Annotated in this window: 44 protein-coding genes (2 of these 44 cut by a window edge); 23 read left to right on the top strand and 21 right to left on the bottom strand. The window is 59.7% G+C overall.

Translation table 11 applies throughout. From position 1 onward, the window contains the following. The 5 genes from NZ746_05750 to NZ746_05730 all read right to left on the bottom strand — a co-directional run. On the bottom strand, window positions 1–721 hold part of the coding region annotated (locus NZ746_05750) for an NAD(P)/FAD-dependent oxidoreductase (GenBank protein MCS6816867.1) (this coding region is incomplete at its 3' end). The annotated region extends 220 nt beyond the left edge of the window; 721 of 941 annotated nt are visible. Continuing rightward, window positions 718–963, bottom strand: coding sequence for a (2Fe-2S)-binding protein (locus NZ746_05745; protein MCS6816866.1), 246 nt, complete (start codon window positions 961–963; stop codon window positions 718–720). The genes NZ746_05750 and NZ746_05745, both read right to left, overlap by 4 nt. Beyond that, window positions 942–2,081 (bottom strand): FAD-binding oxidoreductase, encoded by a 1,140-nt coding sequence (locus NZ746_05740; GenBank protein ID MCS6816865.1) that lies wholly within the window; start codon window positions 2,079–2,081, stop codon window positions 942–944. The genes NZ746_05745 and NZ746_05740 overlap by 22 nt, the downstream gene beginning before the upstream one ends. Continuing rightward, window positions 2,078–3,007, bottom strand: a complete 930-nt coding sequence (locus NZ746_05735) for a proline racemase family protein (protein MCS6816864.1) — start codon at window positions 3,005–3,007, stop codon at window positions 2,078–2,080. The genes NZ746_05740 and NZ746_05735 overlap by 4 nt, the downstream gene beginning before the upstream one ends. A gap of 51 nt (window positions 3,008–3,058) precedes the next feature. Further along, a complete protein-coding gene (locus tag NZ746_05730) occupies window positions 3,059–3,991 on the bottom strand; it encodes an AraC family transcriptional regulator (GenBank protein ID MCS6816863.1) in 933 nt (310 codons plus the stop codon). A 164-nt stretch (window positions 3,992–4,155) separates the two neighbouring features. Between NZ746_05730 and NZ746_05725 the strand changes: the two genes are divergently transcribed. The 13 genes from NZ746_05725 (at window position 4,156) to argH (ending at window position 24,501) form a co-directional block, all read left to right on the top strand. Beyond that, window positions 4,156–4,854 (top strand): GntR family transcriptional regulator, encoded by a 699-nt coding sequence (locus NZ746_05725; protein MCS6816862.1) that lies wholly within the window; start codon window positions 4,156–4,158, stop codon window positions 4,852–4,854. Window positions 4,855–4,877: 23 nt separating this feature from the next. Continuing rightward, on the top strand, window positions 4,878–6,287 hold the full coding sequence (locus tag NZ746_05720) for an L-fucose/L-arabinose isomerase family protein (protein ID MCS6816861.1): 1,410 nt from the start codon (window positions 4,878–4,880) through the stop codon (window positions 6,285–6,287). 28 nt (window positions 6,288–6,315) lie between these two features. Continuing rightward, window positions 6,316–8,079 (top strand): sodium:solute symporter, encoded by a 1,764-nt coding sequence (locus NZ746_05715; protein ID MCS6816860.1) that lies wholly within the window; start codon window positions 6,316–6,318, stop codon window positions 8,077–8,079. Between the two features lie 8 nt (window positions 8,080–8,087). Then, window positions 8,088–9,776: a ribulokinase gene (locus NZ746_05710; GenBank protein ID MCS6816859.1), complete on the top strand. Its 1,689-nt coding sequence runs from the start codon at window positions 8,088–8,090 to the stop codon at window positions 9,774–9,776. Between the two features lie 8 nt (window positions 9,777–9,784). Beyond that, window positions 9,785–10,480, top strand: a complete 696-nt coding sequence (locus tag NZ746_05705) for an L-ribulose-5-phosphate 4-epimerase (protein MCS6816858.1) — start codon at window positions 9,785–9,787, stop codon at window positions 10,478–10,480. A gap of 160 nt (window positions 10,481–10,640) precedes the next feature. After that, window positions 10,641–13,841 carry a TonB-dependent receptor gene (locus tag NZ746_05700; protein MCS6816857.1) on the top strand — a complete coding sequence of 1,067 codons (3,201 nt, stop codon included), beginning with the start codon at window positions 10,641–10,643 and terminating at the stop codon, window positions 13,839–13,841. Window positions 13,842–14,072: 231 nt separating this feature from the next. Further along, complete coding sequence (locus NZ746_05695; GenBank protein MCS6816856.1) at window positions 14,073–15,587, top strand: alpha-L-arabinofuranosidase; 1,515 nt, start codon at window positions 14,073–14,075, stop codon at window positions 15,585–15,587. 46 nt (window positions 15,588–15,633) lie between these two features. Further along, window positions 15,634–18,045 carry a glycoside hydrolase family 127 protein gene (locus NZ746_05690; GenBank protein MCS6816855.1) on the top strand — a complete coding sequence of 804 codons (2,412 nt, stop codon included), beginning with the start codon at window positions 15,634–15,636 and terminating at the stop codon, window positions 18,043–18,045. A 77-nt stretch (window positions 18,046–18,122) separates the two neighbouring features. Next, the gene (locus NZ746_05685) at window positions 18,123–19,226 is read left to right on the top strand and encodes a galactose mutarotase (protein MCS6816854.1); all 1,104 of its coding nucleotides are present in this window, start codon (window positions 18,123–18,125) and stop codon (window positions 19,224–19,226) included. Between the two features lie 125 nt (window positions 19,227–19,351). Further along, window positions 19,352–21,040: an electron transfer flavoprotein-ubiquinone oxidoreductase gene (locus tag NZ746_05680; protein MCS6816853.1), complete on the top strand. Its 1,689-nt coding sequence runs from the start codon at window positions 19,352–19,354 to the stop codon at window positions 21,038–21,040. A 117-nt stretch (window positions 21,041–21,157) separates the two neighbouring features. Continuing rightward, complete coding sequence (gene thiD / locus NZ746_05675; protein ID MCS6816852.1) at window positions 21,158–21,958, top strand: bifunctional hydroxymethylpyrimidine kinase/phosphomethylpyrimidine kinase; 801 nt, start codon at window positions 21,158–21,160, stop codon at window positions 21,956–21,958. 148 nt (window positions 21,959–22,106) lie between these two features. Beyond that, window positions 22,107–22,958, top strand: a complete 852-nt coding sequence (locus NZ746_05670; protein ID MCS6816851.1) for a hypothetical protein — start codon at window positions 22,107–22,109, stop codon at window positions 22,956–22,958. Between the two features lie 130 nt (window positions 22,959–23,088). After that, window positions 23,089–24,501, top strand: a complete 1,413-nt coding sequence (argH, locus tag NZ746_05665; protein ID MCS6816850.1) for an argininosuccinate lyase — start codon at window positions 23,089–23,091, stop codon at window positions 24,499–24,501. Here argH and argB read toward each other — a convergent pair. The 6 genes from argB to NZ746_05635 all read right to left on the bottom strand — a co-directional run bounded on the left by argB (window position 24,488) and on the right by NZ746_05635 (window position 30,359). Then, window positions 24,488–25,381 (bottom strand): acetylglutamate kinase, encoded by an 894-nt coding sequence (gene argB, locus NZ746_05660; GenBank protein MCS6816849.1) that lies wholly within the window; start codon window positions 25,379–25,381, stop codon window positions 24,488–24,490. The genes argH and argB overlap by 14 nt on opposite strands. A 23-nt stretch (window positions 25,382–25,404) precedes the next feature. Next, window positions 25,405–26,445, bottom strand: a complete 1,041-nt coding sequence (locus tag NZ746_05655) for an N-acetylornithine carbamoyltransferase (protein MCS6816848.1) — start codon at window positions 26,443–26,445, stop codon at window positions 25,405–25,407. Between the two features lie 12 nt (window positions 26,446–26,457). Beyond that, window positions 26,458–27,507 (bottom strand): N-acetyl-gamma-glutamyl-phosphate reductase, encoded by a 1,050-nt coding sequence (gene argC / locus NZ746_05650; GenBank protein MCS6816847.1) that lies wholly within the window; start codon window positions 27,505–27,507, stop codon window positions 26,458–26,460. A 12-nt stretch (window positions 27,508–27,519) separates the two neighbouring features. Continuing rightward, window positions 27,520–28,566 carry a hypothetical protein gene (locus NZ746_05645; protein MCS6816846.1) on the bottom strand — a complete coding sequence of 349 codons (1,047 nt, stop codon included), beginning with the start codon at window positions 28,564–28,566 and terminating at the stop codon, window positions 27,520–27,522. 76 nt (window positions 28,567–28,642) lie between these two features. Further along, on the bottom strand, window positions 28,643–29,869 hold the full coding sequence (locus NZ746_05640; GenBank protein ID MCS6816845.1) for an argininosuccinate synthase: 1,227 nt from the start codon (window positions 29,867–29,869) through the stop codon (window positions 28,643–28,645). A 43-nt stretch (window positions 29,870–29,912) separates the two neighbouring features. Then, a complete protein-coding gene (locus NZ746_05635; GenBank protein ID MCS6816844.1) occupies window positions 29,913–30,359 on the bottom strand; it encodes an arginine repressor in 447 nt (148 codons plus the stop codon). A 161-nt stretch (window positions 30,360–30,520) separates the two neighbouring features. On the opposite strand from NZ746_05635, the gene NZ746_05630 reads away from it, so the two are divergent. Then, on the top strand, window positions 30,521–32,284 hold the full coding sequence (locus NZ746_05630; protein ID MCS6816843.1) for a B12-binding domain-containing radical SAM protein: 1,764 nt from the start codon (window positions 30,521–30,523) through the stop codon (window positions 32,282–32,284). Here the strand turns inward: NZ746_05630 and NZ746_05625 are convergent, their stop codons facing one another. Further along, window positions 32,285–33,151, bottom strand: a complete 867-nt coding sequence (locus NZ746_05625) for an ATP-binding cassette domain-containing protein (GenBank protein MCS6816842.1) — start codon at window positions 33,149–33,151, stop codon at window positions 32,285–32,287. Continuing rightward, the gene (locus NZ746_05620; GenBank protein MCS6816841.1) at window positions 33,148–34,011 is read right to left on the bottom strand and encodes an ATP-binding cassette domain-containing protein; all 864 of its coding nucleotides are present in this window, start codon (window positions 34,009–34,011) and stop codon (window positions 33,148–33,150) included. Before NZ746_05620 ends, NZ746_05625 begins: the two co-directional genes overlap by 4 nt. Before the next feature lie 155 nt (window positions 34,012–34,166). On the opposite strand from NZ746_05620, the gene NZ746_05615 reads away from it, so the two are divergent. Beyond that, complete coding sequence (locus NZ746_05615) at window positions 34,167–34,808, top strand: hypothetical protein (protein MCS6816840.1); 642 nt, start codon at window positions 34,167–34,169, stop codon at window positions 34,806–34,808. Between the two features lie 55 nt (window positions 34,809–34,863). Here the strand turns inward: NZ746_05615 and NZ746_05610 are convergent, their stop codons facing one another. Further along, the gene (locus tag NZ746_05610; GenBank protein ID MCS6816839.1) at window positions 34,864–35,508 is read right to left on the bottom strand and encodes a hypothetical protein; all 645 of its coding nucleotides are present in this window, start codon (window positions 35,506–35,508) and stop codon (window positions 34,864–34,866) included. A 249-nt stretch (window positions 35,509–35,757) separates the two neighbouring features. On the opposite strand from NZ746_05610, the gene NZ746_05605 reads away from it, so the two are divergent. Then, window positions 35,758–38,301: a M14 family metallopeptidase gene (locus NZ746_05605; protein MCS6816838.1), complete on the top strand. Its 2,544-nt coding sequence runs from the start codon at window positions 35,758–35,760 to the stop codon at window positions 38,299–38,301. A gap of 70 nt (window positions 38,302–38,371) precedes the next feature. Here NZ746_05605 and NZ746_05600 read toward each other — a convergent pair whose 3' ends face one another. The 4 genes from NZ746_05600 to rpiB form a co-directional block, all read right to left on the bottom strand. Further along, window positions 38,372–39,274 (bottom strand): NAD(P)-dependent oxidoreductase, encoded by a 903-nt coding sequence (locus NZ746_05600; protein MCS6816837.1) that lies wholly within the window; start codon window positions 39,272–39,274, stop codon window positions 38,372–38,374. 9 nt (window positions 39,275–39,283) lie between these two features. After that, window positions 39,284–41,038 (bottom strand): hypothetical protein, encoded by a 1,755-nt coding sequence (locus tag NZ746_05595; GenBank protein ID MCS6816836.1) that lies wholly within the window; start codon window positions 41,036–41,038, stop codon window positions 39,284–39,286. Between the two features lie 97 nt (window positions 41,039–41,135). Beyond that, window positions 41,136–42,008: a sulfurtransferase gene (locus tag NZ746_05590; protein ID MCS6816835.1), complete on the bottom strand. Its 873-nt coding sequence runs from the start codon at window positions 42,006–42,008 to the stop codon at window positions 41,136–41,138. Beyond that, window positions 42,005–42,487: a ribose 5-phosphate isomerase B gene (gene rpiB, locus NZ746_05585; protein ID MCS6816834.1), complete on the bottom strand. Its 483-nt coding sequence runs from the start codon at window positions 42,485–42,487 to the stop codon at window positions 42,005–42,007. The genes NZ746_05590 and rpiB overlap by 4 nt, the downstream gene beginning before the upstream one ends. Before the next feature lie 174 nt (window positions 42,488–42,661). Between rpiB and ilvB the strand changes: the two genes are divergently transcribed. The 4 genes from ilvB (at window position 42,662) to NZ746_05565 (ending at window position 46,752) form a co-directional block, all read left to right on the top strand. Further along, window positions 42,662–44,407 (top strand): biosynthetic-type acetolactate synthase large subunit, encoded by a 1,746-nt coding sequence (gene ilvB / locus NZ746_05580; protein ID MCS6816833.1) that lies wholly within the window; start codon window positions 42,662–42,664, stop codon window positions 44,405–44,407. A 1-nt stretch (window position 44,408) separates the two neighbouring features. Beyond that, window positions 44,409–44,882: an acetolactate synthase small subunit gene (gene ilvN / locus NZ746_05575; GenBank protein MCS6816832.1), complete on the top strand. Its 474-nt coding sequence runs from the start codon at window positions 44,409–44,411 to the stop codon at window positions 44,880–44,882. A 38-nt stretch (window positions 44,883–44,920) separates the two neighbouring features. Next, window positions 44,921–45,928 (top strand): ketol-acid reductoisomerase, encoded by a 1,008-nt coding sequence (gene ilvC, locus NZ746_05570; protein MCS6816831.1) that lies wholly within the window; start codon window positions 44,921–44,923, stop codon window positions 45,926–45,928. Window positions 45,929–46,125: 197 nt separating this feature from the next. Beyond that, entirely contained in the window at window positions 46,126–46,752 is a 627-nt protein-coding gene (locus tag NZ746_05565; GenBank protein MCS6816830.1) for an O-methyltransferase, read from the top strand. A gap of 9 nt (window positions 46,753–46,761) precedes the next feature. Here NZ746_05565 and NZ746_05560 read toward each other — a convergent pair whose 3' ends face one another. The 3 genes from NZ746_05560 to NZ746_05550 form a co-directional block, all read right to left on the bottom strand. Further along, window positions 46,762–47,727: an ROK family protein gene (locus NZ746_05560; GenBank protein MCS6816829.1), complete on the bottom strand. Its 966-nt coding sequence runs from the start codon at window positions 47,725–47,727 to the stop codon at window positions 46,762–46,764. Window positions 47,728–47,867: 140 nt separating this feature from the next. Continuing rightward, window positions 47,868–50,000 carry a hypothetical protein gene (locus tag NZ746_05555; GenBank protein MCS6816828.1) on the bottom strand — a complete coding sequence of 711 codons (2,133 nt, stop codon included), beginning with the start codon at window positions 49,998–50,000 and terminating at the stop codon, window positions 47,868–47,870. An 87-nt stretch (window positions 50,001–50,087) separates the two neighbouring features. Continuing rightward, window positions 50,088–50,663 (bottom strand): cob(I)yrinic acid a,c-diamide adenosyltransferase, encoded by a 576-nt coding sequence (locus NZ746_05550; protein MCS6816827.1) that lies wholly within the window; start codon window positions 50,661–50,663, stop codon window positions 50,088–50,090. 931 nt (window positions 50,664–51,594) lie between these two features. Between NZ746_05550 and NZ746_05545 the strand changes: the two genes are divergently transcribed. The 3 genes in view from NZ746_05545 to NZ746_05535 are tightly spaced (at most 54 nt apart) and all read left to right on the top strand, a layout consistent with a single transcriptional unit that may run on beyond the window. After that, window positions 51,595–52,797: a TolC family protein gene (locus tag NZ746_05545; GenBank protein ID MCS6816826.1), complete on the top strand. Its 1,203-nt coding sequence runs from the start codon at window positions 51,595–51,597 to the stop codon at window positions 52,795–52,797. A gap of 54 nt (window positions 52,798–52,851) precedes the next feature. Beyond that, window positions 52,852–54,396, top strand: coding sequence for an efflux RND transporter periplasmic adaptor subunit (locus NZ746_05540; GenBank protein ID MCS6816825.1), 1,545 nt, complete (start codon window positions 52,852–52,854; stop codon window positions 54,394–54,396). Between the two features lie 16 nt (window positions 54,397–54,412). Then, a protein-coding gene (locus tag NZ746_05535; GenBank protein ID MCS6816824.1) for a CusA/CzcA family heavy metal efflux RND transporter crosses the window boundary here: on the top strand, window positions 54,413–57,671 show its 5' portion. The gene runs 5 nt beyond the window's last position; the window shows 3,259 of its 3,264 coding nt (coding positions 1–3,259); it begins with the start codon at window positions 54,413–54,415; its stop codon lies off the right edge, out of view.

Below are 57,671 nucleotides of genomic sequence, written 5' to 3'. Positions count from 1 at the left end.
GAATCTCCCATGTGCGCGATCCCTGCCGAAGGACAACGCCTTGCACCCTTCCCTCACCGCGTGCGGAGACGGGCCAGCACTCTAAGTGATAAGGGACGCGCCACAGTTGTCCTCGCAACGACACAGCTTGCCAGGCCTTGGAAGGGAATCGAAGAAGCGTCCACCCGAATGAGAGCACCTGCGAAGGCGAAGCTTGTTCCGCGATGGCGAGCACGTGCGCTCCTCGCGCTTGAAGGTGAGCAGCAACGGCCAGGAGTAAAGGCCCGGTTCCAGCCACGACGACGCGCTTGCCGCGAATCGGAAGCCCCATTTTCACGAGCGCTTGGAGTCCACCAGCGCCAAAGACGTTCGGCAGCGTCCATCCAGGGAAGGGCAGAAATCGCTCGCGCGCGCCCGTCGCGAGGATCATCGTCTCGTAGCGGACCTCATAGGTCGCTTCTTGGCTTTCCCCCAAGAGCGTCTTTGGCGCTACTTCCGCGACAATGCGAACACCCGTGAGAAGCGAGACGCGAGCGCGGCGGACTCGGTCGAACCACGAGGCGGCTTCCGATGAGCGAGGGGTCATCCATTCTCCTCGCCAAATCTGCCCGCCGAGCGCAGGACTCTCGTCCACAAGGAGCACGCGACGCCCGCTACGCGCCGCACTGTAGGCAGCGGCCAAGCCGGCCGGGCCACCACCGATGACAAGCACATCCGTAGCGAAGGAACGCACATTCGTCATTCGGTTCGCACATCCATCCCGTTTTGACACAAAATTTGGCAGCTACGACAATGCGGCTGACCATTGATTGTGACCCGGCATTCGAAGCACACCCCGATGCCGCAAAGCGGTCCCCGTAGCTCTCCGGTCACCGATCTTCGAATCCCCGCGATTCCGCTCGTGAGCAACGCCACTAGGACCGTCGTGCCAAAGGGAACCTCAATCGGCATCTCGTTGATCTTCAGAGAGACGACTTCAGGCATGCCGGATGCTCCATTCGGGAGGGAAGATACGGTTCGATGGCGATCGCTGACGGACGATTCAGCAATTGCGCGACAAGCAATTTGGCGGTTCCGAGAGATGTGGTGATCCCCAACCCCTCATGACCCGTCGCCAGATACACCCGTTCTCGCCCAGGAAGTGGACCGATCAGGGGGAGGTTGTCCGGCGTCGCCGCTCGAAATCCGATCCATGTTCGGATGACCGATAGCTCCGCCAACCGTGGAATGTATTCGCACGCGCGGGTGAGCATGCGCGCTAGCACGCCATGCTCTACGTAAGGGTCTTCCACATCATACTGGCGCGATGAGCCGATGAGCAGTTGTCCCGTCGGTCGCGGTTGGAGGTTGAAGGCCACAGCTTCGACTTCGTGCGCATGCGTGCTCTTGATGTACCCCACTTCAACGAGTTGGTGATTCGCGAAGCCTGGATAGCGTTCCGTGATGGCGAGATGTCCCTTTCGCTTTTTGATCGCCAGTCCAGGAGTCAACTCCGATGCCCATGTACCCGTCGCATTGACGATCACGCCGGCCGCGATGAATGATCCGTCTCGGAGTCGCACCCCATCCTCGTCAAACCGCACGGCAGGATGCCCGAGGAAGATGGTCGCTCCCCGATCCTGAGCCCGTTCCAGAAGAAATCGGGCGGCGCAGGGAGGATAAAGCACGCTGTCGCCTGGGACGAGTAACCCCCCTCGAAGACCTCTCCGAAGATTGGGTTCGGCTTCAGCTAAAGCTCGTTCATCCAGCAGCTCGACGGGGACGCCACGTTCTCGATAGAAGCGTTCTTTGCACCGAAGATAGCTCAGCTCTTCCTCGTCCGCCGCGATCCAAATGGTCCCGGATCTCTGGAATTCGCAATCCGGAGGAAGCTCTTCAGCGAGTTGATCCCAGAGCACCTGCGAGTAGCGCGTCAAGGCGAACTGCGCGTCGCTGTCATCCATGACGACGATGTGCCCCATTCCGGCGGCCGTCGCCCCGCCTCCAACACAGGCCGCTTCGATGACGGCGACTTTCAGACCCGCACTGGCACATTCGGCAGCGCAAGCTGCTCCCACAATTCCTGCTCCCACAATGACTACATCATACGCGCGCGGACTCATCGGCGAATGCCCCAGCAAAATGGGTCACGTTCGTCCAAGATCAGCTCGGCTTCCGCCGTGATGAATGCCGAGCCTGTGATGCTCGGGTAGATCACGCCATTGACGACGGAGATTGTGCCCTCGAATATGCTCCCGATGATGCTCTCTTGCCGATAGACCTGCCCTTCTTTGAGCTTCCCCTCGGCGTACAAACAAGCCATCTTTGCGCTCGTCCCCGTCCCGCACGGCGAGCGATCGTAGCTCTTCCCGGGACAGAGGACGAAATTCTTGCTATCGATTCCATCCCGTTGCGAGGGACCGAATAGTTCAATGTGATCGATCTCTTCACCGTTCGCCCCTCGAATGCCCTCTCGAGCGAGGGTTTGACGAATGCGCCAGGTGAAATCCGTCAGCGGTTCCACGTTCTCCAACGTCAGCTCGAACCCATGGTCATCCACGAGGAAGAACCAGTTCCCCCCCCAGGCGACGTCACCAATCACCGTTCCATATCCGGGGACATCTATGGCCACGCGCGCCGCCAGGCGATAGCTCGGCACGTTCCGCACAGTCACCGTGCCGTCCTCGTTCAACCGCGCCTCAACCACGCCTGCCGGTGTCTCAATCCGATGCGTTCCCGGGCCGATGCGGTTCAAATAGGCAAGGGTGACAACCAGCCCCATTGTCCCGTGGCCACACATCCCAAGGTATCCGACGTTGTTGAAGAAGATCACTCCGGCCGTACACGTAGGGTCCGAAGGCTCGCACAAGAGTGCTCCGACCCAGGCGTCTGATCCACGCGGCTCATTCACGATCGCTGAGCGAAAGTGGTCATATTCCTGCCGGAATCGTTCCAATCGCTTCGTGAGCGGGCCTGTTCCCAGATTGGGCCCACCATGAATCACCACACGCGTCGGCTCACCGGCCGTGTGCGAGTCAATGACATGAATGCGTCGCACCATCGTTCCTGACATCGGTGCCCTTTCGTAAAGATCCTTCCTCTATAGGAGGGAGAGCATGGAGGCATCAGGATCCGCGCACGGCGTCATTGCCTTCTCAGATCGCCGTACGCCCAATAGCGATTCTCGATATTGAGCTGGAGTAACGCCCACGTACCGTTTGAACGTTCGCGTGAAATGGCTCTGATCCGAAAATCCGGCGGCGAGAGCGATCTGACACAGGGGAGCATCCGAAGTCGCCAGCTCGCGACGGGCGAACTCCAGACGAAGTTGCCGAATGTAAGCCCCCACCGTGCACTTGAAATACTTGTGAAACATCTGTGCTAGATAGACCGGATGGACGCCTACGTTGTGGGCGATCTCCGTGAGGGTCAGGGGCTCTGCAAAGCGAGCGTGCAGCATTTCTCGTACCTGAAGAAGCCAAGGCGGAGGCTTTTGTGAAAGTGGTGCCGGAGAGCGACGTGAGGCCTCCCCCAAGATAGTCAGCACAAGTCCCTCGATAATCAATGGCGAGATATCATCGGTCCCTTGGAGAAATTCGCGATACAGTTTCGTGCCCAGATAGACGAGGTCTCCACCACGAAATTCCAATGCCTCTTCGATGATGGGGGCTTGGTCTCGTACACGCTCTAGCCATTTCGGCTCCAATTCCACAATGAAGAGACGTCCTCCCGTTTGGTGGAATTGCTCCATGTGCACCTCTTCAGCCGGATGGAAGATCAAAAGCGGAGGTTCGCACACGCGCGCTCGTGTTCCGAAGGTCTCTGTATATCCCCCTTGGAGCACAAGGCAAAGTAAGGCATGCCCGTGCGTGTGCTTAGGTGTCCTGAAGAGGGGAGAGTATTCTCGTTCCGAAAGGACGAGTCCCGGAGCCGCTCGGCTCCGCAAGGGTTCCCCGTAGAGGTATCCTAGGGGAAGTCGCTCTACGTACCAGCCTCCCCGGCCATTTTTCGCGCGCTGTTGCGCCTGCGCCATCGGCATTACCTCCCGGCCTCGAGTTGGCATATCATATATAATATAGGATATGCTTGACCGTCAAGCAGCCCTATGGCATAATTCGTGCCTCTAGCGCCGGTCCGGGTGTGTGAGCGAAAAGCCCTGGAGGGAGGAAGACCTCCATGGGGGGGCAGGAGGGGAACATGCGTGAGCGAATCGTGGCGGCACAGAAGCCAATGGGAATTGTGCGAAGATCGTTAGCCATGGAAGTAGCGGATAAGATTCGGGAGAAGATCCTCCGCGGCGAATTAAAAGAGGGCGAGCAATTGCGCCAGAAGGCGCTAGCGGAGGAGTTCCACGTCAGTCAAATCCCGGTTCGGGAGGCGCTTCGACAATTGGAGGCGGAAGGGTTGGTGACGATCATCACCCATCATGGGGCCGTTGTCTCCTCGCTCTCCCCAGAAGAGATTGAGGAGCTTTTCGAGATCCGGGCGGTCTTAGAATGCGCAATTCTTCGGCAAGCGATCCCACGGTTGACAGTCGAGGATCTGGCGCGAGCCGAACGCATTTTAGAAGCCTACGAACGGGCGCTGGATGCCGCCGATTCAGAAAGCTGGGGGGAGCTGCATTGGCAGTTTCACTCGACGCTCTATGCGGCGGCCAATCGCCCGCGCTTCATGTCTCTGATCCAGATGACGAATGTGAATGCGGATCGATACATTCGTCTTCACATCCGGTTCTCTCTGGAGATGCATCGGCAAGTTAAGCGAGAGCACCGGCTTCTCTTGGAATATTGCCGGGCGCGGGATGTGGAAGCAGCCGTGCAGTTGCTCGAACGGCATATTCTCAATGCCGGGAGCGAGCTGAAGGACTACATTCGGCGGTATCGAGAGGAGGAGTGACAGCGTTCGAGAAAGGAGGGACTATGTCGAGGCCAACGACATTCGGGGTGATTGTCGGAAATCGTGGATTCTTCCCTGCGCATCTCTGCGAGTCGGGGCGAAAGGACATCTTGCGCGTCTTGGAGGAAGAGGGATTTCAAGCGATCCTTCTCCCTCTGGACGCAACGAAATTCGGCGCGGTGGAGAGCTACGAGGATGCTCAGAAATGCGCCGAGCTGTTTCGCGCTCACCGCGAGGAGATTGATGGGATTTTGGTGACGTTGCCGAACTTCGGTGACGAGCGCGCAGTGGCGGACACGATTCGGTGGTCTGCGTTGAACGTCCCCGTTCTCGTGCATGCCTTCGCCGACGAGCCCGGGAAGATGACGATTCAATATCGTCGTGATAGCTTTTGTGGGAAGATCTCGGTGTGCGATAACTTGCGCCAGTATGGGATTCCCTTCTCGCTGACGCGGCGGCATGTGGTGCATCCTTCGGATCCCTCATTCCGGGAGGATTTGCGTCGCTTCGCCGCGACTTGTCGAGTCGTCCGTCGTCTGCGAGGAGCGCGCATCGGGGCCTTGGGGATGCGACCGGCTCCCTTCAACACAGTGCGCTATAGCGAGAAGCTCTTGGAGCGTTCGGGGATCACCGTTGAGAGCGTCGATCTCTCTGAAGTCATTGGGCGTGCCAACAGGTTGAACGATACGGATCCCGCGGTTCGGAACAAGCTCGATGAGATTATGGCGTATACGGATACCACGGGAGTCCCTCAGCCCTCACTTCTCAAGATGGCGAAACTCGGCGTCGTCATTGATCAGCTCATTGAGGAGCGCCATCTCTCGGCCACGGCTATCCAATGCTGGACGGCGCTGGAGGAGTACTACGGCATCGTCCCATGCACGGTGATGAGCATGATGTCGAATGCCTTTTTGCCGAGCGCGTGCGAATCGGACGTAACCGGACTCGTGAGCATGTACATCTTACAAGCGGCGTCGGAGAAGCCCGCGGCCTTGCTCGATTGGAATAATAACTATGCGGACGATCCGAACAAAGGTGTGCTATTTCATTGTTCCAATCTCCCGAAAGCGTTCTTCACCGACACGAGGATGGGGTATCAGGACATCATTGCCGGGACGGTCGGGAAGGAGAACACATATGGGACGATCCTTGGTCGGATTGCTCCTGGACCGTTCACCTATTGTCGGGTTTCCACGGATGATCTGGAGGGATGCATGCGGGCTTTAGTGGGAGAGGGACGATTCACGGAAGATGCCTTGGAGACCTTCGGTGGATATGGAGTGGTCGAGATCCCGAATTTCCAAAAGCTGTTGCAGGTCATCTGCCGGCGCGGCTTCGAACATCATGTGGCGGCGACGCGAGATACGGTCGCCGAAGCCGTAGCGGATGCCTTGAGCACGTACATGGGATGGGACGTCTATCATCATCAGTAGCGAAGATGTTGTTGGAGGAGGGACGCGTGTGGCCTTCTTGGATTGGCTGATCATTGCCCTCTACTTTGCCGGATTGCTGGGACTCGCATGGTGGGTGATTCGGAAGGGGAAGGAGACAGCCGATGACTATTTCCTAGCGGGTCGGAACCTCGGGTGGTTCATCGTCGGGGCTTCGATCTTCGCTTCGAACATCGGGTCGGAACATCTGGTTGGCTTGGCAGGTTCGGGGGCGACTAGCGGTGTGGCCATGGCGCATTATGAGCTGCACGCGTGGTGCTTGTTGGTCCTTGGGTGGGTTTTCATCCCCTTTTACATGCGCTCGCGTGTCTTCACCATGCCGGAGTTCCTGGAGAAGCGATACTCGCCAGCAGCCCGGTGGATCCTCTCGCTCATCTCGCTCGTCGCGTATGTGCTGACGAAGATCGCCGTGGGGATTTTCGCCGGTGGGGTCGTCTTCAGCACACTTTTGCCCGAGTTGCGTCTCACTATTGGAGGAGCGACGTTCGATAGCTTTTGGATTGGCTCAGTGCTCGTCGTGCTCTTGACCGGTCTTTACACCGTCTTAGGGGGCCTACGTGCGGTCGCCTACACGGAGGCGGTGCAGACGCTCATTCTCATTGCGGGATCGGTCTTGCTGACCCTCTTTGGGTTCGCGAAGTTGGGTGGGTGGAGCGAACTGCGCGCGGCGCTGGATCCCGACATGTTCAATTTGTGGAAGCCGCTCATCCCCCCTGGTCTGGAAGGGACGTGGGAACCGGTGAAGGAACCGGATCGGATCGCATGGTACTTCAACTGGAACTATCCGTGGTTGGGGATGGTGCTCTGCTCACCGGTCATCGGCTTGTGGTATTGGTGTACGGATCAGTACATTGTGCAGCGCGCTTTGGGAGCGCCCAACGAGCGAGAGGCGCGTCGTGGAGCGATCTTCGCGGCGTATCTCAAGCTGCTACCCGTCTTCATCTTCATCATTCCGGGAATGGTCAGCGTCGCGCTCGCGAAGACCGGTCGAGTGCCTGAGTTGACCGTGATGGTGGATGATCAAGGCCAAGTGATCTCTCATGCTGCCCAAGCGGCTTTCCCGCTCATGGTAAAGCATGTGTTGCCAGTCGGCGTTCGCGGGATCGTCGTCGCGGGCTTGCTCGCGGCCTTGATGAGTTCCCTGGCCGGAGTCTTCAATGCGTGCTCGACGTTGTTCACAATTGATTTCTACCAGAAGTTCCGCCCTTACGCATCGCAGCAACGGCTCGTCTGGGTTGGTCGTGTGGCGACGACGATCATGGTCCTCATCGGATTGCTGTGGATCCCCGTGATCCGAGGGGGGAGGGGATTGTACGATTACCTGCAAGGGGTGCAGGGATATTTGGCCCCTCCGATCTTCGCCGTCTTCTTCCTGGGCGTATTCTTGAAGCGACTCAATGGGAAAGCATGTCTGGCTGCGTTGATTGTGGGATTTGCGCTGGGCGTCTTCCGATTGATCGTGGATACGCCGGTGGCGCTCAAGTTGCCTGGCTTCGAAAATGGCTATCCCGAAGGCTCGTTCTTCTGGATCGTCAACAACATCTACTTCCAGTACTACAGTGCGTTCATCTTCCTGGTGTCCATTGCCGTTTTGATCGGCGTCAGCTATCTGACGGAACCTCCTTCTGAGGAACAGATTCGCGACCTGACATATGCGACGGTGACGCCCGAGCAGAAGCGGGCCTCTCGCCTGAGTTGGAATAAGTGGGATGTCATCCACTCAGGGATTGTTCTGAGCATCATCGCGCTCGCGTATCTCTACTTCCGAGGATGAGGGCGACCATGCGGACGAAGCGTTATGCCATCGGATTGGATTTCGGGACGAATTCGGTGCGCGCGTTAATCGCGGATGTTTCCAATGGGCGGGAAGTCGGAACGGCCGTGTGGAACTATGAGCATGGCGAGCAGGGCGTACTGTTGTCGCGCGATCCGAATCTGGCGCGGCAGCATCCGGCCGACTACGTTAAGGGAGCAGAGATGAGCATCAAGCGCGCCTTAGCGCAGGCGCGTCGAACGGTGCCCGGATTCCGACCGGAACAAGTCATTGGCATCGGCGTCGCGACGACCGGCAGTACGCCCATTCCCGTCGATGAGAATGGTCGTCCGTTAGCCTTTCGCAAGGAATTCGCGCGGAATCTCGCGGCGATGGCGTGGCTTTGGAAAGACCACACGGCGGTGGCCGAGGCTGAGGAGATCACGGAGCTGGCGCGGCGAATGCGTCCTCACTATCTCGCCAAATATGGCGGGGTCTACTCTAGCGAATGGTTCTTCAGCAAAATCCTGCACTGTCGGCGCACGAGCCCGGAAGTCTTCGGAGCGGCATATTTGTGGGTCGAGCTGGCCGATTGGATTCCCGCCATGTTGACGGGGACCGAGCATCCGGATCGGCTGATGGTCGGCATCTGCGCAGCCGGACATAAGGCGATGTACAATGAGATGTGGGGGGGGTACCCTGATGCGGAGTTCCTCGCGGCGTTGGATCCTAAGCTGGCCGAGTTGCGAGCGCGCTTGCGGCCGAAGGCCTATCCCGTTGATCGAGCTGTCGGAGGATTGACCGAGGAATGGGCTCGGCGGACGGGACTTCCCGCGGGCATCCCAGTGGCCGTTGGAGCTTTCGATGCCCATTTGGGCGCTGTGGGCGCCGGCGTCGCTCCCGGCATATTGGTGAAGATCATCGGGACAAGCACGTGCGACATCACAGTCGTCCCGAAGGATCACGATTTGCCGGACATCCCGGGGCTCTGCGGTATCGTGGAGGGAAGTGTGATCCCAGGCTACTACGGCTTAGAGGCGGGGCAATCAGCCGTCGGCGACATCTTTCATTGGTTCGTCGACTACATCCGACCGCTCGGACGTGCGGGAACTCACGAAGCGCTGGCTCAAGCAGCTGCTCGCTTGAAGCCCGGGGAGTCGGGTTTGCTGGCGCTCGATTGGAACAATGGCAATCGAACGATCCTCGTGGACCAACGGCTGACGGGACTACTACTCGGGCAGACGCTCTACACGACTCCGGCGGAGGTCTATCGCGCCCTGGTCGAGGCGACGGCCTTTGGCGCGCTCACGATCATCCAGCGGTTTGAGGAATATGGCGTGAAGATCGAGCAGGTGATCGCCTGTGGGGGGATCGCTGAGAAGAATCCCTTCGTCATGCAAATCTATGCTGACGTCTTCGGACGTCCCATTCGAATTAGCCGCTCCGCTCAGACCTGCGCCCTGGGGGCAGCCATCGCAGGGACGGTCGCTGCCGGAAAGCGAGCGGGAGGGTATGATACAATTCCGGAAGCTCAACGCGCGATGACGGGATTGAAACCGAAAGGCTTTCATCCGAATCCCCAGGCACACGCGATCTATCAGGAGCTGTATCCACTCTATCGCGCTCTCCATGATGCGTTCGGCACGAGAGAATGGCAGGGCAATCTCTATCACGTGATGAAACGGCTCATTGAGATTCGGAATCGCGTCCGACAATAGGAGGGGAGATGCTCGAAGAGCTGAAAGAACGGGTGTGTGCGGCGAATCTGCGGCTGGTCCGAGAGGGATTAGTGATCCTGACCTGGGGAAACGCGAGCGGCATCTCGCGTCGCGATGGAGTCATGGTCATCAAGCCCTCTGGGGTTCCGTATGAGCAACTGCGCCCCGAACACATGGTCGTCGTCTCTGTGGAGACAGGGGAGGTCGTCGAAGGAACCTTGCGCCCGAGTTCTGATACGCCCACGCACTTGGAGTTATATCGTGCCTTCCCCCAGATTGGAGGGATCGTGCACACTCACAGCCTCTACGCGACGATCTGGGCGCAGGCGGGACGCGAAATTCCGCCTCTAGGGACGACCCATGCGGATTACTTTCACGGTCCGATCCCGTGCACGCGGCCGCTCACGCCCGAAGAGATCGCGACGGACTACGAGGCGTACACGGGACGCGTCATTGTCGAACGCTTCGCCGGTCTGGATCCTCGGCATATGCCGGCGGTCCTAGTAGCGGGGCATGCTCCGTTCGTTTGGGGAGAAACCGTAGAAGCGGCGGTGGAAGTGGCCATCGTCTTAGAATACGTCGCCCATATGGCGTTAGAGACGCTTCGGTTGAATCCGTCTTCGGAGCCGATCTCTGAACCCCTCCTGGACAAGCACTTCTTCAGGAAGCATGGTCCGGGGGCATACTACGGGCAAATGAAGTGAAGTCGGTTCCTGCTTCTTCGCGAGACCCCCTAATCTCGTTCAAAGGCCTTAAGCGCATTCAAGACAAGAGCGCATAGTTTCCCCATACTTTTTGTGGAAAAGTCCTCAATTCAGGCGCTCCGCCCGTGGGGCGGGACGCCAGTGAAAGGAGGTTGTGTCTATGAATAGATTATGGCGTTGCGTACTCACCATAGGGGTCATCGGGTTTCTCTCCGTGGGTCCTGCATTGAAAAACGCGTGGGCCCAGCAACAGTTGGGCACCATTCAGGGAACGATCGTTGATCCCGCGGGCGCTCTGGTAGTGGGCGCGACGGTCACGGCGACGAACAAGGATACAAGAGAGACGCGCACGGTCGTCTCCAATGAGAGTGGGTTCTATCGAATCGTGAACCTGCCACCAGGGCGATACGATGTGAGCGTCGAAGCTCAAGGTTTCCGGAAGGCCCTCCGGACCGACGTCGTGCTCTTCGTCGGAGCGACCTTGGGGTTGAATTTCGAGCTGGAGCCCGGCGTGTTGGAGGAGGTTATCGAGGTAACGGCGAGCATCGCGCAGCTCCAGACGGAGAAAGCCGATGTCTCGGCTGTCGTCGAGCGAAAGAAGATCGTCGAGCTTCCGCTTCAGCTGCGGAACGTCTTTCAATTGGCGGCCCTGCAGCCGGGGATCACCGGTCTGGCTACAGGAGCGGATTTCCTGACGCCAGAATATGGCATCGGTGTTAACGCCAATGGTCAGCGTGGATCGGGGAACAACGCCTCGCTCGATGGAGCAAGCATCAATGGGAATCCATGGGGTGGGACGGTGCTCATAATCCCCAACGTTGAGTCGGTACAAGAGTTTCAAGTGATCACCAATAACCCCTCGGCCGAGTATGGGCGGAACTCCGGCGCCATCATCAGCATCGTGACCAAGTCGGGCACCAATGAATTTCATGGTTCGCTCTTCTTCTTCCATCGCAACGACAATCTGCGCGCGCTCAACATCTTTGCCCGTGGCGCGCTCCGACGCGATGCGACTAAAGAAGAGCGACAGCGCGTGGCTCCAGAGTTTCGCCGCAACGACTTCGGTTACAGCTTAGGTGGACCGATCCGCCGCGATAAGACGTTCTTCTTCACCTCGTATGAAGGACTCCGAGCGGCGACGGGACAGGCGTTCGTCACAACGGTCGAGACGAAGGAATTCGTGGATTTCGTGCTGCGCACGCGTCCTAATTCCATCGCCGCTTATCTCTTGAAGAACTTCCCGCCGCTCGCCTATCCGACGACGGGCCTGCGCGATTTAGGGAGCCCAGTTCCCGGAGCCACGCAGATCGGACCTCCAGATGGGATCCCCGATGTGGGGAGCGTGACAGTCGCTCCCTCGGGCGTGCGTAATGGGGATCAATTCAACATTCGAATCGACCATCTCCTGTTTGGAGGCAATGGCCGGTTACGCGGCACCTACTATCGCACGAAGCTTGATCCAGTGGATGTCGCTGTACGGCCCAAGTTCCGGCAACCCTTCCCGCATCGGAATCAATTCCTGAACTTGGCGTACACGCATATCATCTCGCCGCGCACAGTGAATGAGTTCAGCTTCGGGTACTTGCGGATGTACGGTCGCGCTCCGGATCTGAATCCCGAGTCGCCGACGATCACCATCAGCGGATTGGGTGCGGGGTTTGGTACGGCGTTTTGGATGCCCATCCGCTTCGCGCAGAATGTCTTCGAGTACAAGGACACGCTCACCATGAATCGGGGGAATCACGGCTTGAAGGCGGGATTCGAGATCCGGCGCGTTCAGGACAATCACGACTTCCATCATTGGAGGCGGCCGAACTACACGTTCAATAGCATCTTGAACTTCGCCAACGATGAGCCCTTGACCGAAGTGCGCGCAGTGGATCCGATGACAGGCTTGGAGACGGGGATCGGGGCCGGGTATCGTAACTTTGAATTCGCGGCCTTCATCCAGGACGATTGGAAGGTGCGGCGGAACTTCACCTTGAACCTCGGCCTGCGTTACGAGAACTTCGGGACGCCCAGCAAGGTCGGATGGAAATTCCAGAACATCATTTACGCCCCAGGGAGGAACGTCTTCGAGCGAATTGCCAACGCGCGCATGGCCTATGTGGATCAGTTGTACAAGTCGGACAATAATAACTTCGCGCCACGCTTCGGCTTCGCGTGGGACATCACCGGAAAGGGGAAGCTTGTTCTTCGTGGTGGGACGGGGATCTCCTATAATCGACTCAACAACACCGTCTACACCGATGAGAAGATGAATCCACCGCGGTTTGCAGCGGCTTCGACCGATGTGCGCACGCCGGGAGCGCCACCGATCGTCTATACGTTGGGGCCGAAGTATCCGCCCAATCCGGCGCTCGCGCGCGGTTTGGATGAGCGTGGGGGGATTCGGGGCACACGGGTGAACCTGCGCGTGGTGGATCCCAACATCACGACGCCCTATGCGCAGAACTGGTTCTTGGGGATTCAACGTGAGCTGCCCGGAGGATTGGTCGCGGAGGTCAACTATATCGGCTCCGTGGGGCGACACCTGCATACGGGCGATGGGCCGGGCGGAGAGAACTACAACCGCTTCGCCGGGGATCTGCTCGATGGCCGATTGGATCGGTTGAATCCGAGTTTCGGCATCATCAGCCTCGGCGAGACGGGGGCTAGCTCCAGCTTCCATGGGGGCACCATTCAGGTGAGCCGGCGCTATAGCCAAGGGTTCGCCTTCCAAGCAGCGTTCACCTTCGGAAAGGTGCTCGAGACTCCAGGAGCGGCTATGGAAGTGACGCGGCGCGATCTGGACCGCTCGGTCACAGGCTTCCATCGCGGGAAGAAGCTCTCGATCAATGCCATTTGGGAGATCCCATTCTGGCGGGAACGACCGGTCGTGCGGCATATCCTTGGGGGATGGCAGCTCAATGCGATCGTGCAGATCCAGTCAGGGGCGCCATTTAGCGTCTTCCATGGAGCTGCTTATCCGCGTGGGGACTTCAATGCGGACGGACAGACGGGCGACCGACCGCACACACCGAGCTGGGGGAATACCAAGCGCAATCTGAGCCGCAGCGACTTCCTGCGAGGGATCTTCACCGTGGCTGACTTCCCGCTGCCGGCTCCGGGAACGTTGGGGAACCTCGGTCGGAACACGTTCCGCGGTCCGTGGTATGCGAGCACGGATCTGTCGCTATTTAAGAATTTCCGGGTGACGGAGACGGCGAGCGTCCAGTTCCGCGCTGAATTCTTCAACGCCTTCAACCGCGTGAATCTGGGGACGCCAGTGGCGGATCTGAACAGCACGCTCTTTGGGCGCTCGACCGGTGTAGTCGGAGATCCGCGTGATATCCAGCTCGCTTTGAAGATCCTGTTCTGACGCGCGGAAGGGGGCGGGGGACGCTTCGGAAGATGTCCCCCGTCCCTCCTCTCTTTTCAAGAAATGCAGATACCACGTGCTATGGAGAAGAAGCAGAGGGGGCGATATACGCGTCGCGCGTTCTTGGAATCAACGGTTGCGGCCGGGACCGCGCTAGCACTGACACGAGCGTGGTCTCATGTTGCGTTCCTCTGGGTCGCGCCCCAGACCGCAGATTCTCGCATCGAAATTTTGTTAAACGAACCCATCGGGCGGATCGCTCCGGAAATCTATGGGCATTTCATTGAACATCTCGGAGGGGTGATCTACGATGGGGTCTGGGTGGGAGAGAACTCGAAGATCCCCAATATTGGGGGCATCCGCAGAGCGCTCGTGGAGGCGATGCGGGAGATCAAGCCCGGGGTCGTGCGCTGGCCCGGCGGATGCTTTGCCGATGCCTATGATTGGCGCGATGGGATCGGACCTAGGGAGAAGCGCCCACGTCGAACGAACTTCTGGGTAGATAACCGTGAATGGCGTGAGGTGGGGATCGTCCCGCAGAAGTATGAGCCGAATCACTTTGGTACTCATGAGTTCATTCGTTTCTGTCGTTTGATCGGTGCTCAACCGTACATCGCTGCGAATCTCCGCACGCTGCCGGCGAGCGTTTTCCATCAATGGATTGAATACTGTAACTCCCCGCCAGGTAGCACCACATGGGCAGAGATCCGCGAGGCTAACGGCGATCGGGAGCCCTTCAACGTTCGCTATTGGGGGGTAGGCAACGAGTCTTGGGGATGCGGGGGAAATTTCACGCCGGAAGAGTACGCGATGGAATTCCGTCGCTTCACGACGTGGGCGGTACCCGACTACGGCGTCGGGCTGCGATTCATCGCGGCGGGACCGAGCGGACGAGACCTCGAATGGACACGACGGTTCTTCTTGAAGATCGCTGAGCGGCGTGCATTCGATCGGCTCTGGGGATGGGCGCTGCATCACTATTCGAGTTTCTCAGGCGGGGAGGCTGTCGACTACGATGCTACTGGATGGTATGAGCTTCTGCAAAGTGCAGATCGCATGGAGTCACTCATCACGGCCCATTGGCAGGTGATGGGGGAGAGCGACCGGGAGCGCCGCGTCCGACTCGTCGTGGACGAATGGGGCGCATGGTACCGGATGACGACGAACATCCATCCCACGCATCTCTTCGGCCAGCAATCTACGATCCGCGATGCGGTGCTCGCCGGATTGACGTTGGATACCTTCAATCGCCATGCCGATAAGGTAGGGATGGCCAATGTCGCGCAGCTCATCAATTGTCTTCACTCGCTCTTTCTCGCGCATGAGGACAAATTCGTCCGAACGCCGACCTATTATGTCTTCGCCATGTACGCCGATCATCAGGAGGGGCAAGCCGTACGGACGATCTTCTCAGCGCCGCGCGTGACTTGGACTGATCGAACGAACCGATCGCAACTGTTCTGGGGACTCAACGGGTCGGCTTCGGTGAAGGGCAACGTTGTGACACTCACAGTGACCAATCCGCATCTGTCAGAGGCGCGTGCGACCGAAATCCTCGTCCGTGGGGCCACGATCGCTTCGGCGCGCGCGACGATCCTCACGGCGCGCCGTGTCCAAGAGTGTAATACATTTGAGAATCCTCTCGCCGTCGTCCCGCGGGAGGAAGAGGTTCCGATTCGCGCGCCGATTTTGGTCTATTCGTTCCCTCCAGCATCGGTCACGAAACTGCGCCTGGTGCTCTCGTGAGCGGTATGGGGGCGACGCTTGGCCGGCGATCCACATTGAGGGGAGCATGAGAGCGCTTCGCGTTGGGATCGTGTTTCTGTTCATGGGAGCGTCCATCTGGCCACAATCCTCATGGATGCCACCGAACGATTATCCTATCACCGCCGTCCCATTCACCGACGTTCGGCTCGAGCCGGGATTTTGGCAGGCGCGTTTGGAAACGAATCGCGCGGCCACCGTGCCGCACATCTTGCGGCAATGTGAAGTGACGGGGCGAGTGGATAACTTCCTCAAGGCTGCCGGCAAGATGGAAGGCTACTTTGAGGGATGGTGGTTCAATGATTCGGACGTCTATAAGTCCATCGAGGCTGCTTCCTATAGCTTGATGCTCCATCCCGATCCCGAATTGGAGCGCTACTTGGATGATCTCATTGCGAAAATCGCAGCCGCTCAAGAGCCGGATGGATACCTGTTCACGCCGCGTCGGACGATGGCGCCGAATTATCGGTTCGCGGCGTCCGTGGGGCCGGAACGATGGTCGAGATTGGAGTCCAGTCATGAGTTGTACTGCCTGGGACATCTCTTCGAGGCAGCTGTTGCGCATTATCAAGCGACGGGGAAGCGCTCGCTCTTGGAGATTGCTCTGAAGGGCGCCGATCTCATAGATCGTGTGTTCGGACCGGGGAAGAGACGAGCTGTCCCGGGACATCAAGAAGTCGAAATTGGATTGGTCAAGCTCTATCGGGTGACCGGGGATGAGCGATATCTTCGCCTGGCGAAATTCTTTCTGGACGAGCGCGGACGTCCCCATGGTCGTCGGCTCTATGGGACGTACAGCCAGGACCATAAGCCGGTTATCGAGCAAGAGGAGGCCGTCGGACATGCCGTTCGGGCGCTCTATATGTACATGGCGATGGCAGACGTCGTCGCCCTGCTGCGCGACCCAGCGTATGCTCGGGCTTTGGATCGGTTGTGGGCGGATGTTGTCGGCAGGAAGATGTACGTGACGGGTGGGATTGGGGCAGCCGGTGGGCACGAGGGGTTCGGAGCACCTTACGAATTGCCGAATCTCGTGGCGTATTGTGAGACGTGCGCGGCCGTCGCCTTCGCCCTGTGGAATCACCGAATGTTCTTGCTTTCCGGAGAGGGCAAATACATAGACGTGCTCGAGCGCGTTCTCTACAACGGATTGCTCTCGGGCGTCTCCCTCGATGGTCGAACGTTCTTCTATCCTAATCCTCTGGAGTCGGACGGTCGCCACGCGCGGAGTCCTTGGTTCGCCGTCGCTTGTTGTCCGCCGAATATCGCGCGCTTTTTGTTCCAGATGCCTGGACTAGCTTATGCGCACCAGGGGGATCGACTCTACGTTAATCTCTTCCTGGCCAGCCGTGCGACCATACGCATGGCTGCTCAAAGAGTCGTCGTCAAACAGGAGACGATGTATCCCTGGCAAGGTGAGGTAACGCTTACGTTCGAGCCGGAACGTCCCGGTCGTACCTTCACTGTGCTCTTGCGTATTCCCGGGTGGGCACGCAACGAAGCTGTGCCGAGCGACTTGTATCGTTTCGCTGAGACCGTCCGGGAGCGACCTCGCATTTGGATAAACGGACGCCCGTTCGCCTATACCGTGGACAAAGGATATGTCGCTATACGTCAGCGATGGCAAAAGGGGGACGTGGTAAGGCTCGTCCTCCCCATGCCGGTCCGACGCGTGGTGAGCCATCCGCAGGTCGTGGATAATGTGGGAAAGGTGGCTTTACAGCGAGGGCCGATCGTCTATTGTCTGGAGTGGCCCGATGTTCCTGGGGGAAACGTTGTGAATTTGGTCTTGCCGGATGAAGAACGCCTTCACGCAGAATTCCATCAGGATCTGTTTGGAGGGATTCAGGTCATCCGCGGGACAGCCATTGGACTTCGGTGCGTGGATGCCGCAGGGAAGATTCAACGAGAGCGTGTCTCCTTCATGGCGATCCCCTACTATGCGTGGGCGCACCGAGGGCGTGGCGAGATGGCCGTCTGGCTGGCTCGTGTGGAATCGGCGGCACGTCCTCTGCCCTGTCCGACGATCGCCTTCCGGGCGAAGGCTACCTCTTCCGGAGGGGATGCTCGGGCACTGAACGATCAGCGCGAGCCGCGCCATTCTGCTGATCGCTCGAATCGGTATCTCCATTGGTGGCCCCGGAAGGGGACAACCGAATGGGTGCAGTACGACTTCGAAACCCCGACGCGGGTTTCCGCCGTCGAAGTCTATTGGTACGATGACACGGGCATCGGCGAATGTCGCGTCCCGAAATCCTGGCAGCTGTTCTATCGAGAGAACGGTGAGTGGAAACCCGTGAGGAATCCAAGCGAGTATGGAGTCCAGAAAGACCGCTACAATCGCACGACGTTCGAGCCGGTGGTCACGGATGGCTTGAGGATCGTCGTCCAAGCACAAGAAAACTTCTGCGCCGGGATCCACGAGTGGCGAGTCTATTGAGATTTTGGAGATGCATTGGCAGGCGAATTTCATTGAGGGGGAAGGCGATGCGTGCCCACGTGTTGTTGCTCTTCCTTATGCTCGTGGGAGGACCATTGAATTCAGCGGATCGGGAGGCCACCGTGGTGAAAAAGGAGATTTTCGGTCGGACGCCGGACGGGGAGGTCGTGGAGCTGTATACGCTCACCAATGCCAAGGGGATGGAAGTGAAGATCACAAACTATGGGGGGATCGTCGTCTCCCTTCGCGTCCCAGACCGACAGGGGCGATTCGACGATGTTGTGCTCGGATTCGATCGTTTGGAGGATTACCTGAAGGGGCATCCTTACTTTGGGGCCATCATCGGTCGGTATGCGAACCGAATCGCCGCGGGCCGGTTCGTCTTAAACGGCGTCTCGTATCAGCTCACGCTTAATGAAGGGCAGAACCATCTCCATGGTGGGCGAAAGGGATTCGATAAGGTCGTTTGGAAAGCACGTCCGGTCAGATCCGCGCGAGGCATCGGCGTGAGGCTCACCTACTTGAGCCGAGATGGAGAAGAGGGGTATCCGGGGAACCTCGCTGTGACGGTCACCTATCTCCTGACGGAAGAGAATGAGTTGCGGATCGAGTACACGGCCACGACGGATCGCGATACGATCGTCAACCTCACACACCATTCGTACTTCAATCTCGCTGGTCAGGGACGTCGCGACATCCTTGATCATCAGCTTCAGATCAATGCTCAATACTTCACGCCAATTGATGCGAACTTGATCCCGACCGGCGAGATTCGCTTCGTGCGGGGGACGCCCTTTGACTTCACTCAGTTGACGCCGATCGGCGCACGGATCGAACAGCCTGACGAACAGCTACGTTTTGGCCGGGGATACGACCATAATTGGGTATTGGATGGCCCGCCTGGGGAGCTGCGTCTGGCCGCCCGCGTTGTGGAACCGAGTTCAGGACGCGTCCTAGAAGTGTGGACGACGGAGCCCGGATTGCAGTTCTACTCCGGAAATTTCCTCGATGGGACGATCGTGGGGAAGGAAGGGCGGGTCTATCGGCATCGGTATGGCTTCTGCTTGGAGCCGCAACACTTTCCTGACTCTCCCAATAAGCCGCACTTCCCTTCCGTCGTCCTCCGAAAGGGCGCCCGCTATCAAACGACGACCGTCTACAAGTTCTCCGTCGCGCCGTAGCTTGCATTGATCTTCTCCCATTCGATGAGGAAGCGGTTGACGGACCGCCCGTTCGTCCCCTTTGTCTTTTCGCAGCGTTCGCCCGCTGTGCTAAAATCTCCCATCTTCGCGAGGAGGGCGAGGCAATGGGAGAGCGTATCGAGTTCGACGTGTTATTTGTGGGGGCCGGACCAGCGAGCTTGAGCGGGGCGTTGCATCTGGCTCGTCTCATTCGGCAGCATAACGAGCGCGTCGAGGCGGGGGAGCTTCGCGAGCGACGGCTTGAAGTCAGTATCGCCGTGATCGAGAAAGGGCGAGAGGTCGGAGCGCATATCCTCTCAGGCGCCGTCCTCGACCCTCGTGCGCTTCGGGAGCTTGTCCCCGATTTCCTCGATCGAGGGGCACCCCTCTCAACGCCGGTCGTTGAGGACCATGTTTGGTTCCTCACGCGGCATCAAAAGATCGCAGCCCCCATTATTCCCCCACCGTTGCGCAATCACGGGAATTATATCATCTCACTCGGTCAATTCGTCCGGTGGTTAGCGACACTCGTCGAGCAGGCGGGGGTGGACATCTTCCCGGGATTCCCTGGCGCTGAACTGCTCATTGAAGACGGAGCGGTTGTGGGCGTGCGAACAGGCGATCGCGGAGTGGATCGGAGCGGCAAGCCCAAGGAGAATTATGAGCCTGGGGTCGAAATTCGCGCGAAGGTGACCGTTCTTGGAGAGGGCGTCCGGGGGTCTTTGGCAAAAGTCCTTATCGAACGGTTCCACTTGCAGGCGGGTAAGCACCCGCAGGTCTACTCTGTGGGGATCAAGGAGCTTTGGGAAGTGGAGTCAGGACGCATCGCGCCCGGGACGGTCATTCACACACTCGGGTATCCGTTGGATTCTCGAACCTTCGGAGGCGGATTCCTGTATGCTGGAGCAGAGCAGCTTGTGAGTGTGGGGCTCGTCGTGGGGTTGAGCTACGAAGATCCGTGTCTGGATCCGCACCGGCTCTTCCAGCAGTTCAAGATGCATCCCGCGATCGCGCGCATCCTGCGCGGAGGGAAGCTCGTTCGGTATGGAGCGAAAGCGTTGCCCGAAGGAGGGTACTATTCGATCCCCAGACCGTATGTGAGTGGAGCGCTGCTCGTCGGCGATAGCGCCGGATTTTTGAATGCTCAGCGGTTGAAGGGAATTCATCTGGCCATGAAGTCAGGCATGTTGGCAGCTGAGGCCATCTACGAGGCCTTGCGACAGGACGATTTCTCGGAGCGACAGCTCGCTCGATATGAGGCGCTAATCCGGGCCAGTTGGCTGCATGACGAGTTATACCGTGCTCGGAATTTTCACCAGGCGATGGAACGAGGCTTATGGTCGGGTCTCTTCCACGTCGGACTACAGATGCTGACCGGAGGGCGGGGATGGCGCGATCCTCTCCCGGCCATTGCCGGACATGAACGGATGCGGAAGCTGACGGAATACCACCGAGAGCGGGGGGCCGGATGTCCGCCGCCGGACTGGAAGCCCGATGGTGTCCTGACTTTCGATAAGTTGACCGACGTGTACTATTCCGGGACCTCCCATGAGGAAGATCAACCGTGCCATTTGCGGATCGCCGACTTCGACATCTGCCATACGCGATGCGTGGTCGAATACGGCAACCCGTGTGAACGCTTCTGTCCGGCCAACGTCTACGAGATGATCCCGACTCCGGAGGGGCGAAAGCGCCTGCAGATCAACGCCTCAAACTGCGTCCATTGCAAGACATGCGACATTATGGACCCATACCAGATCATCACCTGGGTGCCTCCGGAGGGAGGGGGCGGGCCGAATTACCTGATCCTGTGACGGAGACCTGATTGGCCTCACCTTCGGCCCAGAGGCCAATTTCACGCACGCTGCATCCCTCGACTTCCCTCTTCGAGGGATTTCGGGTAAACTTGTACTTACAGCAGGCTTGGGGTCATGGTAGCACGTGCTTTGACGATTGCAGGCTCGGATTCCGGTGGGGGTGCGGGGATTCAGGCGGACCTGAAGACCTTTACGGCGCTCAGAGTCTATGGGCTCTCGGTGTTGACAGCGATCACGGCACAGGACACCTGCCGGGTGGCCGGCGTGATCGAGCTGCCAGCGGATTTCGTCCGGTTGCAGTTGGACATTGTCCTGCGCGACATCGGAACGGATGCGGCGAAAACGGGTATGCTTTCAAGCCCGGAGATCATTGAAGCCGTGGCCGAAGGGATACGGGAACATCGAATCGAGCGGTTGGTCGTGGACCCGGTGATGCGGGCCAAATCAGGAGATCGGCTCTTGCGCGCGGAGGCGGAGGAAGCGTTGGTTCGGCGACTGCTCCCGTTGGCCTATGTGGTGACGCCGAATATCCCGGAAGCGGAAGTCCTCGCGGGCGAGCCGATTCGATCGCGCGAGGACATGCGGCGAGCGGCGCGGCGTATCTTCGACTTGGGGCCACGGGCAGTACTCATCAAGGGGGGGCATCTAGAGGCCGGATCAGAAGCCGTGGACATCCTGTACGATGGGCGGGACCTCTATGAGTTCGCCGCAGAGCGCGTGCCAACGCGGAATACGCACGGAACGGGTTGCACTTATTCGGCGGCCATCACGGCATATCTGGCCCAAGGCCATGGCTTGCTCGACGCGGTTCGGAAAGCGAAGCACTATGTGACGATGGCCATCCGGCATGGATTCTCGCTCGGTCGAGGTCACGGTCCGCTGAATCACTTCTGGAGCGAAGGCGAGGCAGTGTAACGGCACAGGTCATCCGCCGAGACTCCGGCGAACGAACGCCCGCATAGCGCGAATACTCGTAGCACAAGGCAATCGTCAAGAATATGCGAACCCTCGGGATGAGGGTTTGCATCTAAGTAAAGTGAAGTTCACAATGAGGGGAAAGACAATGGTCGCGAAGATCGCCAAACAAGAAATTACCTTGAACTTACCGCGTCGGCCGACGACGGTCGAGCGGTACTTGAAAATCGTGAAATTCGCGCTTGGCCGCAATCGCGACGTTGAGGCAGTGGCGAAGCATTTCGGATGTTCTCCGGCGACGGTGCTCAATGCTATTCGCGCGTTCGGGGTGACCTACGATCAAGTGCGACGGCGGCGTACGCTCCCGCAGTTGAAAATCGCCGAGGAATACATTAAGTCGGAGCGGCGCTTGAGCGAACGGGATCAGAAGATCGTTGAGATGTATAACAGTCCGGAAGCGCCGACGCTGGAGCAGATCGGGCGCGCCTTTGGGTTAACGCGTCAGCGCGTTCATCAGATCTTGAAGAAAGCGAAGGCGTTCGGGGTGAAGCTCGTCGAGCGCAAGACACCTCCGGAAGGCCATTGGATCGAGCGTTGCCAGCTCTGCAAGCGAATCCTTCAGCTTCAAGAAGAAGAGCCGATGCTGACCCGTCGTCAGATCGCTGCTCGCTTGAATGCTCCCATCTGGGTGGTCCACTGGCACTTGAATCGGTTGAAGGCGCGTGGATTGGTCAAGCGACATTTCGGATATTTCCGCAGCGAGCGACTGATTCAAGCGATCAAGCTCTACAACAGCAATCCGGAGGTGAGTGCTTGGAAGCTCGGACGCATGCTCGGGTACAAGAACTTGCCCGGGATCTTCTGCGAATTGGAGAAACGAGGACTGGGGTATCTGCTGCGGCCTCGGAGCCGGCGCATAGCGAGACGGCGTCGAGCAGCGCAGTCGGGGACGGTGATCGACGCAAAGCAAGCGTTCCGCAAGCGGTGTGCAGGGAAGTGACTCAGGTCGCGTAAGGAGGGCTGGGCATCTGGAACGCGAGGACGATCGGCCGCGCGTGGAATTGGGGGGATTCGTCTCCACCGGCGAAGGGGTGGCGCGATATGAGCTGTTGACTCCGGAGCCAGTGAGCATGGAGAAACTGTGGGGCGGACGGTTTCGCGAGGCCTTGAATCCAGAGATCGCTCGGTTCAACACTTCGTTTCCCTTCGATCGCAGGCTCCTCCCTGCCGATATTCGCACCAACGCGGCGTACTGCCGCGCCTTGCAGCGAGCGGGCTTGCTCTCCGAGGAAGAGGCTGCGCGAATTGTTGAGGCCCTCGCACGGATTCTCGAGCAGGTGGAGCAAGATCCGGGAGCCCTCGATCGCTATGCCGCTGAAGACGTCCACAGCTTCGTTGAAGCGCGCTTAGCGGAATTGGTCGGCGAATCGGCGTACAAGCTCCGCACCGGTCGGAGTCGGAACGATCAGGTGAGCACGGACCTTCGACTTTATCTCCGCGAGCAGTGTGATCTCTGGCTCGCGGAACTCCTCGAGTTGGAGACGGCCGTGCTCGATCTGGCCGAGCGATATGCGGGAGTCTCGCTCCCCGGATATACGCATCTCCAGAGGGCGCAGCCCATTCTGTGGGGACACTATTTGCTCGCCTACTTCGAGATGTTCGAGCGCGATCGGGAGCGAGTGAGCACGGCGCGGACGCGCCTTAATGTGCTGCCTTTGGGAGCAGGAGCGCTCGCCGGGACGAGCGTCCCGATTGATCGCGAATGGTTAGCTCGGGAGTTAGGATTCGAGCGCGTGGCTGCGAACAGTCTCGATGCCGTGAGCGATCGCGATTTCGTGCTCGACGTCCTCTTCGCCGCTGCCGTGCTGCAAATGCACCTCAGTCGCTTGGCCGAGGATTTCATCCTGTACGCGACCTCGGAGTTCGGATTCCTCACACTCGGCGATGCCGTCTCCACCGGATCCTCGCTCATGCCGCAGAAGAAGAATCCGGATGCTCTGGAACTCATCCGCGGCAAGGCCGGCCGCGTCTTCGGTCATCTGATGAGCGTGCTCGTGATGATGAAGGGCTTGCCGCTCGCCTACAACAAGGATATGCAGGAAGATAAGGAGGCCGTCTTCGATGCGCTGGACACCGTGCGCGCCTGCGTGCGCGTGGCGACGACGGTGCTCCACCATGTGGAGCTTCGTCCAGAGCGAATGACGCATGCAGCGCTCGGCGATTACACGAATGCGACGGAGCTGGCCGATTATCTCGTGCGCAAAGGACTGACCTTTCGCCATGCCCATGATCTCGTCGGACGGATCGTCCTGTATGCCGCTCACATGGAGAAAAGCCTCAGCGAACTTTCGCTCGAGGAATATCGGCAATTCGCTCCTCAGATCGAGGCGGACGTTTACGAAGCGCTCTCTCTCGAACGAGCGTTGGCCTCGAAGCGAACGTTCGGTGGGACAGCGCCAGAACGCGTTCGAGCCGCTCTACAGGAAGCACGGCAGAGAATGAACGCCTTGCGGCGGGATCGAGAAACGATTACGTCGGGCTGATCATCGTTCCCGAACCCTCGTCCGTGAAGATCTCCTGAAGCAAGGCATTACGCCGACAACCGTTGAGAATGTGCACGGTCGTTCGCCCGCGCGAGAGCAGGCGTAAAATCGCATCGGCTTTCGGCAACATCCCTTCGGTCAAGCATCTCCCTGCGAGTAACTCCTCAAGTTGAGCGAGTGTGAGGCGCGAGAGTCGAGTCGTCGGATCGTTTCTGTCCAAAAAGATCCCATCCACATCCGTCAGCACGAGAAGCTTCTCGGCGTCCAGATTCGCCGCCAGTTCCGCGGCGATCGTATCGGCGTTGACATTGAAGATGTTCCCTTGCGCGTCGGCAGCGAGGCAACAGACGACCGGCAGATATCCGTTCTCCAAGAGCAGAAGGAGGAGTCGGCCATTGACGGATTCAACGTCGCCGACGTGACCGTAATCCACGATCTCCTCGCGTCCAGTTTCCGGATTCAGGATGCGTTGCGGATGTCGGCGGCGGGCGCGAACGAGCTGTCCATCGAACCCTGTGAGCCCGACGGTGGGAACGCCCAAACGGTGCAGAGCAGCCGCCACTTCGGTATTGATTTTCCCAGCGAAGATCATCTTCGCGAGTTCTAACGTCTCATCGTCAGTGACGCGCCGTCCGAGGACGATCCTCTGCTCAACGCCCAATCGTCGGGCCAAGTGGGTCACCTGCTGGCCTCCGCCATGGACAACGATGATGCGAATGCCCACTTGATGGCAGAGGACAATCTCTTCGGCCAACGACTGAAGGATCGCCGGTTTCTCGGTGACCTTTCCACTGAGCTTGATGACGAAGACCCTCCCCTTGAATTTCTGGATGTAGGGGAGCGCTTCGCGCAACAACTCCAAGCGATCGTGATTCATCATACGGATTCCCTTTGCATCGGCCCTCACAGAAGCATGGAGAGTAAAGCCTTTTGAACGTGGAGGCGGTTCTCGGCTTGTTGGACCACGAGGGAGCGTTCACCGTCAAGGACGGCGTCGGTCACGACGACATTCCGACGCACGGGGAGGCAATGCATGAAATATCCCCGACTGGTCAAGCGCATGAGAGCTTCGTCTACGATCCACTCCCGATAGGCCTTCCGTACCTCTCGCTCTTCTTCCCACCGGCCATAATAATGACGACTGCCCCAACTCTTCGCGTAGATGACCTCGGCGCCGCGGCAGGCTTCCCACCGATCGTGCAGCACGCGCACGGAACCTCCGTTGCGGTGAGCGTGTGCGCGGATCGTGTCCATCAGCTCCGGATCCAACTCGTATTCCGGCGGGCAGGCGATCGTCAGATTCATACCGAATTGCGCGGCGATCAACGCGAAAGAGTTCGGCACGGCCATCGGCAGCGGCTTCGGATGATAGGCCCAACAGAGAACGACCTGACGTTGATCCACGAGCCCGAACGTCTCTCGGATCGTCATCACATCGGCCAGCGCTTGCAGCGGATGGAACATCGCTGATTCCAGATTGATGACCGGCACCGCGCTATAGCGCGCGAAGCTGCGCAGGATCGGATCGTGCCGCTCTTCCTCGAACGACCGGAGAGCGGGGAAGCTGCGCACGCCGATAGCCGCCACGTATCGAGAGAGCACGCGCGCCGCTTCTTTGATGTGCTCGCTTCGGTCGCCGTCCATGACGACGTCCTCGCGATATTCGAGCGTCCACGTCCCCCTCCCGATGTCGAGCGCGACGACGTGGCCTCCCAGTTGGTGAATAGCAATCTCCATCGAAGCGCGCGTGCGCAGCGAGGGGTCGAAGAAGATGAGCGCGATGGATTTTCCTTTCAGAGGACGCCCGTGTCCGAGCGCTTTGTACTGGATCGCCAGATCGAGGACCTCGGATAATTCCTCACGCGTGAACTCTCCGGTGGTGAGAAAGCTCCGTCCTTTGAGCGTCGCGCGAGGTCTCGGCCAACGCTTGATTGAGAGGGCCATGACTCGTCCTCCTTACGGATGGCTTCCCGGCCACTTCAGGCCTAGTGTCTCATCTAAGCCGAACATCACGTTCATGTTCTGCACGGCTTGACCGGCTGCCCCCTTGACCAGATTATCAATGGCCGTGAAGACGATCGCCGTTCGTCCCCGAACCGCCCAACCAATGTCGCAGAAGTTCGTATGCTTCACCCACGTGATGTCCGGCGAGACGTTGGGCCCGAGCAATCGCACGAAAAAAGCGTCGGCGTAAAATCGGTGAAAGAGATCGCCGATCTCTTCCGCCGTCATCGGCTCCGCGAGCGTGAGATAGAGCGAGGCGAAGATCCCGCGCACGACCGGGGCCGAATGCACTTGCAGAATGAGACGCTCGGACCAGCGGTCGTCTTCCAGACGAGCGAGCGCCTGTGCGATCTCTGGCAGATGTTGATGGGCGAAAGGCTTATAGGCGAAGAAGCTGTTGGCTCGTCGCGGATGGTGCGTCGTCTCCAGTGGCTTCGCGCCGGCGCCCGAGGAGCCCGTTTTCGCATCGGCGATCGCCGGGCCGACGAGCAGCCGGGCCGACACAAATGGAGCGAGTCCGAGGAGGACAGCCGTGGCGAAACATCCAGGATTCGCTACGCGCGTGGCGCGCGCAATCTCCTCGCGTTGCAACTCGGTCAATCCATAGACGAAGCGTTCGAGATGCTCCTGAGCGCTATGCAGTCGCCCATAGTGCGTCTCGAAGGCTTCGGGATCCTTCAACCGGAAGTCGCCGGCCAGATCAATCACCTTCGTTGATTCGGGAATCCGAGGGACAAGCTCCATGCTCCGTCCGTGTGGCAGCGCGAGGAAGATGCAATCGAGCCCTTCGGCGAGCGAGCCGATGGTGTCAGCCGTCGGCGAGGGGAGGAAGCGGAACTCTGCCAGTCGCCGCAGATTCGGATGGACGTCGGCGACCAAGCGCCCAGCTTGCTCGTGAGCCGCCACCCACGCGATCTCTACCTCTGGATGGAAGAGGAGGAGACGCACCAGCTCTCCCCCTCCATAGCCCGATCCTCCCACGATCCCCACGCGAATCGCCATCGTTCTCCCTCTTCAGCGCGCGGCATTTCGGAAAGCGAGAACCTTCTCTTCCACGAGTCGGTAGAGCTTCTCGCCATTTCTCATGGCGTTGGCTGCTGGAATCCCCCACTCGCGCTCGATGAATTCGCGTCCCATGGCACTATCGGTGACAGCGCCTGAGATGACCGTGATCGGCACGCGCTTGGCCGCGAGAAGTCGAACTCCTCCCCACGCCCCGACGAAATCGCTGGCGCAGAAGACCGTCGCCGCCACAAACCGCAACAGCTCCGCATCCTCGAAGAGAACGTGCACGTTGTAGCCACCAATGATCCCATCGCCCAACTCGAGGACGATCACGTCCGGTTCGACGGTATTCAGTTCAGCGATGAGCGCTTTGGCGATCGCTGGAAGATTGGGCGCGGAGACGGTCGAGGGATACCCGCAATCGAGGAATGAAAGGGTCTTGATGGCTCCATGGTCCTCCATATTCAGCGTGTCGCGCAGACACGCAATTCCGGTAAGCTTGGCCGCAGCGACACGATACCCCACGTGCGTAAAATGTTTGATGAGTTGTGCCGCAGCGAACGTCTTCCCCGCGCTCATGCAGGTCCCCGCGACCAGAACGAGCGGACATGATCGCTCCAAATGTTCGCGCGGCGGGATGGCGCCCTTCGCGATGTTCAAGATCGCCGGCACGGGCGCGCCGTCCTCATCGGCGACCATGCCGAGTAATTCGACCTCGATGGCCTCTCCGAGCTCATTATAATGATCTACACAGCGGCCAATTACTCCACCAAGGTTCAGGATGTGCAGCCGATCCCCCGGAGAGAGTTTCGGAGGAATGTCACCGACGAACCCCTTGAGCGCTCGTCGCTCTCCGAGTACGCCCACAATGAGATCATTGCGGTTGATCTTGCAGAGTCGTCCGGTGGGCAGTTCCAAGTGATTGTACGTGGCGTTCTCCGTGAGGACACGCACGACGACGACATTACCTGCCCGTGCTTCGCAACGCGTCGTCACGGGAACCCACGGAGAGAGTTTCAAGTTCACCGTCGCCGATCCGATCTTGTCCACTCGCATGAGCCGGAGTTCCGACCCGTCCGATCGCCGAGATATTTCCACCACGCTATCTTTCTCGCTCACGCGTCCGTTCCTCCTATTGCGAAATAATGGCCTCGACCGGTTCTCGCATTCGTTGCAAGCGGAGCCGAAGGGCATTCAACTTGATGAAACCGGCAGCATCCCGCTGGTCATAAACTTCATCGGCCTCGAACGTAGCGTATTCCGGCCGATAGAGAGAACACGGCGATCGGCGTCCGAGGACGATGCAGTTGCCCTTGTAGAGGCGCAATCGGACCGTTCCCGTCACATTCTTCTGCGTCTGGTCAATGAAGGTCCGGAGCGCCTGAAATTCCGGCGAATACCAGAACCCGTAGTAGATCAACTCGGCGATCTTTGGGATGAGGGCATCGCGGAGTCGCCCGAGCTCTCGATCGAGCGTGATGGACTCCAGAGCGCGGTGCGCGATATGCAGGATCGTCCCCCCCGGCGTTTCGTAGACCCCGCGTGATTTCATGCCGACGAAGCGATTCTCCACCATGTCCACGCGCCCGATGCCGTTCTCTCCGCCCAATGCGTTCAGCGTCTCCAGCAGCGCGACGGGATTCAAACATTCACCATCCAGCGCGACCGGCACGCCCTCCTCGAACGTGATCTCGATCGTCGTCGGGCGGTCGGGCGCTCGCTCCGGCGAGACCGTCAGCAAGAACATGTCCTCAGGCGGCTCGCGCCAGGGATCCTCTAAAATCCCCCCCTCATAGCTAACGTGCAAGAGATTGCGGTCTATCGAATAGGGCTTCTCGTGAGTCGCATTCACGGGAATACCATGCCGCGCCGCGTATTCGATCAACTCGGTGCGCGATCGGAATTCCCACTCGCGCCACGGAGCGATCACTCGGATGTCCGGATCGAGCGCATAATACGTCAGCTCGAAGCGCACCTGGTCGTTCCCTTTGCCCGTCGCTCCATGGGCGACGGCATCCGCTCCTTCTCGTTTCGCGATCTCGATCTGATGCTTCGCAATGAGAGGACGCGCCAGACTCGTCCCCAGCAAGTAGAATCCTTCGTACACGGCATTGGCCTTAAGCGCCGTGAAGACGAAATCGCGCACGAATTCCTCGCGCAAGTCTTCAACGTAACAGCGGCTCGCGCCAGTGGCGAGCGCTTTCTCCTGGAGGCCCGTCAATTCGTCCCCTTGGCCGATGTTGGCTGTGAATGTGATGACCTCGCAGCCATATCTCTCCTTGATCCATTTGAGCATCACCGACGTGTCCAACCCTCCCGAATACGCGAGCACGACTTTTCGAATGGCTGTCTCCGACATAGATTCCTCCTCCGAATGGTTTCAAAAGGAGCAATGCCCCACGTCACGCTCCCTCTCGAAGAGATCGCCGCCATGTGAAGAGCTGACCGATGCGCAGGATCGCCTTGCGCTGCGCCTCGCGATCTTTCACCGCGACGAAGACCGTGTCATCGCCGGCGACTGTCCCCACGACTTCCGGAAAATGCGCGTTATCAATCTTCAGGGCCACCGAGGGGGCTTGTCCCGGCTCCGTCTTCACGACGATGAGATGATCGCCCGCCGTATCGAGATGGAGGATCTCGAGCACGCCGGCAATGGGATGCATCAAGCGCGGGAGCGCGTAGTAGCCGTTGATCTTGATCGCGCCCAAGCGAGCTAGGTCTCGTGAGACCGAGGATTGCGTGGCGCGAATCCCGCGCTTGCGCAACTCCTCGACCAGCTCGGCCTGCGTCCGAAAGCGCTTAGTCCGGATCAGTTCGAGCACCTTCTCTCGCCGTGTCATCTTCTGCATAATATGCAAAATTCCTGCATATCTCGAAAATGGATGCATACTTATACGCAAGGTCCCGCCCTCTGTCAACCCCCTGTTAAACCCTTCGGTGAATTTCCGCGCGATCGGCTTGTGCGAAGCGGGAGTCTCTGATAGAGTGGAGACCGGCTTGGAGAAAAGCGATGAGGAAAAACCGGAAGGAACTCGCGATCACGCTCATCGAGCTTCCCGCGACCGTGGATGGAACCCTCGATGGGAAATTGGCAAAGGATGTGTATTCGCTTCTCGATTTTCCGGCGCGCGGCATCCCGCTCTTGACGGCGATTGTGAAGGCAGCCGGGTATGCGAACACGGTGGCCATTAATCCCAAATACAATCGTCGGACGAAGGGACATCTGGATCGAGGAGATTGGGCGCGGTTGCTCTCGTCGGACATCGTGGGCATTTCGGTCATCACGCGAACAGCGCCGCAATCGTTGGAATTGGCGCGGCTTTTGAAAGAGGCGAATCCGCGTATTGTGGTCGTATTCGGCGGGCCTCATCCGACGGCGTTGCCGCAGGAGGCCTTGCAGTATGGAGACGTCGTCGTTCGACATGAGGGGGATTATACGTTCCCGGAGCTTTTGGAGCGCTATTGTGAGCATTTCGAACGTCCGCATTTGGAGGACGTCCGGGGGATTGCCTATCGGACGTCCGAAGGGGAAGTGCGGCTCACCCCAGATCGACCTTTTTTGACCTCAGAGCAGCTCTCGGCCTTGCCATTTCCTGAGTACACCGAGAACGAACGGCGCTTCGTCACGCATCTGGTGGTGAACACCGCGCGCGGATGCCCATTTGAGTGCGAGTATTGTTCGGTCATTGATAACTTCGGGCGTCAATTCCGATTCTTGGATGATGAGGCGGCAATCGCGCTGATCCGATACACTTTGGGGGTGAAGCGGTGTCCGATCTTCTTCGGGGATGACATCTTCAATGCGAATCGGGCGCGGGTGAAACGCCTCCTCGATCGCCTTCTGCGCGAGGGGATTCGAATCCCGCGCTGGTTCGCTCAAGTGCGTGTGGAGGCGGCTAACGATCCGGAGTTGTTGCGATTGATGGCGCGGTCCGGATGCGCCTGCGTCTTCATCGGGCTCGAATCGGTCAACGATGAGACGCTGCGGCTCTATCACAAGCATTCAACTCTGGAGAAGAACCGAGCGGCGATTGAAACGTTTCATCGCGTGGGGATTCGCGTGCATGGGATGTTCGTGCTTGGATCGGATGCGGACACAGTGGAGACGATCGAGCAAACGCTGCGCTTCGCAAAGGAGATGAATCTGGACACGGCGCAATTTTTCGCCTTGACGCCGGTCCCGGGACCGCCGCTGACGGCCCGCCTTGAGCGGGAGGGGAAGATCATCGCTCCCAAGCGGTGGCATCTCTACGATGCTCAACACGCCGTCATTTGGCCAGCGAAGATGACGGCCTATGAGTTGCAAATGGGGACGATCCGGGCCTCGCTCGACTTTTACTCCTATCGCGAGGCGTGGCGACATTTGAAGGAGAGGCGAAGCCTCTTCAATTTCCTGATTCGGATCAAGGGCCGAAAGCTGGCGCGGCAGATCGTTCGAGACAGCGCGCCATATCTAGCGGCCCTCAGGCGATTGGAAGAGTGGCGGCGCCAAATCGAGAAGGCGCACGTGGAATGGAGCGAGCGAATGAAACACGTGGTCGAAGACGAGCATCTCGGAGCGGAGGAGAAGGAGGCGCGACTGCGCCAGCTTTTGGAGGAAGTAGTGGCGCGGATTCGCGCTGACGCGGATCTCTTCGCTGCGGGATTTGGTCCATATGTCCAGCCGTTCGCCGACCGCCTCTGTGAGAAGCTCCGGCGGGAGTTCGAAGCCCTCGTAGGCGTCGGGAGGCTCTCGGGAGAGACGGCGATCGCCGGGGAACCTGCGGTTCAGTAATCAGGGGAGGAATTGTCGGATCATGGGGTCGCGGGCGCTCCAGAAGAATTCATCCGTGCCGTCGAAGATCACGCGTCCTTCGGCGAGCATGAGGATCTTTGTGTTGATCAAGCAGAAACGCTCGCTCTCCCGGCGAAAGAGGAGCTTGCCGTCAGCCGTGCGTTCGTAGAAATGCGAGGCGAGATAGCGGACTTCGTCCATGTTCTGCGTGATCCAGAGCGAGGTGACGCCCTGAAGGTCCCGTAAGCGCATGACGAGTCGGCTGATGCGTCGGCCGATGACGGGATCGAGTCCCGCGAGGGGCGAGTCATAGAGGATGATCTCCGGGTCTCCGACGAGCGCACGCGCGATGGCCGTGCGTCGGCTCATCCCGCCGGAGAGTTCGTTGGGCATCATCCCATAGGCGTGTTCGAGGCCCACCCATCGTAACGTCCGCCGCACCTCAGCTTCTACGTCTTCCAGGGCGTATCCCTGTTCGAGGAGCCGGTAGGCGACGTTCTCGGCGACCGTCAGCGAGGTGAAGAGCGCATCCTCTTGGAAGACGACGCCGATCTTCTGACGAATCTTGAGAAGCGCTTCCTCAGGCAGGGCTGTGATCTCTTGACCGTTCACAAAGATCTGACCCTCATCGGGGCGCAGGAGACCAATCGCCAGGCGAAGGATCGTGGATTTCCCGGAGCCCGTCGGTCCCAAGATGATGCGCATTTCGCCTTTGTAGACCTTGAAGCTGACCCGATCGAGGACGCGCCGCGGCGGATCATCGAAGGCTATGGAGACTTCGCGGAATTCGAGGACGGGATGATCTTCCGAAGGTGAAGGAGGCGTCTTCATCGCGTTCCGACGATCGGAGAGCAGTCGTTCCATCATTCGAGCATCAGCTCCTCGAAGACCTCTCGCTCTTCCACCTCCTCGAGCGCACCGATGAACTCGCGGACGTAAGGATCTTCCGAGCGGCGAAGTTGCTCTTCTGTCCCACTGAAATAGATGCGACGGTTGCGCAGGATGAGGAATCGTGTGTTGATGAGCGAGAACGTCTCATCCTCGCGATGGAGAGCGACGATCTCCCCAGTGGGGCCCCGCGTGTAGAGGACGGAGGAGAGGAAGCGCACATCGTCCATGCGGTGGGTGACGAAGATGGAGCTGACGCCCCGAAGATCGCGATATTTGGCCGCCAGCTCGCAGAGCGTCCGAGCGGTGGGGGGATCGAGTCCAGCTGTCGGTTCATCGAAGAGTAAGATCTCGGGACCACCGACCATCGCTCGCGCGATGGCGACCGCTCGACGCATGCCACCGGAGAGTTCACCGGGGAGAGCATGAAGGTCTCCCTTGAAGTCAATGAATGCGAGCTGGCGCATGACCTCTTCCTCGATGCGCTCCTCGGGCCATCCCTCCTCACGGAGCCGGTAGGCGACATTCTCGTACACACTCAGGCTATCGAAGAGGGCGCCGGATTGGAAGACGATCCCGATCTTCCGGCGGACGGCCAGAAGTTCTTGCTCGCTCATGGAGGTGATCTCCTGGCCGTGGATGAAGATCTCCCCTTCATCGGGTCGGATGAGTCCGAGCGTGAGCCGCAGGATCGTGGACTTCCCGCTTCCGGAACCGCCGAGGATGACCGTCATCTCGCCGGGTCCGACCGAAAAGGAGATGTCTTCGAGCACGAAGTGCTCGCCATCATACGAGTGCCAGACGTTCTTGAACTCGATGACCGAATGTCGTTCGGACATCTGCCGCTCACCCTCGTCGCGAGGTTACGTGCGAAGTTCGGTTATAGCACAAAGTCAGCCTCTCGGGCTATGGGGAGCGCCCTTCGGGCGTTTGACAAGCAGGGGGACAGCGGGATATAAGATCGGCGCGCGAAGGTGCGTCGTGCGAGGCGAGCATGGCAGGCGTGGGGACATACATCTACTGCACGCGCTACAGCGAGTTGAAGTCGGTGTTGATCTGTGCCATTCGGTGCCCCTATGCGCTCAAATGCCAAGATTGGGCGGGGGCACTCACGAGCGATCGGCGCGAGCGAATCGAGGAGGAGGTGAACGCCTACGCCCTCGCGAAAGGAGTGACCGTGGATCCTGAGGTGTGGCATCCCTTGCAGAAGAAATCGAGGCGACGTGTGAACGCCAGGGAGAAGGGGGCGCGAGTCGCTGAACTCTCGTCGTCGGGGGCGTCGCGGCTCTCCTCTCGCCAGCGTCATTCTCAACCTCAGGAGGAGGCACGCATGGGAGAAGTGAAGCGTGGAGAAGTGAAGCAGGCCGCAGCTCCCTCTGACGTCAAGGGGGTGGAATCGAAAACGCCAGCGCGCAAGAAGCGCGCCGCTGCATCTCCCCGTCGGCGGAAGGGAGGGACGAATCCATCGGGAACGATTTTCCTCATCCTGGAGCAGAACGGCCGATACCGAGAAGTCAAAAGCGAAGAGGAGATGAAGCGCATCGCCATTGAGAGTGCTGGTCGAAACAAGAAGGGGCTGCGCTTCGCGCGCGCGACGCTTCTGGAGGTCGAGGTCACCTTTCGCCCGGTCCGGTGATAGCGATGCGCCATTTCCTATGGCGCATCGCCAAAAATACGGTTCGTCGTCCGTCTCATCCGAGACAGAATCCGACGTTCACGAGGCCAACGCCGATGGGAACGACAAAGCCCAGGCAAGGGACGATCTTAAAAAACGGCGGCGTATTGGTGAGGACGACGTTGAAGCCGATAGCTGGGCCGATGATCCCCAGCAGTGACTGCATGGCCTCGACCTCTTTAGCTGACGCGCGCTTGGGAAGCGGTGTGAATTTATATTCGGTGGCTGGGAGAGTGGCGACGATGTTTCCGAACTGGTCCCGGAAGTTCAAGGAGAGGCGACGCGTTTGCGGATGGCCCCCAATTTCGAGCGTATAGAGTCCAGCCGCCAGTGTCTTATTCTGCACGGAGAAGGCCTTCCCAGCTTCGAGAAGGCCTACCGTCCCCAATCGTCGCGGATCCCAAGAGGAAGCCGGCGTCAGCGTCACCGGCGTGTCGCCGATTTGAAGGAGTTTCGCCTGACTCGAATCAATCGTCGTCCCGACCTCCAGGGCGCGATTCTGGACGAAGAGATCGAGCGTTCGGAAGAGGCTCTGGACGTCGAGGCCCTCTACGTCAACGATCCCGGGATCTTGGGGGAGATTGGAAGAGGCCGTCCGGAGCGAGGGGGAGAAAAGGATCGGTGCGAGCGCGAGCATCGTCAACGCTATGTGTCTTTTCATCGTCTTTCGCCTCCGAAGAAGATCTTTCTCGAGAGCGATGTCGCGGGAGGAGGATGACCTCGCGCGACGTCCTCTCCGTTCGTTCATCCGCCAGATGGGACGGCGAGGCAGCGAGCGAGCGTTGCACGGATTTTTCACTCCATCGGGCCTCTTCGGGGAAGGGCGCGCCTCTTGTCCTTCTGCTGAGGCTTCGCGTAAAATCCCCCACTCCGTGGGAGTGAGGAAGAAGATCAGGAGGGAAATGAACGTATGTTGCGACGCGCGCGCCATCTGCAAAAGGGACTGGCCATAGTCATGATGACCGCGACGATCTGGGCCGGGCAGCGAACGGTTCCTTCTCCGAGGGAGTATCTGGGATTCGATATCGGAGAGGACCGTCGGCTGGCCAGCTGGCCGCAGATCGTCGAGTACTTTCGGCGATTGGATGAGGCGTCGGATCGCATGAGCGTCGTGGAGTTGGGGCGGAGCACTGAGGGTCGTCCTTTCATCATGGCGATTATCTCAGCTCCGTCGACGCTCGCGCGATTGGAGGAGTATCGGCAGATTCAAAAACGACTCGCCGATCCGCGCGGCCTCTCCGAGAGCGACGCGCGGGCGCTCATCGAGCGTGGGAAAGTCGTCGTCCTCATTACGTGCAACATCCACTCGACTGAAGTCGCCAGCGCGCAAACGGCCGTGGAATTTGCTTGGCGCATGGTGACCGAGGATTCGCCGCGCGTGCGCGAGATCTTGGAGAACGTGATCCTCTTGCTCATTCCCTCGCTCAATCCCGACGGGAACCAGATGGTGTACGAATGGTACCAGCGAACGCTCGGCACGCCGTATGAGGGGACGAGCCCGCCGTGGCTCTATCATAAGTACGTCGGCCACGACAACAATCGCGATTGGTACATGTTCACGCAGGTGGAGACGCGACTCACCGTGGAGAAGGCACACAATGCCTGGCATCCGCAGATCGTCTACGACGTGCACCAGATGGGAGCGTTGGAAGCGCGCATTTTCACGCCGCCATGGATTGATCCCATCGAACCGAATATTGATCCCATCCTCGTGCAGGGGATGAATTGGCTAGGGATGAAGATGGCGGCCGATCTGACGGCAGAGGGAAAGAAGGGGGTCGTCGTCAACGCGATCTACGATCTCTGGACGCCGGCGCGGTGCTATCAATGCTATCACGGCGGGTTGCGTATTCTGACGGAATCGGCGAGCGTGCGCATCGCTTCGCCGATCGAAATTCCCTTTGAACGCTTGCGAGGTGGGCGTGGCTATGACGCACAACGGCCGAGTTGGAATTTCCCGGAGCCTTGGCCTGGAGGGATCTGGCGCTTGCGTGACATTGTGGATTATCAGCTCTCGGCCTTCTTCTCGCTCTTGCAAACGGCCGCGCGGCATCGAGACCATTTCCTATGGAACTTCTATCGGGTCGGCAAGCGCGCAGTCGAACGGAAGGAGCCACCTTTCGCCTTCATCATTCCCCCGGAGCAACGGGATCCGGCCGCGGCGCGGAAGCTGATCGAGGTCTTGCGGTTCGGCCTGGTGGAGGTATGGAGGGCACGAGCGGCCTTTGAGGCGGATGGGCGAACTTTCCCGGCGGGGAGTCTCATCATCCCCTTGGCGCAACCCTACGGCGCGTTCGCGAAGGCGTTGCTGGAACGGCAGCGCTATCCGGATCTGCGGGAATATCCCGGAGGGCCGCCGAAACGTCCCTACGATGTGACGGCGCATACACTTCCCTTACTCATGGGAGTGAACGTTGTGGAGATCACTCGCCCCTTCTCCGTTCCGTGGGAGCCCGTAGATCGCGTGGAGGAGCCAGGGGGGCAGATCGTGGGAGGGAAATCTCCACACGGGTACGTGATTCGGCCGGAGGGGCATCGGGAGATCGCCGCGCTCTTCGACTTGCTCAAGCGAGGGGGGCGCGTCTATCGCCTCGTGGATGCCGCTGCCTTCCCACCTGGCACGGCGTTCATTCCCGCTGGACAAGAGGCGCTTTTGGAGGAGACGGCGCGGCGTTTCTCGATCTCGGTTCAAGCTGTGCGAGAACGTCCGCGCGGAGCAGTATTGGAGCTGCGGATGCCCCGCGTGGGCCTGTATCGAAGCTACGTTCCCTCGATGGACGAGGGATGGACGCGGTGGGTCTTCGATCAATTTGGCATTCCTTACGAGAATGTCTACGATCGAGACATACGCGCCGGAGATTTACGCCGTCGGTTCGATGCGATCATCTTGCCGGATCAACCGTTGCGCACGATCTTGGAAGGGCATCGGCCCGGCACGATGCCTGAGGAATATACGGGCGGCATTGGAGAGATAGGGGTAGCCAATTTGCGGCGATTCGCCGAAGACGGTGGCAGTGTGATCGCCTTCAATCAAGCTTCGGAAGTGATCCTGAGGGGGATGCAGCCGCAGGTCCGCGATGTATTGGCGGGTGTTTCGGAACGAGAGTTCTATGGGCCGGGTTCGATCTTGAAAGCCGAGTTCGATCCCGCGCATCCGGTCGCCTTTGGCATGGAACGCGAAACAGGGATTTGGTTTGAGGAAGGACCAGCCTTCGAGGTCAGCGGTTCGGCCATCGTCATCGCGCGGTATCCGGCGGGCGATCCCCTCCTGAGCGGATGGCTACTGGGTGGGGAACGCCTCTCTGGGAAAGCGGCTCTCGTGGAAGTCCCCATCGGACGGGGCCGTGCGATTCTCTTCGGATTCCGACCTCAGTATCGCGGGCAATCGTACGCTACGTTCAAAACGCTCTTCAACGCCGTGCTCTATGCAGCCTCCGAGCGTGCGACTTGGTGAAAAAATGGCGCCGTGCTCGAGCGAAGGGTCGAGCGCCGAAAAAGCTGTTTTCTGCGCGTGACTCCCGATCTCAAGCGCGGCGCCGATAGAGGGCGATTAATCCTTGCGTCCCAAGCTCGCCGAGTCCCTCGGCCACAGCTTCGCTGAAGAGGCGGAAGGCGAGTTCAGCGCCCGGGAAGCTTCGCGATTCGAGATCAGCGCACTCGGGAGCATCGTGTGGACGCGCTCGTCGAATGGCTTCGCGCACTAAACGCAGGTCTTTTTGCTGAAGGGCGATCTTGAAACCCGGCGCGAAGTCCTTCTGTAGGATCTTCGGAGCGAGATTCGAGAGCATCCACGATGCAGCGGCTCCCTGCGAGATAGCGCGCAATGTAGTTTCCAGATCGAGCCCAAGCCTTTCGGCCAGATGAAGGCCTTCGGTCATGGCTACGATGTTCAGGGCGCAGACGAGCTGGTTGACGAGCTTCGTCTTCTGACCGTTCCCGCTTGGACCGGTGTAGATGATCGTCTTTCCCAAAGCGCGGAAGATGGGCCAACACTGATGGAAGATCTCCTCGCGTCCTCCGACCATGATGGCGAGCGTCCCTTCGATCGCGCCGCGTTCGCCTCCACTAACGGGGGCATCGAGCATCGCGCATCCCCGCTCGGCGAAACGCTGAGCGAAAGCGATAGCGGCTTCTGGCGCGATCGTGCTCATTTCGATCACGATGCTACCAGAACGTATCCCTTCCTCCACTCCCCCAGGACCAAAGAGCACGGCCTCAACATCGGGCGTATCCGAAAGGATGGTGATCACAACATCGGATGTTCGGGCGAGATCGGCTGGTGAGGGAGCCCAAGCGGCACCTAGTTCCAAAAGCGGATGGGCCTTGCTCGCCGTGCGGTTGTAAACCGTGAGCGAGAATCCGGCTGCGATGAGATTTCTCGCCATGGGACGACCCATCGTACCGAGTCCGATGAACCCGAGGCGCATGCCACCCCCCTATTGCGCGGTTGGAGTGAGGCCGTGTCCGATCGGGTAAGCGCCCGGCAGGCTGATCGGCAGCTTCCCGGCGAAGGGAATTTCGCCGAGGATGGCTCGCAGAGCCGCGCGCTCCGCCTCCGGGTAATACTCGTAGGTCAGGATGTACGTCGGTAGCTCGGGCACAAAGGAGAGCATGTAGGGGCTACCGAATAGGGTGAAGACGAAAGGCTTCTCCAGTTTCGAGAGGGCGCGCAAAAGCTCCAGTTGTCCCTCGGTCAGATCAATGGAGCCCTTGTATGCGGCGACGCGGATGAACCCATTGGCCAAGATGAGATCGCAGAGGGCGGCCAACTTCTTCACGACTTCAATCGTCTCGCGCGGGGTTCTGTCGTCAATAGTCACTTCGACCACGCTCCGATGGCGTTTGAGAAGTTCCGCGCGAAAAGCGTTTCCGGGCACGCCCTCGCGCCACCCCTCGCGCGCATCGAGGATCGTCAGGAGCAGGACGCGCTGGGTCTCATTGAGGGTGATCGGAAGAACGCGCCGTTCGTCGCGCACCAAGGTGATAGCGCGTTCGATGATCGTGCGCGCCCATTGCTGATGTTCTCGATTCCCGACGATTCTCTCGATGCGATCCAGGTCTACGTACCGATTTCGATGGAGACCGAGCCGCGCCTTGGCCTCCAGGAGACGTCGCACGGAAGCTTCGATGCGCTCGATGGGGATCTCACCGCGCATGACCGCCTGTCGAAGAGCCGTGAAGGACTTCTCGACGTCTATGGGGAAGAGGATCACATCCGCGCCCGCTCGAACGGCGCGCAACGTCGCTTCTTCCGGCGTGAAGTGAGCGGCGACCCCACGCATGTCCATGGCATCGGTGAAGATCAGACCGCGGAACCCCAGCTCTTTTCGGAGCAGCCCGGTGAGGATCGCCGGAGAGAGCGTCGCCGGTATCCCCTGTTCCGGCTCCACCTGCGGAAGGGCGATGTGCGCCGTCATGATCGCGGCGACGCCCGCTTGAATCGCCGCGCGAAATGGCGGTAGCTCGATCCGATCGAGGCGGTCGCGGCTGACCGCGATGACGGGCAGCTCTAAATGCGAATCCTGGCTCGTATCGCCATGTCCAGGGAAATGCTTGGCCGTCGCCAATTGCCCGTTCTCTTGTGCCCCGCGGATGTACGCCTGGCCGAGACGCGAAACAAGAGCCACATCTTCGCCAAAGGATCGAATGTTGATGATGGGATTCCTCGGATTGTTGTTGACATCCATGACGGGATAGAAATTCACATGGATGCCCATGGCGCGTCCCTCGATGGCTGTGATCTGGCCGGCGCGATAAGTCAGTTCTTCGCTCCCGGTCGCTCCCAATGCCATGGCGCGCGGCAATCGCGTCGCTCCGCGGAATTGATATCCGGGCCCGCCTTCAAGGTCCGCGGTGATCAGGAGCGGGATTTTTGCCAATCGCTGCATTCGATTCAGCAAAGCGGCCAGAGCGACCGGATCCCCTCCGAAGGTATGATAGCCGCCGACATGAAATTCCACGATGTTCCGCTCGATGCGACGAAATTCCTCGCTCTCGTGGTTCATGAAGACGGGAGTCATCGCCGGGACGATCATCTGCCCGATCTTCTCCTCCAACGTCATCCGTCGCAACGTCTCTTCGATCCACGCGCGATCCTCCGCTGCGAGAGGACGCGAGACGTCCTGTTGGGGGATGGCAGGTCGCGGCATAGAGAACCAAACGATGAGCATGATGACCCAAGCGCTCTTCATAGTCTCCTCCTTTCTCGCGCGAGATATGAGCCGTTAGTGTATCGCCTTCCTCGACGACCGCGCAAATGCGCGCGGGCGCGGTCATCGTCCTCGCGGATCACATGCTTTCGGAACGCTCAGGGAGCGATCGTTCGATCGGACGCGTGGGATCGGTAATCCATTCGCTCCAGGAGCCAGGATAGAGTCGCGCTTCTCCCAAGCCCGCATGCAAGAGCGCTAACAGATTATGCGCTGCTGTCACGCCGGAGCCGCAGTAAAAGATCGCGCGTGAGGGAGGGATTCCACCGAGAATTTGCTCAAATCGCGCGCGCAATTCGTCCGCGGGGCGAAAGAAACCTCGGGCATCGAGGTTCTCGAAGTACGGGGCGCAGATGGCTCCGGGAATATGTCCGGCTACGGGATCAATCGGCTCATGCTCACCTCGATAGCGTTCCGGGCTCCGCGCATCAACCAAGCGGTAGCTCGGGTCCTTCAAGGCCATCAAAACGTCTTCGACGCTCGCCACAAGCTCAGGTCGTGGACGCGGGATGAAGCGGCGGGGGGAACGCCGCTCATGTCCGCGACGAAAGGGACGACCTTCAGCGCGCCACACTGACCAACCGCCATCGAGCACGGCGACCGCTTCATGGCCGAGCCATCGCAGCAACCACCATAGCCGCGCTGCCGTCGAACCTCCGCTGTCGTCATAAGCGATGACTTGGACATTTGCGTCAATGCCCCACGCACTGAAGCGCTCGACCAAATGCTCGATGGAAGGCAAGGGATGGCGTCCGGTCTTCCCGGGGATGATCGTGCCCGTGAGATCTCGTTCCAAATGCGCATAAACAGCACTCGGGATATGCCCTTGTTCGTAGTCGCGCTCGCCGCGCGTCGGATCGTCGAGCGCGAAGCGGCAGTCCACGATCACCCACGCTGGGTCGTCGAGATGTTGACTGAGCAGCGAGGTCGGGATCAGCGTTCGATACGTCATCGCGCACGATCGCATCGTTCCTCGTCGGCCTTCAAGAACCGGGCTTCGAGCCGACGCAGCTTCTCCAAGCGACGGCGATGGCGTTCCTCGTTGCTGAAGCGCGCTTCCAAGAACGCCCGCACGAGTTCTTTCGCCAGTTCCAATCCGATGACGCGCGCGCCGAGCACCAGCACGTTGAGGTCATCGTGCTCGACGCCTTGGCGTGCCGAATACGTATCGTGACAGAGACCTGCGCGAATTCCCGGCACCTTGTTCGCAGCGACCGAGGCACCCACTCCGCTCCCGCAGATGAGAATACCGCGCTCAGCACGCCCTTCGCGCACCGCGAGAGCGACGGCTTCGGCGTAATCGGGATAGTCCACCGGATCCGCGCTCTCTGTTCCGAGATCTTCCACTTCGTGGCCCAGCTCGCGCACGTAGGCGGCGAGCGCCCGCTTCAGCTCGAAACCGGCATGATCGGCTCCAATGACGATGCGCATGTCCCCATCCTCCGTTTCGGCGAAAGTGTACCAGAGAATCGCTGCGAAGGGGAGGGCGCATCAGGTCATAAGAATCGGTGATTCCGCCAGAAAAAGAATAAATTTTACAAATGCCGCGGCGATCGCTACACTATCCCCTCTCTCACCGGTGCGAGGTGGAAGGAGAATGACGATATGAGGATGAAAGGGACGGAGATCTTCGTCGAATGCCTGCGCCGAGAGGGCGTGAAGGTCGTCTTCGGGCATCCGGGAGGAGCGATTTTGCCGATTTATGACCGGCTTTATGATGCAGAGGTCCGACACATTCTCATGCGGCACGAGCAAGCGGCGGCGCACGCGGCCGATGGATATGCGCGGGCGTCAGGACGCGTGGGCGTGGCGATGGCGACTTCTGGGCCTGGAGCGACGAATCTGGTGACAGGCATCGCCAGCGCCTTCATGGATTCGGTCCCAATGGTCGTTTTTACGGGACAAGTGCCCTCGACGTTGATCGGAACCGATGCCTTTCAAGAGGCGGACGTGGTGGGCATCACGCGGCCCTGTACGAAGCACAACTATTTGGTGTTGCGCACGGAGGATTTAGCCTCCACCATTCGGGAGGCGTTCTATCTGGCGCGGACGGGGCGGCCCGGGCCGGTTCTTGTGGATTTGCCCAAGGACATTCAATTGAGCGAATGCGAATTCGTCTATCCGGAAAAGGTGAAGCTGCGGGGGTATCGGCCGATCCTCGACGGCGATCCTGAGGCGATCCGGCAAGCGGTACGAGCGATTTGGGAGTCGAAACGTCCGGTCATTTATGCCGGAGGTGGAGTCATCGCTTCCGAGGGCGCGGCGGAGCTGCGACGACTGGCGGAGGTGGGGCGGATTCCGGTAGCGACGACCCTCATGGGGCTCGGGGGCTTCCCGACGGAGCATCCCCTCTCGCTCGCGATGCTGGGCATGCACGGGAGTTGGTATGCGAACATGGCCGTCAGCCGGTGCGATTTGCTGATCGCCATCGGCGTGCGCTTCGACGATCGAGTGACGGGGAAGATCGCGGCGTTCGCGCCCGAGGCGCGGAAGATTCACATTGACATTGATCCGGCCGAGATCAACAAGAATGTGCGCGTGGACATCTCGATCGTGGGGGATGCGCGCCGCGTCCTCTCGGTCTTGAATTCGGAGTTGGAGCAATTGCTTGCGGAACATCGGACGTCGTCGTGGGAGGCCGAGCGGCAAGCGTGGTTGGAGCAGATCGCCGAGTGGAAGCGCACCCATCCGTTTCGTTACGACTTCGACGAGCGGGTGATCAAGCCGCAGTGGGTGATCGAAGAGATCTCGCGGATCACGCAGGGGGAGGCGATCCTGACGACCGACGTGGGGCAACATCAGATGTGGGCGGCGCAATATTATCGGTTCAAGCATCCGCGGACGTGGATCACTTCGGGAGGATTGGGCGCGATGGGATTTGGATTGCCCGCAGCTATTGGCGCGTGGTTCGCGCGTCCGGATCGGCCGATCATTGCTATCTGTGGGGATGGGAGCTTCCAGATGACGATGCAGGAGCTGGCCGTGGTGGCGGAACATCGCATCCCATTGAAGATCGTCATCCTCAACAACTTTTATCTGGGGATGGTGCGGCAGTGGCAAGAGATCTTCTACAATGGCCGATATTCGGCGAGCGATCTGCGCGTTTCGCCCGATTACGCGAAGATCGCGGAGGCCTACGGACTACGGGGATATACGGTGCGGCAGCCGGGAGATCTGGCCGACCTCTTGGAGCAAGAGTTGCTCTCGAGCGAGCCTATTCTCTTCGACGTGCATGTGGCCGCCGAGGAGAACGTTTATCCCATGGTCCCGCCTGGGGCGGCGATCACGGAGATGATCGTCGGACCGATAGGGACTCGAACGATTGCCGATAGCAAGGAGTCGATCGCCTAGTATGATTCGGACGATCGTCCTGACGGTCGAGAACAAGCCAGGGGCTCTCGCGCGGATCACGGGATTATTCAGCGCGCGAGGCATCAACATCGAGAGCCTGACGGTAGCGCGAACAGATGATCCGACGCTCTCGCACATGACGATCGTCGTGGACCTGGAAGATGCGGCGTTGGAGAAATTGCTGAGGCTGCTCGATCGCTTAGTGGATGTGGTGACTGTGACGGCCGTGGACACGCGGAATGCTGTCGAGCGGGAGTTGTTGCTGTTGAAGGTGCGGCATGAGTCGGGACAGAAGCTGGAGTTGCTCAAGGAAGCGGAGATCTTTCGAGCGCGCGTCGTAGATGTCTCGCCGCAGTCCTACGTGCTGGAGCTGACGGGAGATGAGGAGAAGCTGGAGGCCTTCATTCGCGTCTTCGAGAAGTATGGGATTCTGGAACTGGTGAGATCGGGGAAAGTGGCCATGGCGCGGGGATGAGCGCATCCCTGCGATCTTTTGCGAGGAGGGAAGATTCGATGGCGAAGATCTACTACGAGAAGGACGCGGATCTGCGGCTTCTCTCAGGGAAGACGATCGCGATCATCGGTTATGGAAGTCAAGGGCATGCCCATGCACTGAACTTGCGCGACAATGGGCAAGCGGTGATCGTGGGCTTGTATCGAGGGAGCCGATCTTGGGCGAAGGCGGAAGCGGAGGGGCTCACTGTCCTGCCGGTCGAGGAAGCAGCCGAGCGGGGCGATCTCATCATGCTCCTTGTGCCGGACCCCGCGCAACGAGAGGTATACGAGCAAGCGATCGCTCCAGCCTTGCGGTCAAGGAAAATGCTCTTGTTCGCGCACGGGTTCAACGTGCACTACAACCAGATCGTGCCGCCGCCGGATGTGGACGTTGCGATGGTGGCCCCGAAGGGACCGGGGCACCGACTGCGCGAATTGTTCCTGGAGGGACAGGGGGTGCCGGCACTTCTGGCCGTACATCAAAATGCCTCGGGGCAGGCCAAGGAGTTGGCTCTGGCTTACGCTAAAGGGATCGGCGCGACGCGAGCGGGAGTCATCGAGACGACGTTTCGAGAAGAAACGGAGACGGATTTGTTCGGCGAGCAGACTGTGCTCTGCGGCGGTGTGACGGCACTGATCAAGGCGGGATTTGAGACGCTGGTGGAGGCCGGGTATCAGCCGGAGGTCGCTTATTTCGAATGCCTGCACGAGCTGAAGCTAATCGTGGATTTGATTTACGAAGGCGGCTTGGCCTACATGCGTTATTCCATCAGCGACACGGCCGAATACGGAGACTACACGCGGGGACCGCGAATCATTAACGAACAAGTGCGCGCAGAGATGCGACGGATCCTCGCCGAGATTCAAAACGGGACGTTCGCCCGAGAGTGGATCCTGGAGAATCAAGCCGGACGGCCGAGCCTCGCGGCCTATCGCCGACGAGAGGCCGAATTGCTAATTGAGAAGGTGGGGCGAACGCTTCGCGAAGGTATCATGGGAATGAAGGCCCGTACGACTTCGGCGTGAATTGCTTCTGGACTTCAGCAGACATACGCGGCGAGGACAACGAAGGAGTGGTCTCCACGATCTCCTCCTCGCGGTTTGGAGACGATCTTCACCTCCTTGCTCTCGGAAGGAGCTTCTGCCAAGGTATTTCCTTGCGGCATTCGGCGGGACGCTGGTGAGGTCATTCGGGCTCTGAGAATCAGCGGGGAGGAGGGGGCATGGGCATCCTTTACGAAGACGTCGCTCGATACATCGAGAGTTTCTCTCCCGATCGCCTCGATGTACTCCTCGAGCAGGAGGAGGTAGCCCATCGGCGGCGTATTCCCATCGTCGGTCCGATCGTGGGCCGATGGTTGCACCAATTGGCGCGCATGATTGGCGCACGGCGGATCTTCGAGATGGGATCGGCGATCGGATACTCGACGATCTGGCTGGCTTTGGCCGTCCCCGAGGATGGGGTCGTGTATTACACCGATAACAATCCGACCAATGCGCGCGAAGCGCTCGGGTATTTTCGGCGTGCGGGCGTCGCCGATCGAGTCCGGATTCTAGTCGGCGATGCGTTGCTGCTCCTGGACCAGGTGGAGGGACAGTTCGATCTGATCTTCAACGACGTGGACAAGCATCAATATCCGGACGTCTTTCGCAAGGCCGTGCCGCGGTTGCGACGCGGTGGTCTCTTGGTGGCCGACAATGTCTTGTGGAGCGGGCGCGTCGCGCGTGGGGAGACTGATCGGGAGACCGCGGCCATTCGCGAGTTCAATCGGCTGCTCTTCTCATCGCCGGACTTGTTGACGACGATCATCCCTCTGCGCGATGGCCTCTCGGTGAGTTTGAAATTGTGAGCCATGGGCTCACGTGGAAGCGAAAAGTGCAGCGGCTCCGAGAATGCCGACATCCGCTTCCAAGCGGGTAGGGACAATGGCGATCTCAGCCGCGCGCGGGAGGATCGAATACATCGGCGTGAGCTGGCGCAGACGGGAGAACAAGAGATCGCCCCATTGCGAGACGCCTCCGCCTAAGACGATGATATCGGGATCGAAGACGTTGATCATCCCCCCAAGCCAAATGCTTAGAAAACGCGCCGTCTCCTCGACGACCTCCAGAGCGAGCGGGTCTCCTCGTCGGGCGGCTTCACCCACGACGATGGGCGTGATGGCCTCCAGATCCCCAGCGACGAGATCATGGAGGAGCGAGGGGACCATCGCTTGACGCAGCTTCTCCTTCGTCCGTCGGGTGATGGCCGTGCCCGAAGCGAAGGCTTCGATGCATCCCCGATGGCCACAGTTGCAGAGCGGTCCATCGTAGTCAATGGTGACATGTCCGGCCTCGACAGCCATGCCGGTTCGTCCCCCATAGATCTTGCCGCCGAGGATGACGCCCGTTCCGATCCCAGTGCTCACGGTGACGTAGAAGACGTGCTCGTATCCGGCGCCCGCTCCAAAGAGGGCCTCGGCCAGTCCAGCGGCGTTCGCGTCGTTTTCAATGCGCACGGGACGGCCGTAGCGCTCGCGCATGAGGCGAACGATGGGGACATCCTTCAAGGCCGGGATGTTCGGGGAATAAAGCAATGTGCCCGTTCGAGGATCGAGAGGGCCAGGAGCGACGACGCCGATGCCATCAATCTGTTCGATGCGATGGCTCGCGCGTTCGAGGACGAGGTCCACAGAGGCGAAGACTTGATGCAACACCTCTTCCTTCGACCGATCCGCCAGTGTGGGAAGGAAGACGCGTTCCAGAACGCGCGTGCCGCAAACGATTCCGGTGGCGATCTTCGTTCCCCCGATGTCGACGCCGATGATGGCTCGCTCATCGCTCATCTCGAACCTCCTCCTTTCCAAAGCGGGTTCGGGCAAGGACGCGCATGGTACGCGGCATGCCGGGAATTTGTCAACGGAAGATCAGCGCGCACACGACGCGAGAGGCCTTCGCCATCAGCCCGGGCGCGGATGAGAAAGATTCATGCTCGGCGGTATCCTCTGACCAGAAAGACCGGCTCTGTGGGCGAAAGGCCGCACAAGGCGCGTTCAGCCCATCGTTGGGCTTGATCTCGAGAGGCTGCGCGCGAGAGATCAAGCAGTTGCATTGCAGCCAATAGGTACAGCTGCATCGTGCGGGCGGCCGTTTGCTCGTCCTCGAACAAGTGCGCGAGAACGCTCGCTATCTCCGCGACGGTCGTTGTGAGGATCGTCGCTTCTTCCAGCGCAAGCGTCACGTTCCCTTCCTTGTCGCAAATACAGGCTTTCGTCGTCGCAGTCCCTCGCCATTTGAAGAAGCGACCAACGGTCGCGCGCCCTCGGTAGATTTCGAATTCCTCGGTTTCCGCCACCAACTCCACGCGATCTTCCGGGACGCCCATCAAGCGGGCGGCAAGAGTCCATCGCTGATCCGGCGTCACGCGGGGAGTGGGAAGCTCAGGATATGGGCTCACTCGCCCTATCACTATAAGGCGCGCCCGCGAGGTTTGCGGATCCCAATGAGCGTCTGCCACAAGCGATGAGCGTTCGGCGCCAGATGCGAGAAGGGCGTGTTCGGCTTCTCGGCGCAAGCGTTCCATTTCCTCCGGTCGCGCGAGCGATCGTTCGATCGTCTCTTGAAGGTCAGCACATGCCGCGCCGAATGCGCCCATTAGCTCGCTGTGCTCAAGGAGAACGGAGGAGAGCCCGAGCCGCTGCGCAAGAAGGGGGAGGAAGAGTGGAGCCGATGCCCCTATCCCGATGAGTGACGGAGGAGGGAATAGCGGGCGCCGATGCAAGACTTGTCGAACCGCATTCGCGAGCGCTTGTGTCGCGCGTTCGAGAACTAACTCGGCCACATCTTCGGGAGCGAGCGCAAGTCGCGCCGCGAGGCTCTCGAAGGCCTTTCGAGCAGTCGCTCGTCGCTCGTCCATCGCATTGGATTCCAAGAGTCCCAAGCAAAGCGCAGCGTCTCCCACAGTGAGCGCGTATCGGCGTCCATCGGAGGTGATCAGCAGCAAAAGCTCCTCCGCGTGCCCGGGCGCCGGGGCGAATACCGTCACGCGCGCGCTTCCTAGCAATTCTTGCGGCGCTTCCCGAGCCGGGGCAATCCCTAGTCCCGCGGCGCTCCATGGGCCGACGCCCGCGATCGTCCCCCGTTGAAATCTCACCACGCTCCCGCTTCCTATCGGAAGCGAAAGGAGTTCGAACGCCCGCAGAGGTACTCGCTTGTGCGCCAGTTCGGCATTTCCCCCCAGCGGACGTCCCTGGTGGATCATCGCGATATGTGTGGAGCTTCGCCCCATTTGGATGAGAACCCCATCTCGAGCTTTCGCTCGACGAAGCGCACCGAGGATGTTGGCGACGGGCCCAGAGAGAAAGCCAAGGGTGGGACGGCGAAGGAGCGCCTTCCACGAAGCCAGTCCCCCGTCATTGCGAACGAGGAAGAGCGGCGCGCGAAGCCCTATGCGTCGCGCGCTTCGGGTGAGAAGTTCTCCTATCTGGAAGACCTCGCCCAGAGCCGTCACCAAGCCGATCGCCGCGTGAAGCCGAAGCGTCGGATCCGCATCCGCGGAGAACTCCGAGACGCTGCACATCGGCAGACCAAAGCGCGAGCGGAATTCAAGAAGCGCCTCTACCGCATGGACGTTGGAGCGCTCACTTGGGTTGAGGACGATCCCTGTTGCTTCGCGCGCGCGGAGGACGTAGAGTGCGTCGAGTCCGTCCTCCTCCAGATTGTGCGAACGCGCAGTCAAGCGCACGACGGACGCCGAACATCCAGATAGCAGCGACGTTGTTTCTTCTTCACTCCGTTGGGGCATCATCGGCGGATCAAGATCCAAAAGTCCAATGCGCGTTGGGCGGGCTTGTAAGGCCGCGTCCACGCCGAAAGTCGTCCCCAACGAGAGGCAGAGCACGCGTTCTGGAGAAAAATCGCCTTTCGAGAGGAGGGCATGAAGAACTTGCCGAATCACTTCGGCGCGAAGCGCCCATGTCGCAGATGACCCTGCGGGGTCTTGCGAGCGCGCGTGATGAGCGGCGATCACCTCCAACGTCTCATGATCGAGCGCTACGGCGCACGCGCCATCCTCGTCCACGGTGACTCCGATGCGAACCCACCGTCGCTCGTTCGTCATCGCTCATCAGCCGTGCGTCGTCAATGCCGGCCGCCTTCGTCGCAATCTCCCGATCACCCCGAGAGAAGCGAGCTTCCCGCGACGAGCTCAAGAGGAAGGGGGTGTAGAGGACCGTGGGGATCCAAAGCTCGCTTCCTCTTCCATCGCCCGAAGCTCGCGATTGACCACGCGCGCCAGGACAAAGAGGAGATCGGAGAGGCGGTTCAAATAGACGAGGACGTGTTCGTTGATCGGTTCCTCGGCCGCCAGCCGCACGACGCGCCGTTCGGCGCGACGGGCGACGGTGCGCGCCAGATGAAGCAAAGCGCCCGGCACGGCGCCCCCCGGAAGAATGAATTCCCGCAGGGGAGGAAGCGTGCTGTTCCATTCATCTATGGCCTGCTCTAGGCGCGCGATATGATCCGGCTCAATCCGCGGAGCTTTGATCTCCAATGGGCTGGCCAGATCCGCGCCCACTGTGAACAGCTCATTCTGAACCTCGGCCAGGAGCCGATTCACCGGAGAATCCCCCATGTGGGCTCGCACGACGCCAAGGAGCGAATTCAACTCATCTACATCTCCATAGGCCTCCACGCGTGCAGAATCCTTTCGCACACGTCGGCCGCCGACGAGCGAAGTCTCTCCTCGATCACCTGTTCGCGTGTACACCTTCGTGATGCGCATAAACGCGCTCACATTATAACTGCGAGGTTACGGCGGCGGCAATCTCCCCTGCAGGAACCTCGCGAGTTACCACCCCCTGCGCATCGAAACTTGACGGAAGAAGCAGCGAGGGGATACAATTTCGCCTCGCGATGAAACGAGCCTTCACCATCGTTCTATTACTCCTCGCCAGCGGGGGCGCGGGACAAGAGATGGTCTTGTGTGCGCGATCGTTGTGCGCCATCCCTCTGATCCGCTGCTGTTGTGATCGTCCTGCCCAGTCCGAATCGCGGCGCCTTGTGCGCCCGATGGCGTGTGAGATCCCTCAAGGGATGCCCGTTCCTGCCTGGCAGGAGATGGGGGCTCGTCCATGTTGTTTCCTCAATTCAGCGCCGACAGGAACGTCGGGCGAGATGATCCCACCATCTTCAGCCACCTCCCTTCAGGAGAGGGAGGGAGGACGTTCGACCGATATCGTTCCTGACGGGATCCCTCCTCCCGTGAGATGGCGCATCTCTTCAGACGACTTCTCTTCGATCGCTCCTCCGATTTATTTGCGCTTCGCCGTCCTGCGCATTTAGCGTCTTCACCACGCTCCAGGTGATCGGCCGTCTTCGCGCGGCGATCCCCGCTTCCCTCTTTTTTTGAAGCTCTTCTCCCATCGCGCGTGCGGAGAGCGCGCAGTGGATTCCTTGAGTTCGGAGGCGAGAGAATGAAAAGACGCACGAGCGCAGAGACTTTCGGCGAGGCCAGACGAACCGATGACAATCGGTGCCCTCCCCACCGCTCCAACCGTTGGAAAGTAAAGGGAGTGATCAGCATCCTCCTCATCGGCGTTTGCGCGCCGCTTCGCTACGGACAATCGATCGAATCGTTGATGAGCGTTAAGAGGGAAAGGGCGAGGCCGAATCTCTCGATGAACTTCGCGTCGCAAACGCACGAGGGGAGGAGGGTGGACGCTTCGTCCGTGGAACAACCCCTCGTCACGCTCGACGAGTTGATCGCCGAGGCATTGCGCGCTAATCCGGAGATCCTCGAAGCGCGGCGGCGATATGAGGCCCGCCTGGCGCGCATCCCGCAGATGTCGACACCACCGGAACCCACGCTTTCGATCGCCTCGGTGGGGAATTTGCTGCCGTTCTCCGTTCAGGTCGGAGATCCATCCAGTGCGCGCACAGTGAGCATCATGCAGGAGATCCCATTCCCTGGAAAGCTCGCCCTCCGGGGGAAGATCGCTGCTTTGGAGGCGGAAGCCGAGCGGTGGAACTACGAGCAAATCTGGCGCCGCGTGATTTCCGAGCTGAAGGTGGCCTATTACGAGTTGTACCTCGTGGACAAGTCCCTGGAGATCGTCCAACGGGTCAAGGGTCTGCTTGAACAATTCCTCAAGATCGCTGAGGCGCGCTATCAGGTGGGGAAGGCTGCGCAAGCGGATGTCCTCAAGGCGCAAACGGAGATTTCGATCCTGTTGGAGCGGCTGACAGTTCTGGAGCGGCGACGAGCAAGTACTGTCGCGCTCATCAACGCTCTGTTGAATCGCTCGCCGGAGGCGCCTCTTGGGCGGACGACCGAGGTGAAAAGAGGATCGCTCACTTTTTCGCTCGAGGAGCTATACAGGATGGCGGCTGCTTCTCCTGAGCTGAAGCAACAGGAGCGAGTGATGGACAGCCGCCACTATCAGATCGCGCTCGCGCAGAAGGAGTTCTACCCGGATTTCGCCGTGAGCTTCCAATACATGCAGCGCCCGGCGATGCCGGAGATGTGGGGCTTCAGCGTGAGCGTGAAACTCCCTCTGTATTTCTGGCGGAAGCAGCGGCCAGCGCTCGAAGAAGCTGGCGCTGAATGGGCCGAGGCCCGACAGCGACACGAAGGGATCCGCGCGCAACTCTTCTTCCGCGTGAAGGATTTGTATCTGATGGCGATGGCGGCCGATCGGCTTCTTCGACTCTATGAGGAGGGAATCATCCCTCAAGCGACCTTAGCACTGGAGTCTTCGATCGCGGCGTATCAGGTCGGGACGGTGGATTTCCTGACGCTCATCACGAGCCTCATCACCGTGCTCGACTATGAGACGAGCTATTACGAACAGCTCGTCACTTTTCAGAAGTCGCTGGCTCAACTCGAGCCCATCATCGGGAGAGAGTTGGTGAGATGAAGGCGCGAGCCAACCTCCCGAATGAGTGGCTCTTAAGCGCTGAGGAGGAAAACGATGGAGAGAGAATCGCACGTGCCCTGGAAATCATCGGGGGAAGACCCCTTGGACGTTCTGTGGGCGGCTCACGCCTCTTCGGCCACACGCGAAAAGACGGATCGGCCTTCGCCGAGGACACCTTCCGAGGGCGAGGAAGCACAAGGAGAGCGGGGGAAGCAGAAGAAGCGCTTCGGCTCACGGCGCTTTTGGGGAGCCGGTGTCCTTCTTCTTGCGCTTCTTGTAGGAGGGATCGCATACCAGTATCGCGAGGAGTGGCGGCGAACGCCGCTGGGGATATGGTTGGCGCGCGATGAGATCACTCCGCGCTCAACTGCGGAGGCGATCTACTACTGCCCGATGCATCCCGAGTACAAGTCCGAGCGACTGGGCGAATGTCCAGTCTGTGGGATGACGCTCGTGCCGTTGGAATCCGCATCGAAGGACGCATCTCAGGAACGTGTCCGGGAAACGGCGGAGGAGACCCTTCCTCCGGGAACCGTGCACATCAGCCCCCTCAAGCAACAGCTCATCGGTGTCACTTACGGCGAGGTGATGTTCGGCCCCATCGTTCATACCATCCGGACCGTTGGGAAGATCACCTACGACGAGACAAAAATCGCCCGCGTGCATCCTAAGATCGAAGGTTGGATCGAGAGAGTCCATGCGGATTACGTGGGGAAGTTTGTTCAGAAAGGACAACCTCTCGTCGAAGTGTATAGCCCGGAGCTCGTAGCCACGCAGCAGGAATATTTGCTGGCGCTGCGAGCGAAAGAGACGCTCGGTCGAAGCGCGTATCGGGAGATCGCTGCCGCCGCCGATTCGCTGTATGAAGCGAGCAAGCGGCGATTGGAATTGTGGGATATTCCGGAAGCCGACATCCAGCGGATCCGCCAACGCGGTCAACCGTTGCGGGCGCTCACGCTCTACGCGCCGGTGAGCGGGTTCATCCTCGCGCGCAATGCTTTCGAGCGGCAGCGCGCGACGCCGGAGACGGAGCTCTACGTGATCGCTGATCTCTCGACGGTGTGGGTCCTGGCGGACATCTACGAGTCCGAGGTGCCAATGGTTCGAGTCGGTCAAGCGGCGACGATGACGACCTCCGCTTTCCCCGGCAAGGTCTTTCGAGGTCGGATCAGCTACATCTCCCCACAAGTGGACAATGTGACGCGCACAGTGAAGGTTCGCTTGGAATTCCCGAATCCGGGCTTCGTGTTGAAACCGGACATGTACGCGAACGTCGAGATCCATGTCAATTATGGGCGACATCTCTGGGTCCCCGAGAGCGCCGTCCTCGATTCCGGCGATGAGCAAATCCTGTTCGTCGCTCACGAGGGGGGATATTTTGAACCGCGTCGCGTGCGCGTGGGACCGAGAGTGGGAGATCGGTACGTCATCTTGGAGGGGGTCAGGGCTGGGGAGCGGATCGTCACCTCCGGGACTTTCCTGATCGATTCCGAGAGCCGCCTCAAATCGGCTCTTCAAGGGCTCGGTCATGCCGGGCACGGTCGCGCGCCCGCAACGTCCACGAAGCCATCGCCCGAGCCTTCGGGGCACAAGCCATGAACTCGGAGACGCGACGATGATCGAGAGAGTCATCGAATTCTGCGCGCGCAATAGGTTTCTCATTCTTTTCCTCATCGGGATCGCTTTGCTCATTGGCTTCCACGCGATGCGCAACATCACGCTGGATGCTATCCCCGATCTCTCGGACACGCAGGTGATCATCTATTCCCGGTGGGATCGCAGTCCGGACATCATCGAGGATCAGGTCACCTATCCGATCATCAGCTCACTGCTCGGGTTGCCGCGAGTGAAAGATATTCGAGGATTCTCGGACTTCGGTTACTCCTACGTGTACGTGATCTTCGAGGACGGGACGGACATCTATTGGGTGCGGTCGCGAACGCTCGAATATCTGAGCAGCATTTTGCCGAAGTTGCCCGATGGGGTGCAGGTGGAATTGGCCAAAGATGCCACCGCCATTGGTTGGGTTTTCCAGTACGCTTTGGTGGATACGACGGGAAAACGGAATTTGGCCGAGCTCCGCGCTCTTCAGGATTGGTATCTCCGCTATGAACTCCAAGCAGTTCCTGGTGTCGCTGAGGTCGCTCCCGTTGGCGGCTTCGTTCGGCAGTACCAGGTGAATCTCGACCCTAATGCCCTCTTGGCTTACCGCGTCCCGCTAGACGCTGTCGTGCGCGCCATTCGTCAGGGGAACAACGATGTGGGCGGGCGGCTCATCGAGTTCTCGGGACGCGAATACATGGTGCGCGGTCGCGGCTATATCCGTTCCCTTCGCGATGTCGAGAATCTCGTCGTAGGGATCAATCCGGAGACGGGGACGCCCATCCTTGTGAAGCACCTCGGCACGGTCACCTTGGGCCCGGACATTCGTCGCGGCGTCGCCGAGCTGGATGGAGAAGGGGAGACGGTCGGCGGCATTGTGATCATGCGGTATGGCGAGAACGCGCTGAAGGTCATCGAGCGCGTGAAGGCGCGGCTGGCTGAAATCGAACGCAGTCTCCCGGAAGGGGTGAAGATCATCACGACCTACGATCGGTCGGAATTGATTCTCCGGTCCATCGCGACGTTGAAGCGAACGCTCATCGAAGAGCTGGTGATCGTGAGCGTCGTGATCCTCCTCTTCCTCTGGCATATCCCGAGCGCCATCATCCCCATCATCACGATTCCCATCGCCGTGATCCTGTCATTCATCCCGATGTATGGGATGAAGATCACGGCCAACATCATGTCGCTTGGGGGAATCGCCATCGCCATCGGCGCGATGGTGGATGCTGCAATCGTCGTCGTCGAGCAGACGCACAAGCGACTCGAGCAGTGGGACGCCGCTGGACGCCCGGGTGATTTCCGCGAGGTCGTCCTTCGCGCGGTGAAGGAAGTGGGCCGACCGAGCTTCTTCACGCTCTTGGTGATCGCTGTCTCGTTCATGCCGGTCTTCGCTCTGGAGGCGCAAGAGGGACGGCTCTTCCGACCGCTCGCCTTCACGAAGAACTTCGCCATGGCGATCGCTGCCGTGCTCGCGATCACGCTCGATCCGGCGATTCGGCTGCTCTTCACGCATATGCGGGAATTCGCCTTTCGCCCGCACTTGCTGTGTCGGCTCGTCAATGCGCTTCTTGTCGGAAAAATTCACCGCGAGGAGAAGCATCCGATCAGCCGATTCCTGATGCGCGCTTATCATCCGGTCGTGGAATGGGTCTTGCGACATCCATGGGCGACGATCGCCGGCGCGACCCTCGTCGTCCTCCTGACGATCCCCGTCTTCTTCCGCCTCGGATCGGAGTTCATGCCGCCGCTCGATGAAGGCGTGTTGCTCTACATGCCGACGACGATGCCGGGCATCTCAGTGACGGAGGCGCAGAAGCTGCTGCAGGTACAGGACAAGATCTTGAAATCGTTCCCCGAAGTCGAGCGAGTCTTCGGCAAGGCAGGACGCGCCGAGACGGCGACCGATCCAGCTCCTTTCTCGATGATCGAAACGGTCATCGTGCTCAAGCCCCCCGAGCAATGGCCGAAAGTGCCTCGGTGGTATTCGAGCTGGGCGCCCGAGTGGCTACAGGCCGTTTTACGACGGATCTGGCCCGATCGGAAGACCACTGAGGAGCTGATCTACGGCCCCGGTGGGTTGAACGAAGCGCTGCAGCTTCCGGGCGTCGTCAATGCTTGGACGATGCCGATCAAAGCGCGCATTGACATGCTCACGACGGGGGTGCGCACGCCAGTGGGGATCAAAATCCTCGGCCCCGATCTGAACGTCATTCAGGAGATCGGTCAGCGCATCGAGAGGGTGCTCCGGGATGTCCCCGGCACGACGAGCGTCTTCGCCGAACGGACGGTCGGAGGGTACTTCCTCGACTTCGCGCTGAAGCGCGAGGAGTTGGCTCGCTACGGGTTGACGGTCGAGGACGCGCAAACGGTCATCATGTCCGCCATCGGCGGCGAGAATATCACGACGACGGTCGAGGGACGGGAACGATATCCGATCAACGTGCGCTACTTGCGCGATTATCGCAGCACGCTCGATCGGCTCGCTCGGGTGCTCGTGCCCACTCCTCATGGTGCGCAAATTCCGCTCGCCCAAATCGCCGAGATCAAGCTCCTGTCTGGGCCCGGCATGATTCGCGATGAGAATGGCCGCTTGAGTGGTTACGTCTATGTAGATGTCTCCGGGCGCGACATCGGTGGCTATGTGGAAGAGGCCAAGCGGATCGTTCGGGAGAAGGTCCCACTGCCTCCCGGCTATACGCTCATCTGGAGTGGTCAGTACGAATACATGCAGCGCGTCGAAGAACGACTGAAGCTCGTCGTGCCGGTCACGCTCTTCCTCATCTTCCTGTTGCTCTATCTCAACACTCGCTCGACGGCGAAGACGATGATCGTCATGCTCGCCGTTCCATTCTCGGCCGTCGGCGCCATCTGGTTCCTCCATCTCTTGGACTACAACATGAGCGTCGCCGTCTGGGTGGGATTGATCGCCCTCCTCGGCGTGGATGCGGAGACGGGAGTTTTCATGCTGCTCTATCTCGATCTCGCGTATGAGGAGATGCGGCGCCGAGGGCTCATGCGAACGCGAGAGCATTTGCGCGAGGCGATTCACTATGGCGCGGTGAAGCGGTTGCGGCCGAAGTTCATGACCGTGGCGACGACATTCATCGCCTTGCTCCCCATCATGTGGTCTACGGGGACGGGAGCCGACGTGATGAAGCGCATCGCTGCCCCCATGATCGGGGGGATCCTGACCTCGTTCGTCATGGAGTTGGTCGTGTATCCGGCGATCTATTTCCTCTGGCGATGGCATTTCCATGTGAAGAAGGAGG

The sequence above is a fragment of the Blastocatellia bacterium genome (assembly GCA_025055075.1).
Lineage (GTDB): Bacteria > Acidobacteriota > Blastocatellia > HR10 > HR10 > HR10.
The sequence above is the reverse complement of the archived record's forward strand: the minus strand, read 5'-3'. Positions and strand labels throughout refer to the sequence as shown.

What these genes read in the sequence shown, in the direction of transcription:
- NZ746_05745 (MCS6816866.1), bottom strand. Translation starts at nt 963, where the DNA reads ATGCCTGAAGTCGTCTCTCTGAAGATCAACGAGATGCCGATTGAGGTT.
- NZ746_05740 (MCS6816865.1), bottom strand. Translation starts at nt 2,081, where the DNA reads ATGAGTCCGCGCGCGTATGATGTAGTCATTGTGGGAGCAGGAATTGTG.
- NZ746_05730 (MCS6816863.1), bottom strand. Translation starts at nt 3,991, where the DNA reads ATGGCGCAGGCGCAACAGCGCGCGAAAAATGGCCGGGGAGGCTGGTAC.
- NZ746_05725 (MCS6816862.1), top strand. Translation starts at nt 4,156, where the DNA reads ATGCGTGAGCGAATCGTGGCGGCACAGAAGCCAATGGGAATTGTGCGA.
- NZ746_05720 (MCS6816861.1), top strand. Translation starts at nt 4,878, where the DNA reads ATGTCGAGGCCAACGACATTCGGGGTGATTGTCGGAAATCGTGGATTC.
- NZ746_05710 (MCS6816859.1), top strand. Translation starts at nt 8,088, where the DNA reads ATGCGGACGAAGCGTTATGCCATCGGATTGGATTTCGGGACGAATTCG.
- NZ746_05705 (MCS6816858.1), top strand. Translation starts at nt 9,785, where the DNA reads ATGCTCGAAGAGCTGAAAGAACGGGTGTGTGCGGCGAATCTGCGGCTG.
- NZ746_05700 (MCS6816857.1), top strand. Translation starts at nt 10,641, where the DNA reads ATGAATAGATTATGGCGTTGCGTACTCACCATAGGGGTCATCGGGTTT.
- NZ746_05690 (MCS6816855.1), top strand. Translation starts at nt 15,634, where the DNA reads ATGAGAGCGCTTCGCGTTGGGATCGTGTTTCTGTTCATGGGAGCGTCC.
- NZ746_05685 (MCS6816854.1), top strand. Translation starts at nt 18,123, where the DNA reads ATGCTCGTGGGAGGACCATTGAATTCAGCGGATCGGGAGGCCACCGTG.
- NZ746_05680 (MCS6816853.1), top strand. Translation starts at nt 19,352, where the DNA reads ATGGGAGAGCGTATCGAGTTCGACGTGTTATTTGTGGGGGCCGGACCA.
- thiD (MCS6816852.1), top strand. Translation starts at nt 21,158, where the DNA reads ATGGTAGCACGTGCTTTGACGATTGCAGGCTCGGATTCCGGTGGGGGT.
- NZ746_05670 (MCS6816851.1), top strand. Translation starts at nt 22,107, where the DNA reads ATGGTCGCGAAGATCGCCAAACAAGAAATTACCTTGAACTTACCGCGT.
- argH (MCS6816850.1), top strand. Translation starts at nt 23,089, where the DNA reads ATGGAGAAACTGTGGGGCGGACGGTTTCGCGAGGCCTTGAATCCAGAG.
- argB (MCS6816849.1), bottom strand. Translation starts at nt 25,381, where the DNA reads ATGATGAATCACGATCGCTTGGAGTTGTTGCGCGAAGCGCTCCCCTAC.
- NZ746_05655 (MCS6816848.1), bottom strand. Translation starts at nt 26,445, where the DNA reads ATGGCCCTCTCAATCAAGCGTTGGCCGAGACCTCGCGCGACGCTCAAA.
- argC (MCS6816847.1), bottom strand. Translation starts at nt 27,507, where the DNA reads ATGGCGATTCGCGTGGGGATCGTGGGAGGATCGGGCTATGGAGGGGGA.
- NZ746_05645 (MCS6816846.1), bottom strand. Translation starts at nt 28,566, where the DNA reads ATGCGAGTGGACAAGATCGGATCGGCGACGGTGAACTTGAAACTCTCT.
- NZ746_05640 (MCS6816845.1), bottom strand. Translation starts at nt 29,869, where the DNA reads ATGTCGGAGACAGCCATTCGAAAAGTCGTGCTCGCGTATTCGGGAGGG.
- NZ746_05635 (MCS6816844.1), bottom strand. Translation starts at nt 30,359, where the DNA reads ATGCAGAAGATGACACGGCGAGAGAAGGTGCTCGAACTGATCCGGACT.
- NZ746_05630 (MCS6816843.1), top strand. Translation starts at nt 30,521, where the DNA reads ATGAGGAAAAACCGGAAGGAACTCGCGATCACGCTCATCGAGCTTCCC.
- NZ746_05625 (MCS6816842.1), bottom strand. Translation starts at nt 33,151, where the DNA reads ATGATGGAACGACTGCTCTCCGATCGTCGGAACGCGATGAAGACGCCT.
- NZ746_05620 (MCS6816841.1), bottom strand. Translation starts at nt 34,011, where the DNA reads ATGTCCGAACGACATTCGGTCATCGAGTTCAAGAACGTCTGGCACTCG.
- NZ746_05615 (MCS6816840.1), top strand. Translation starts at nt 34,167, where the DNA reads ATGGCAGGCGTGGGGACATACATCTACTGCACGCGCTACAGCGAGTTG.
- NZ746_05610 (MCS6816839.1), bottom strand. Translation starts at nt 35,508, where the DNA reads ATGAAAAGACACATAGCGTTGACGATGCTCGCGCTCGCACCGATCCTT.
- NZ746_05605 (MCS6816838.1), top strand. Translation starts at nt 35,758, where the DNA reads ATGTTGCGACGCGCGCGCCATCTGCAAAAGGGACTGGCCATAGTCATG.
- NZ746_05600 (MCS6816837.1), bottom strand. Translation starts at nt 39,274, where the DNA reads ATGCGCCTCGGGTTCATCGGACTCGGTACGATGGGTCGTCCCATGGCG.
- NZ746_05595 (MCS6816836.1), bottom strand. Translation starts at nt 41,038, where the DNA reads ATGAAGAGCGCTTGGGTCATCATGCTCATCGTTTGGTTCTCTATGCCG.
- NZ746_05590 (MCS6816835.1), bottom strand. Translation starts at nt 42,008, where the DNA reads ATGACGTATCGAACGCTGATCCCGACCTCGCTGCTCAGTCAACATCTC.
- rpiB (MCS6816834.1), bottom strand. Translation starts at nt 42,487, where the DNA reads ATGCGCATCGTCATTGGAGCCGATCATGCCGGTTTCGAGCTGAAGCGG.
- ilvB (MCS6816833.1), top strand. Translation starts at nt 42,662, where the DNA reads ATGAGGATGAAAGGGACGGAGATCTTCGTCGAATGCCTGCGCCGAGAG.
- ilvN (MCS6816832.1), top strand. Translation starts at nt 44,409, where the DNA reads ATGATTCGGACGATCGTCCTGACGGTCGAGAACAAGCCAGGGGCTCTC.
- ilvC (MCS6816831.1), top strand. Translation starts at nt 44,921, where the DNA reads ATGGCGAAGATCTACTACGAGAAGGACGCGGATCTGCGGCTTCTCTCA.
- NZ746_05565 (MCS6816830.1), top strand. Translation starts at nt 46,126, where the DNA reads ATGGGCATCCTTTACGAAGACGTCGCTCGATACATCGAGAGTTTCTCT.
- NZ746_05560 (MCS6816829.1), bottom strand. Translation starts at nt 47,727, where the DNA reads ATGAGCGATGAGCGAGCCATCATCGGCGTCGACATCGGGGGAACGAAG.
- NZ746_05555 (MCS6816828.1), bottom strand. Translation starts at nt 50,000, where the DNA reads ATGACGAACGAGCGACGGTGGGTTCGCATCGGAGTCACCGTGGACGAG.
- NZ746_05550 (MCS6816827.1), bottom strand. Translation starts at nt 50,663, where the DNA reads ATGCGCATCACGAAGGTGTACACGCGAACAGGTGATCGAGGAGAGACT.
- NZ746_05540 (MCS6816825.1), top strand. Translation starts at nt 52,852, where the DNA reads ATGGAGAGAGAATCGCACGTGCCCTGGAAATCATCGGGGGAAGACCCC.